Source organism: Pseudoalteromonas sp. MER144-MNA-CIBAN-0113, from assembly GCF_040308965.1.
Lineage (GTDB): Bacteria > Pseudomonadota > Gammaproteobacteria > Enterobacterales > Alteromonadaceae > Pseudoalteromonas > Pseudoalteromonas tetraodonis.
The window spans coordinates 1-57,671 of the sequence record NZ_JBEOOG010000009.1; the positions used below are offsets into that span (position 1 = coordinate 1).

Annotated in this window: 52 protein-coding genes (1 of these 52 running past the window's edge); 36 read left to right on the forward strand and 16 right to left on the reverse strand. The window is 39.7% G+C overall.

Annotated features, from left to right (window positions below; translation table 11 throughout):
* Positions 1-57: 57 nt before the first annotated feature.
* Entirely contained in the window at positions 58-597 is a 540-nt protein-coding gene (locus AAEY57_RS03770; RefSeq protein ID WP_350606427.1) for a TonB-dependent receptor plug domain-containing protein, read from the reverse strand.
* Positions 598-1,574: 977 nt separating this feature from the next.
* Between AAEY57_RS03770 and AAEY57_RS03775 the strand changes: the two genes are divergently transcribed.
* The 3 genes from AAEY57_RS03775 (at position 1,575) to AAEY57_RS03785 (ending at position 3,117) form a co-directional block, all read left to right on the forward strand.
* Entirely contained in the window at positions 1,575-2,225 is a 651-nt protein-coding gene (locus AAEY57_RS03775; RefSeq protein WP_350606430.1) for a YidC/Oxa1 family membrane protein insertase, read from the forward strand.
* Between the two features lie 101 nt (positions 2,226-2,326).
* Positions 2,327-2,752, forward strand: coding sequence for a GNAT family N-acetyltransferase (locus tag AAEY57_RS03780; protein ID WP_350606431.1), 426 nt, complete (start codon positions 2,327-2,329; stop codon positions 2,750-2,752).
* A 152-nt stretch (positions 2,753-2,904) separates the two neighbouring features.
* Positions 2,905-3,117 carry a DUF3955 domain-containing protein gene (locus tag AAEY57_RS03785; protein ID WP_350606506.1) on the forward strand — a complete coding sequence of 71 codons (213 nt, stop codon included), beginning with the start codon at positions 2,905-2,907 and terminating at the stop codon, positions 3,115-3,117.
* Positions 3,118-3,126: 9 nt separating this feature from the next.
* Here the strand turns inward: AAEY57_RS03785 and AAEY57_RS03790 are convergent, their stop codons facing one another.
* Positions 3,127-3,759: a trimeric intracellular cation channel family protein gene (locus AAEY57_RS03790; protein ID WP_350606434.1), complete on the reverse strand. Its 633-nt coding sequence runs from the start codon at positions 3,757-3,759 to the stop codon at positions 3,127-3,129.
* A 285-nt stretch (positions 3,760-4,044) separates the two neighbouring features.
* Complete coding sequence (locus AAEY57_RS03795) at positions 4,045-5,061, reverse strand: LacI family DNA-binding transcriptional regulator (protein WP_013464820.1); 1,017 nt, start codon at positions 5,059-5,061, stop codon at positions 4,045-4,047.
* A 291-nt stretch (positions 5,062-5,352) separates the two neighbouring features.
* Between AAEY57_RS03795 and glk the strand changes: the two genes are divergently transcribed.
* The 6 genes from glk to AAEY57_RS03825 all read left to right on the forward strand — a co-directional run bounded on the left by glk (position 5,353) and on the right by AAEY57_RS03825 (position 12,510).
* Positions 5,353-6,351, forward strand: coding sequence for a glucokinase (gene glk, locus AAEY57_RS03800; protein WP_350606436.1), 999 nt, complete (start codon positions 5,353-5,355; stop codon positions 6,349-6,351).
* A gap of 29 nt (positions 6,352-6,380) precedes the next feature.
* Positions 6,381-7,394, forward strand: coding sequence for a LacI family DNA-binding transcriptional regulator (locus AAEY57_RS03805; RefSeq protein ID WP_010389842.1), 1,014 nt, complete (start codon positions 6,381-6,383; stop codon positions 7,392-7,394).
* 338 nt (positions 7,395-7,732) lie between these two features.
* Complete coding sequence (edd, locus tag AAEY57_RS03810) at positions 7,733-9,583, forward strand: phosphogluconate dehydratase (RefSeq protein WP_128583640.1); 1,851 nt, start codon at positions 7,733-7,735, stop codon at positions 9,581-9,583.
* Positions 9,584-9,616: 33 nt separating this feature from the next.
* Entirely contained in the window at positions 9,617-10,249 is a 633-nt protein-coding gene (gene eda / locus AAEY57_RS03815) for a bifunctional 4-hydroxy-2-oxoglutarate aldolase/2-dehydro-3-deoxy-phosphogluconate aldolase (protein WP_350606439.1), read from the forward strand.
* Positions 10,246-11,250: a type I glyceraldehyde-3-phosphate dehydrogenase gene (gene gap, locus AAEY57_RS03820; protein ID WP_076921018.1), complete on the forward strand. Its 1,005-nt coding sequence runs from the start codon at positions 10,246-10,248 to the stop codon at positions 11,248-11,250. The genes eda and gap overlap by 4 nt, the downstream gene beginning before the upstream one ends.
* 135 nt (positions 11,251-11,385) lie before the next feature.
* Positions 11,386-12,510 carry a sterol desaturase family protein gene (locus tag AAEY57_RS03825; protein ID WP_128583596.1) on the forward strand — a complete coding sequence of 375 codons (1,125 nt, stop codon included), beginning with the start codon at positions 11,386-11,388 and terminating at the stop codon, positions 12,508-12,510.
* A 45-nt stretch (positions 12,511-12,555) separates the two neighbouring features.
* Here AAEY57_RS03825 and AAEY57_RS03830 read toward each other — a convergent pair whose 3' ends face one another.
* From AAEY57_RS03830 to AAEY57_RS03845, 4 genes are all read right to left on the reverse strand, one after another.
* Entirely contained in the window at positions 12,556-13,833 is a 1,278-nt protein-coding gene (locus AAEY57_RS03830; RefSeq protein WP_128583595.1) for a protein kinase, read from the reverse strand.
* Between the two features lie 73 nt (positions 13,834-13,906).
* Complete coding sequence (locus AAEY57_RS03835) at positions 13,907-14,620, reverse strand: YebC/PmpR family DNA-binding transcriptional regulator (RefSeq protein WP_128583594.1); 714 nt, start codon at positions 14,618-14,620, stop codon at positions 13,907-13,909.
* A gap of 199 nt (positions 14,621-14,819) precedes the next feature.
* Positions 14,820-16,898: a M13 family metallopeptidase gene (locus tag AAEY57_RS03840; RefSeq protein ID WP_350606443.1), complete on the reverse strand. Its 2,079-nt coding sequence runs from the start codon at positions 16,896-16,898 to the stop codon at positions 14,820-14,822.
* Positions 16,899-17,093: 195 nt separating this feature from the next.
* Positions 17,094-18,884: an ABCB family ABC transporter ATP-binding protein/permease gene (locus AAEY57_RS03845; protein ID WP_028835312.1), complete on the reverse strand. Its 1,791-nt coding sequence runs from the start codon at positions 18,882-18,884 to the stop codon at positions 17,094-17,096.
* A 113-nt stretch (positions 18,885-18,997) separates the two neighbouring features.
* Between AAEY57_RS03845 and AAEY57_RS03850 the strand changes: the two genes are divergently transcribed.
* The 6 genes from AAEY57_RS03850 to AAEY57_RS03875 all read left to right on the forward strand — a co-directional run bounded on the left by AAEY57_RS03850 (position 18,998) and on the right by AAEY57_RS03875 (position 24,205).
* Positions 18,998-19,459, forward strand: a complete 462-nt coding sequence (locus tag AAEY57_RS03850; protein WP_350606445.1) for a hypothetical protein — start codon at positions 18,998-19,000, stop codon at positions 19,457-19,459.
* Positions 19,460-19,553: 94 nt separating this feature from the next.
* The gene (secD, locus tag AAEY57_RS03855) at positions 19,554-21,392 is read left to right on the forward strand and encodes a protein translocase subunit SecD (RefSeq protein ID WP_350606448.1); all 1,839 of its coding nucleotides are present in this window, start codon (positions 19,554-19,556) and stop codon (positions 21,390-21,392) included.
* Complete coding sequence (gene secF, locus AAEY57_RS03860) at positions 21,385-22,314, forward strand: protein translocase subunit SecF (protein ID WP_350606449.1); 930 nt, start codon at positions 21,385-21,387, stop codon at positions 22,312-22,314. Before secD ends, secF begins: the two co-directional genes overlap by 8 nt.
* A 265-nt stretch (positions 22,315-22,579) precedes the next feature.
* Entirely contained in the window at positions 22,580-23,056 is a 477-nt protein-coding gene (locus AAEY57_RS03865) for a GreA/GreB family elongation factor (protein WP_013464833.1), read from the forward strand.
* A 104-nt stretch (positions 23,057-23,160) separates the two neighbouring features.
* Positions 23,161-23,709 carry a dienelactone hydrolase family protein gene (locus AAEY57_RS03870; RefSeq protein WP_350606452.1) on the forward strand — a complete coding sequence of 183 codons (549 nt, stop codon included), beginning with the start codon at positions 23,161-23,163 and terminating at the stop codon, positions 23,707-23,709.
* Positions 23,710-23,863: 154 nt separating this feature from the next.
* Complete coding sequence (locus AAEY57_RS03875) at positions 23,864-24,205, forward strand: hypothetical protein (protein WP_350606454.1); 342 nt, start codon at positions 23,864-23,866, stop codon at positions 24,203-24,205.
* A 147-nt stretch (positions 24,206-24,352) separates the two neighbouring features.
* Here AAEY57_RS03875 and AAEY57_RS03880 read toward each other — a convergent pair whose 3' ends face one another.
* A complete protein-coding gene (locus AAEY57_RS03880) occupies positions 24,353-24,688 on the reverse strand; it encodes a zinc ribbon domain-containing protein YjdM (RefSeq protein ID WP_350606456.1) in 336 nt (111 codons plus the stop codon).
* 315 nt (positions 24,689-25,003) lie between these two features.
* Between AAEY57_RS03880 and AAEY57_RS03885 the strand changes: the two genes are divergently transcribed.
* The 3 genes from AAEY57_RS03885 to AAEY57_RS03895 are packed head-to-tail and all read left to right on the forward strand — an operon-like array spanning position 25,004 to position 28,072.
* Positions 25,004-26,398 (forward strand): RimK family ATP-grasp domain-containing protein, encoded by a 1,395-nt coding sequence (locus AAEY57_RS03885; protein WP_350606459.1) that lies wholly within the window; start codon positions 25,004-25,006, stop codon positions 26,396-26,398.
* On the forward strand, positions 26,398-27,543 hold the full coding sequence (locus AAEY57_RS03890; RefSeq protein WP_350606461.1) for a peptidase C39 family protein: 1,146 nt from the start codon (positions 26,398-26,400) through the stop codon (positions 27,541-27,543). Before AAEY57_RS03885 ends, AAEY57_RS03890 begins: the two co-directional genes overlap by 1 nt.
* Positions 27,544-27,559: 16 nt before the next feature.
* The gene (locus AAEY57_RS03895; protein WP_350606464.1) at positions 27,560-28,072 is read left to right on the forward strand and encodes an MgtC/SapB family protein; all 513 of its coding nucleotides are present in this window, start codon (positions 27,560-27,562) and stop codon (positions 28,070-28,072) included.
* Between the two features lie 12 nt (positions 28,073-28,084).
* Here the strand turns inward: AAEY57_RS03895 and AAEY57_RS03900 are convergent, their stop codons facing one another.
* The gene (locus AAEY57_RS03900; RefSeq protein WP_350606466.1) at positions 28,085-29,314 is read right to left on the reverse strand and encodes a sensor domain-containing phosphodiesterase; all 1,230 of its coding nucleotides are present in this window, start codon (positions 29,312-29,314) and stop codon (positions 28,085-28,087) included.
* 129 nt (positions 29,315-29,443) lie between these two features.
* On the reverse strand, positions 29,444-30,454 hold the full coding sequence (locus AAEY57_RS03905) for a GlxA family transcriptional regulator (protein ID WP_021033106.1): 1,011 nt from the start codon (positions 30,452-30,454) through the stop codon (positions 29,444-29,446).
* Positions 30,455-30,582: 128 nt separating this feature from the next.
* On the opposite strand from AAEY57_RS03905, the gene AAEY57_RS03910 reads away from it, so the two are divergent.
* Both AAEY57_RS03910 and AAEY57_RS03915 read left to right on the forward strand, forming a co-directional pair.
* Complete coding sequence (locus AAEY57_RS03910; RefSeq protein ID WP_350606469.1) at positions 30,583-32,490, forward strand: beta-ketoacyl synthase; 1,908 nt, start codon at positions 30,583-30,585, stop codon at positions 32,488-32,490.
* Between the two features lie 353 nt (positions 32,491-32,843).
* Positions 32,844-34,658: a CBM96 family carbohydrate-binding protein gene (locus tag AAEY57_RS03915; RefSeq protein ID WP_350606472.1), complete on the forward strand. Its 1,815-nt coding sequence runs from the start codon at positions 32,844-32,846 to the stop codon at positions 34,656-34,658.
* 148 nt (positions 34,659-34,806) lie between these two features.
* Here the strand turns inward: AAEY57_RS03915 and AAEY57_RS03920 are convergent, their stop codons facing one another.
* Both AAEY57_RS03920 and AAEY57_RS03925 read right to left on the reverse strand, forming a co-directional pair.
* Positions 34,807-35,991, reverse strand: a complete 1,185-nt coding sequence (locus AAEY57_RS03920; protein WP_350606475.1) for an acetyltransferase domain-containing protein — start codon at positions 35,989-35,991, stop codon at positions 34,807-34,809.
* A 127-nt stretch (positions 35,992-36,118) separates the two neighbouring features.
* A complete protein-coding gene (locus tag AAEY57_RS03925; RefSeq protein WP_013464847.1) occupies positions 36,119-36,535 on the reverse strand; it encodes an MgtC/SapB family protein in 417 nt (138 codons plus the stop codon).
* A gap of 271 nt (positions 36,536-36,806) precedes the next feature.
* Between AAEY57_RS03925 and AAEY57_RS03930 the strand changes: the two genes are divergently transcribed.
* On the forward strand, positions 36,807-37,139 hold the full coding sequence (locus AAEY57_RS03930; protein ID WP_350606477.1) for a hypothetical protein: 333 nt from the start codon (positions 36,807-36,809) through the stop codon (positions 37,137-37,139).
* On the opposite strand, the gene fghA is transcribed toward AAEY57_RS03930, so the two are convergent.
* Positions 37,093-37,935, reverse strand: coding sequence for an S-formylglutathione hydrolase (gene fghA / locus AAEY57_RS03935; RefSeq protein WP_024601045.1), 843 nt, complete (start codon positions 37,933-37,935; stop codon positions 37,093-37,095). The genes AAEY57_RS03930 and fghA overlap by 47 nt on opposite strands.
* A 66-nt stretch (positions 37,936-38,001) precedes the next feature.
* On the reverse strand, positions 38,002-39,123 hold the full coding sequence (locus AAEY57_RS03940) for an S-(hydroxymethyl)glutathione dehydrogenase/class III alcohol dehydrogenase (protein WP_013464850.1): 1,122 nt from the start codon (positions 39,121-39,123) through the stop codon (positions 38,002-38,004).
* Positions 39,124-39,253: 130 nt separating this feature from the next.
* On the opposite strand from AAEY57_RS03940, the gene AAEY57_RS03945 reads away from it, so the two are divergent.
* The 7 genes from AAEY57_RS03945 to AAEY57_RS03975 all read left to right on the forward strand — a co-directional run bounded on the left by AAEY57_RS03945 (position 39,254) and on the right by AAEY57_RS03975 (position 47,003).
* On the forward strand, positions 39,254-40,126 hold the full coding sequence (locus AAEY57_RS03945) for a LysR family transcriptional regulator (protein WP_029609976.1): 873 nt from the start codon (positions 39,254-39,256) through the stop codon (positions 40,124-40,126).
* Positions 40,127-40,261: 135 nt separating this feature from the next.
* Positions 40,262-41,479, forward strand: coding sequence for a lipoprotein-releasing ABC transporter permease subunit (locus AAEY57_RS03950; RefSeq protein ID WP_350606481.1), 1,218 nt, complete (start codon positions 40,262-40,264; stop codon positions 41,477-41,479).
* The gene (gene lolD, locus AAEY57_RS03955) at positions 41,472-42,170 is read left to right on the forward strand and encodes a lipoprotein-releasing ABC transporter ATP-binding protein LolD (protein ID WP_350606482.1); all 699 of its coding nucleotides are present in this window, start codon (positions 41,472-41,474) and stop codon (positions 42,168-42,170) included. Before AAEY57_RS03950 ends, lolD begins: the two co-directional genes overlap by 8 nt.
* Positions 42,160-43,404 (forward strand): lipoprotein-releasing ABC transporter permease subunit, encoded by a 1,245-nt coding sequence (locus tag AAEY57_RS03960; protein ID WP_350606484.1) that lies wholly within the window; start codon positions 42,160-42,162, stop codon positions 43,402-43,404. Before lolD ends, AAEY57_RS03960 begins: the two co-directional genes overlap by 11 nt.
* Before the next feature lie 98 nt (positions 43,405-43,502).
* Positions 43,503-43,976, forward strand: coding sequence for a YehS family protein (locus AAEY57_RS03965; protein WP_024601041.1), 474 nt, complete (start codon positions 43,503-43,505; stop codon positions 43,974-43,976).
* Positions 43,977-44,363: 387 nt separating this feature from the next.
* Positions 44,364-45,716 (forward strand): NADP-specific glutamate dehydrogenase, encoded by a 1,353-nt coding sequence (gene gdhA / locus AAEY57_RS03970; protein WP_350606487.1) that lies wholly within the window; start codon positions 44,364-44,366, stop codon positions 45,714-45,716.
* Between the two features lie 180 nt (positions 45,717-45,896).
* Entirely contained in the window at positions 45,897-47,003 is a 1,107-nt protein-coding gene (locus AAEY57_RS03975; RefSeq protein WP_350606489.1) for a GGDEF domain-containing protein, read from the forward strand.
* Between the two features lie 45 nt (positions 47,004-47,048).
* On the opposite strand, the gene AAEY57_RS03980 is transcribed toward AAEY57_RS03975, so the two are convergent.
* Together AAEY57_RS03980 and AAEY57_RS03985 are read right to left on the reverse strand one after the other, a co-directional pair.
* Positions 47,049-48,782, reverse strand: a complete 1,734-nt coding sequence (locus AAEY57_RS03980) for an AMP-binding protein (protein ID WP_008110484.1) — start codon at positions 48,780-48,782, stop codon at positions 47,049-47,051.
* A gap of 331 nt (positions 48,783-49,113) precedes the next feature.
* The gene (locus AAEY57_RS03985; protein ID WP_008110482.1) at positions 49,114-49,560 is read right to left on the reverse strand and encodes a DUF3010 family protein; all 447 of its coding nucleotides are present in this window, start codon (positions 49,558-49,560) and stop codon (positions 49,114-49,116) included.
* A gap of 564 nt (positions 49,561-50,124) precedes the next feature.
* On the opposite strand from AAEY57_RS03985, the gene thrS reads away from it, so the two are divergent.
* The 8 genes from thrS to AAEY57_RS04025 all read left to right on the forward strand — a co-directional run.
* Positions 50,125-52,035 carry a threonine--tRNA ligase gene (gene thrS, locus AAEY57_RS03990; protein WP_008110481.1) on the forward strand — a complete coding sequence of 637 codons (1,911 nt, stop codon included), beginning with the start codon at positions 50,125-50,127 and terminating at the stop codon, positions 52,033-52,035.
* A 59-nt stretch (positions 52,036-52,094) separates the two neighbouring features.
* Positions 52,095-52,655 carry a translation initiation factor IF-3 gene (gene infC, locus AAEY57_RS03995; protein WP_008110479.1) on the forward strand — a complete coding sequence of 187 codons (561 nt, stop codon included), beginning with the start codon at positions 52,095-52,097 and terminating at the stop codon, positions 52,653-52,655.
* Between the two features lie 212 nt (positions 52,656-52,867).
* On the forward strand, positions 52,868-53,068 hold the full coding sequence (gene rpmI / locus AAEY57_RS04000) for a 50S ribosomal protein L35 (RefSeq protein ID WP_004587840.1): 201 nt from the start codon (positions 52,868-52,870) through the stop codon (positions 53,066-53,068).
* Positions 53,069-53,083: 15 nt separating this feature from the next.
* On the forward strand, positions 53,084-53,446 hold the full coding sequence (gene rplT, locus AAEY57_RS04005; protein WP_008110477.1) for a 50S ribosomal protein L20: 363 nt from the start codon (positions 53,084-53,086) through the stop codon (positions 53,444-53,446).
* Between the two features lie 287 nt (positions 53,447-53,733).
* Positions 53,734-55,551 carry a M14 family metallopeptidase gene (locus AAEY57_RS04010; protein WP_008110473.1) on the forward strand — a complete coding sequence of 606 codons (1,818 nt, stop codon included), beginning with the start codon at positions 53,734-53,736 and terminating at the stop codon, positions 55,549-55,551.
* Between the two features lies 1 nt (position 55,552).
* Complete coding sequence (locus AAEY57_RS04015) at positions 55,553-56,194, forward strand: MBL fold metallo-hydrolase (protein ID WP_008110471.1); 642 nt, start codon at positions 55,553-55,555, stop codon at positions 56,192-56,194.
* 84 nt (positions 56,195-56,278) lie between these two features.
* Positions 56,279-56,737 carry an Lrp/AsnC family transcriptional regulator gene (locus AAEY57_RS04020; protein WP_008110469.1) on the forward strand — a complete coding sequence of 153 codons (459 nt, stop codon included), beginning with the start codon at positions 56,279-56,281 and terminating at the stop codon, positions 56,735-56,737.
* A gap of 114 nt (positions 56,738-56,851) precedes the next feature.
* Positions 56,852-57,671 carry the 5' portion of a SulP family inorganic anion transporter gene (locus AAEY57_RS04025; RefSeq protein ID WP_350606494.1) on the forward strand. Its footprint extends 737 nt past the window's final position, so only the first 820 of its 1,557 coding nucleotides appear in the window; the start codon lies at positions 56,852-56,854; its stop codon lies off the right edge, out of view.

The following is a 57,671-nucleotide window of genomic DNA, read 5'->3' on the forward strand; positions in this document are numbered from 1 at the left end:
AAAAGAAAATGGCAGGGCTAGACGATGATTATCGCTCAACCCTGTTAGAATCTGGGATTAAAATGCGCTAGCCGTGGCTACGGCATCAGAACCATATACAGTAGAGGCGCCGTCAAATAAGTTTTCAACTCGTTCAACCATAACGCCTGGTATTAAATTTAGATCAGGTGATGTTGGAGCACCACCCACACCAGCAGGAGCCATACGACGTCCGTTAATTAAAACGAGAGTTCTTTCAGCACCTAAGCCACGAAAACCTATAGTTGCGGCACCTGGACCATTGTCTAATACAAACCCGCCGAATGTGTTATCAATTTGCGTACCTGCTGCTTGGCTAGTTGATTGTAACATTGAGCCCGCATCAAACAGTCCCATTTCACGCGATAAATCACCGTTTATGATTTGAATTGGAGATGCATTAGAAAACTCAGCTTTTCTTATTCGTGAACCAGTTACTACAATTCTTTCTGGCGCTTCTTCTTCTAATTCTACGTCAGATTTTTTTTCATCTTGCGCAAACACGCTGGGTGCTATTGCAACAGAACCAAGCAATAAAGAATATCTTATTGCATTTGATAAGGTTTTGGTTTTAAACATATTGAATTTCCCTAAGTATTGTTTTTATATTTTTCAAGTTTACATTTTATTAATGAAGCCAAAAACTAATTTACAATTAATAAACATTTATGTAAACGTTTTTTTATTAACATATGTCCCTATTATTACAATAGTGAAATATTATTTTTTACAGGGTTGTAATTATGTTGCTAGTTAATTAGTGGGGCATATTGAAATGCTTAAAAGTTATATATTAAATGCTCTCAGTTTTAATCTAAGCAATTTTTCAAGAATTTAATTTTTACAAAACTCAAAATGTACAGTTTTAAACGATTAATTACGGTTAAGGCTTTAAATTTTAGTTAATAAACCGAAGGCAAAGATTAGTAATTTTATGCTTTTGAGTCAATTGATTGCATTAAAGAGCCTCAGATGAAAGAAGTACTTTGTGATTTCTTAAGAAGAATAGTTAAAATACAATTAAGTAGCCCTCATTTTGTTTGATAGGCACTTGATTTTGGATCAAGCTATAAATCAATATTTACAACTTAACAGAGCTAGTCGAAAAGCTTAGATTTTAATGTTAACTCACAAAGTTGATTTACTTATTACTATGGAAGGGGGGAAGTTAGATACATAGCAACATTACATTATGTAGCTCACCAATTTAATTTCTGTACTACGTACAACGATGTAAAACATTTGACGTGTAAAGTACTAAATTATAAGTCTCAAATTAACAAGTCATAACACAACACTTAAAACATCATTATTAAAATACTTTAAATGTTTAACCGAAGACAAATAAAATCTTTGCACCTTAAAGTCAGCAGGTGTTTATAAAGCTTTAGGAGCTGGATTGGCTGATCAATCAGTTCTCAAACTTATAAAAAATAGTCTTATTGTATAAATACTATTGAAGACTCCATCAGTAGAAAAATAGTTATCAACAAATATCTTGACATAATATGTCGCGGTGGTTACTTTTAATACATAATATTAAAAGGAAAACTAAAATGGAAATTTGGAATTTATTTACTGATTTTATTGTGCAATCAATCACCTTTTTTACCCAAGAAGTGGGCGTAAGCCAAGCGGCTGCTATTATTTTGTTTACCGTTATTGGACGATTAGTTTTAATGCCGATTAACCTTGTCGCTATGGCTAATATGGTTAGAAATAAAAAAGCAATTGCTGCACTAAAACCTGAGCTAGATAGCATAAAAAACAAATATAAAGATCAACCCAGTCAAATAGCCCAATCGACAATGGCGCTATATAAAAAGCACAACATTAAATTTATTGATAAAAAGAGTGTGTTTAATATGGCAGGTCAAGGGGTGTTTGGCTTTGGTACGTTTCAAGCTCTTCAACAAATCGTATTTAATAGTAAATTTGCTTGGATTGCGAGCATAGCAAAACCCGATATTGCACTTGCATTGTTAGTCGGTTTAATGACTTGTTTTTCTATGGCGATGATGCCAGGAAGTGCTGAGCAAACCAGTACCTTATTATTTATTATTCCTGCTGTAATTTGTGTTGTCACTTTAATAAACTTTCCCTCTGCTATTGGCTTATATTGGGCAACATCAAGTGGTACAAGCTTATTGCAATCTTTACTGCTTAATAAATACTTTAAAAATAAAACAGCCTGTAAAACTATTTAGTTTTAACATATGAAAATGATATTTTGTTTTTAAATCAAATTGTTTAATAAGCGTAATCTAAATAATATACTCGAAATTTGAGCCGCTTCTAATGGATGTTTATGACAATTACTTATCAGCCCACAGCCAATTTAATGGCATCGGCATTGTTAACCTACACCAACATGCGCACACACTATGAGCATTACGGCGTTGATTGGCAGCAACATAAAATATATGAACAAATAGTAGACCTTGAAAATTGGGATATTTTGTTAAATGGCGATGTAGTGGGTGTAATGCGTTTAGCCTTTGATGAAAGTGGCTGTTACATTCGTGATTTACAAATAGATGCAGCATTTCAAAATAAAGGTATTGGCGGTGCTGCAATTAATGAATGCGAGCGTTTGGCAGTGATTGAAGGTGTTGAGAAAATTAGGTTGCGTGTTTTTAAAATGAGTCCTGCGTACCCGCTTTATGCTCGAACGGGATTTATTATAGATAAAGAAGACGACCGATTTTACTATATGTCTAAATGCATCGCTTAACAGCTAATAGCCCCGATGTCATGCGTATGCAAGGGTAACTTAATACCCTGTTCAGTCACTCTCAATTATTGTGTGATGATACAAAGATAAAACACTATTTTATATGGGTCACCACGGGTCATACTATGCACTTACTTACTAATAAAACATTGATGCTTGGTTTTTGCTTTTTACTGACAGGCGCTATTTTTATGCTTGTAGAGAATAGTTATTATCAATACGTTGATAATAACGGTGTATTGCATGAAAGCTTATTTTTGCCTTTGAGTATACTGTGTTTTGCTTTGGGGTTATTTTTTGTGGCCAGTTTATTAGCCCGCAAAGTAATAGGGCTCTTTAAAAGCGCTAGGGCAGAGGAGAATTAACCCCTGCCTTTATTGCTCATTTTTCAAATTAGCTGTTTCTAACAAACTAAATGTAGGCAAACGACATTTAAAGCGTACCGATGCCATTCGAATTAAATAACCTACCACTAAACTTGCAACCACGCTGATATTGTCATCAATGTTGTAGTGGTGCAGTGCTAAGTATAAACAAGCAACAATAAGCGCTACACTTGCGTAAAGTTCATGGTGTAATACCAGTGGTGCTTGGCGACAAATTAAATCACGCAATAATCCACCAAATACGCCGGTAACTATAGCAGCGACCGCACAAATACCATAGTGCAAACCCATATTAAGCCCAACTTGGCAGCCAATAATACTAAATGCGGCAAGCCCTAAGGCATCTAAACGCATAAATATGCCTTTAAATTTAACCACCCATTTTGCTAGCCAAGTTGTAACAATACCCGCCACGCATGTGATCAGTAAATATTCAGGATGCTTTACCCACGTTAACGGGTAATTGCCAAGTAAAATATCGCGTACGCTGCCACCCCCAATCGCTGTGGCACTGGCTACTAGCATAACCCCAAACCAATCCATGTTTCTGCGCCCAGCGCTGAGTGCACCGGTCATGGCTTCTGCTGTAATTCCGATGATGTAAACAATAGTGAGTAGCATGAAATAGTCACTTAAACTTTTAAGAGCAAAAATTAAAGTGCGATTGTAGAGATAAAATAGTGCATTGACGAGTGAAAAATCACATTAAAAACAGCCACTTTCGGATTAAAAAAACTAATGTTATAGCAAGGTGTGAATAGGCTGTTAATCTAAAGAACACTTTTGGTTTGCTGGTAAAAACAGCAAGGACAAATGACTGTAATTAAGCCAATAAAGCCCAAATAAATATAAGGGTAAGAGGAGGGGGATTTAGCTACTTTTTAAAGGGTGGCCTCACGCAATGAGTTAACTTGAGCCACGCGCAATTAAACGCGGTGGCAGCAGGGTACTTTGTACTTGCTCACCACGAATTAATTTAAGTAAGTTTTCAACTAACATTTGCCCCGCTATAGTGGTGTTTTGCTCTATGGTTGTGAGCGGAGGATTAATGTAACTGGCAATAGAAATATTATCAAAGCCGATTACGGCTACATCTTTTGGCACGTTAATATTGGCTTCTTTTAGCGCGCGTATTGCGCCTATGGCAATCAAATCGCTGGCAGCAAAAAGTGCATTAAAAGTAATGTTATTAGCAATTAAAGAGCGAGTTGCATGGTAGCCAGATTCTTCGGTAGAAATTGCATTGGCAATTTTACGATCATTTAAGGTGACACCGTTTTGCTGCAGTTCGTCTTTAAAGCCATTAAAACGGGCAAAAAACTCAGGGCTGTGATCAGATGCATCACCAATAAATGCGCAATCAGTTCGGTTATGCGCCAGTAAATGCTCAGCGGCAAGTTTACCACCGCCATAATTATCGCAACTTATGGTTAAATCAGGGCGGTTATCAACGCTTGCTCCCCAACAAACAAATTTGGTGTTTTGTTCAAGCAAGGTATTAAATTTTGGTTGAAAATCAATGTAGTCGCCATAGCCTAATAAAATGATGCCATCTGCTCGGTGGCTGTCTTCGTAGTCTGCTTGCCAATCAGCGCTGGCCGACTGAAATGAAACAAGTAGATCATAACCTTCTTTTGCGCAGGCACGGGTAATACTGCCCAGCATGGCTAAAAAAAACGGGTTGATTTGTGATTCATCTGAGGTCGGGTCTTCAAACAACAGCAATGCTAGGGTACTGCTTTGTTGAGTGCGAAGGTTACTGGCGTTTTTGTCTACTTTGTAATTAAGTTTTTTAGCAATATCGTGAACACGTCTTCGTGTTTCGTCATTTACAAGTGGACTATTTCGTAAAGCACGGGAAACTGTAGATTGAGACACCCCAGCATAATGGGCTATATCAAACGAGGTGGCTTTACCTTTCATCACGATTACTTACTTAAGAGGACAATAAGGGGATATTCTCGTTTATTAGTGATTTTTTTCAAGCTTATTTGTCAATAAAGGCATTTTTTTATTGATTTTTTCATGACACCGGTGTCACAATAAGGGCGTTTTATCATTTTGTTGTCAAAACGTATTAGCTACCTTTATTATTAAAGGTAGCATTTTTTTACAGTGATAGCTGCTTTGAGGTGATAGCTCAAAGTAAATAAGTATCAATGATACCCCATTAAAATAATAAGTACTCATTACTTAAACAAAAGAGATAACACTATGGGTTTACACTCTAGCACACACTTTGATCCTATTCTGGTTGCCGATATTGGCGGTACAAATGCTCGTTTTGCGTTGATCACTGGGTTCGACGAATCAAGTAATCAATTTACCATTGAGCATAATCATACTTTTCCCAGTGCTAACTATGGATCGCTCGAAAGTGCTACCGAGTACTTCTTATCAACAGTGTCTCATATAACCCCTAAACGCGCATGCCTTGCAGTAGCAGGCCCTATAAATGCAGGGCAAGTTCATTTAACTAATTTAGGTTGGCACTTTAGCGTTAATGATTTTAAACACCACTTTGGCCTTGCTCAATTAAGCGTTATAAATGACTTTGCTGCTTTTGCCTACGCAGCACCGTATTTAGACCCTTCTCAAAACGTAACCGTTAAACCTGGCCAAGCAGACGACACAGCAAATATTGGTGTAATGGGCCCAGGTACAGGCTTTGGTGCAGCGTGTTTAGTAAGAACTGCACATTCGTGTGCGGTAATGAGTTCAGAAGGTGGTCATATTTCTCTAGCGGCGGTAAATGAACTTGACGCTCAGCTTATTCAAGCACTTAAGAAAGACCACCCTCATGTATCGGTAGAAACGGTGTTTTCTGGCCCAGGCATTGCTCATTTGTACAAAGCAATGGCTGCAGTTAAAGGGGTGGCTGCAAAGAATTTAGACGCTGCACAAATTAGTAGCTTAGCCAACAGCGGTGAATGTGAAGTATGTGAGGCAACGCTTAATCAGTTTTGTGATTGGATTGGCAGTGTAGCAGGCGACTTAGCGCTTGCTTATGGTGCTCTTGGTGGCCTTTATATTGGCGGTGGCATATTACCAAGAATGCAGGCTCGTTTACTGGAAAGCCGCTTCATTGAGCGCTTTTCACAAAAGGGCATAATGTCGCAATATACAGGTCAAATTCCGGTCACATTAGTAACACAAGACAACATTCCTTTAATTGGTGCTGCCGCGTGTTTGCATACGAGTCAACAGGTTTAATTACGTTGCATACATTTGGAAATAAATAGATGAAAAAAGTCACTATAAATAGCGTTGCTAGTTATGCCGGTGTATCTAAAAAAACGGTATCGCGCGTACTGAATAACGAACCAAATGTGAGCGCGGCTACCCGCGAGAAAGTATTAGCGGTATTTAAAGAGCTTGATTACACACCTAATCCTATAGCTCGAGGGCTTGCACAAAACCGTAGTTTTATTATTGGTTGTTTATACGATAACCCAAGTAAAAGTTATATTACTCGAGTGCAAACAGGCGCATTAGCTGCTTGCCAAGAAAACAACTATAACTTGCTGATTCACCCTTGTGAGCTCAGAGGTGATGCACTTATTAATAATATAGAGCAGCTATTACAGTCATCACGCCTTGATGGTTTAGTACTTACGCCACCATTTTGTGATTTTTCAGAACTGGTTGACTTTTTAAAGTCGAAAAAGATTCCTTATGCTCGAGTGGCTTCTGCTATTTTAGAAGATGACTCTATTTCTGTTACCAGTAATGACGAGCAGGGCGCATTTGAAATTACCGAACATTTAATAAACCTAGGGCATACGTCTATCGCGTTTATTAAAGGTCACCCAGATCACAGTGCTACACAGCAGCGTTTTAAAGGCTACAGGCGCGCATTAGCAAGCCATGGTATTGAATTTAATGAACGCTTAGTTGAAGAGGGTAACTTTAGTTATCACTCAGGGGTAGACAGTGCGCGTAGTATTTTAGATTTATCGCCACGACCTACTGCTGTATTTGCATCGAATGATTACATGGCAGCCGCCGTGCTTAAATTAGCCACACAGCGTAACTTGCGTGTACCAGATGATATTTCTATCGCTGGGTTTGATAATGCACCAATAGCGCGTCATATTTGGCCTGGGCTAACGACTATAGCTCAACCCGTAGAAGAAATGACCAAACAAGCTGTTACCCAGTTAATTACCCATATTATTGAGCCGCAAGAGTCGCCTTATAAGGTGATTTTAGAAGCAAAATTAATCACGCGAGAGTCAACCGCAGCCGTAAAATAAAACCGCTTTTTCACAGTAGCCCGAGTATGAGTGACGCTTACTCGGGCTTTTTTTATCTGCATTTTTAACCTTCATTAGTTGCCGCTAATATTTCACTAAAAATTCACGTTTATTTATTGCACATGTTAAAAAAAATGACTATTTTTATTACTCAGGGTTGACACCGGTGTCATTGTCGTGCGTTAATACCCTGACACCGGTGTCAGGGTTGTTGTGAGAGGCTCCCTGGTAGCGTACCTTTGAACGGGTAAGTCAAAGATGCTCAGTACAGTTATTTTCGTGGAGTCTATAATTGTTACTGAGCCTTTATCCTCTAACGAATAGAGATGAGTAAAATTATGTTGCACCCTCGAATTCAAGAAGTCACAGAACGCGTTATTGAGCGCAGTAAACAAACCCGTCAAGCCTATTTAGATCGTATTTCGCACGCAAAAAAACAAACAAGAGTTCGTGCTGGTTTAGGCTGTGGCAATATTGCCCATGTTATGGCTGCGTGCAGCAGCGATGACAAAGCGCGTTTAAAAGCAGATGAGGTGCCAAACCTTGCAATTATCAATTCATATAACGACATGTTATCTGCGCATGTGCCTTACAAAGAATACCCAGATTTAATTAAAAGCATTGCCACTAAATTTGACGCGACCGCGCAAGTTGCTGGCGGTGTACCTGCGATGTGTGATGGTGTTACGCAAGGGCGTGATGGCATGGAGCTATCGCTTTTTTCTCGTGACGTTATTGCTATGTCTACTGCGGTTTCGTTATCGCATGACGTGTTTGATGGTGTGTTTTGTTTAGGCGTATGTGACAAAATCGTCCCAGGCCTATTAATTGGTGCTTTATCATTTGGTCACTTACCTGTGTATTTTTTACCAGCAGGGCCAATGCAGTCAGGTATTCCAAACAAAGACAAAGCACGTGTTCGTCAAAAGTTTGCACAAGGACTGGTATCTCGTGAAGAGCTACTAGAAGCTGAAAGCGCTTCTTACCACAGTGCGGGTACCTGTACGTTTTATGGTACCGCTAACTCAAATCAAATGCTGATGGAAATAATGGGCTTACACTTACCAGGTAGCTCGTTTATTAATCCATACACAGAATTGCGTGATGGCTTAACGGGTAATGCAGTTGAAACCATGCTCAAGCAACTCACAGAAAACAAAGATGGTCCGTGTTTAGCAGATGTAATCAGCGAAAAAACCATTATTAATGGCCTCGTTGGTTTGCTATCAACTGGTGGCTCAACCAATCATGCAATCCACATTGTGGCGATTGCAAAAGCGGCTGGTATTCAGGTTACTTGGAAAGACATGTCTGATTTATCAGCGGTTGTACCATTACTGACGCGTATTTACCCTAATGGCTCAGCAGATGTGAACCATTTCCAAGCAGCCGGTGGTATGGGCTTCTTAATGCGTGAATTAGCCAGTGCTGGCTACCTACATACAGACGTAACCACTATTTTAGGCGAAGGCCTTGCACCTTACATGTGTGAGCCACTACTCGATAAAGACGACAACTTAATTATGAGTGATGCGAATGGCCCAAGTAAAGTTAAATGGGTCGCGTGTCCAGAAAACTCACATGATGAAGAAGTACTTCGTCCAGTAAGTAACCCATTTAGTAAGCAAGGTGGTTTACAGCTACTAACGGGTAACTTAGGTAAAGCGGTTATTAAAGTTTCTGCGGTTGCAGAGTCTCATCAAGTGGTGTCGGCACCGGCTAAAGTATTTAGCTCACAAGGTGAGTTACAAGATGCCTACAGCCGTGGCGAACTTAACCAAGATTTTATTGCTGTACTTAAAGAGCAAGGGCCAAAAGCCAAAGGCATGCCTGAGCTTCATAAGCTCACACCGGTAATGGCAACATTACAAGATCAGGGCTTTAAAGTGGCTATTGTTACCGACGGTCGTATGTCGGGCGCATCAGGCAAAGTACCAGCGGCAATCCATTTAGCACCTGAAGCGGTTGAAGGTGGGATTATTGCTAAAATTCATGAAGGCGATATTGTTACTCTAGATGCGCCAAATGGTATTTTAAAACTGCATGTTAGCGATGAAGAACTTGCACAGCGAGAGCCGCAAATTAGCCAAGCAAGCCAAACATTTGGTACAGGTCGTGAATTATTTACTGGATTTAGAAATATCGTAAGCAGTGCCGATTTAGGTGCAAGTGCTTTTGGACTTGAATAATAATTAGCCATGTTGGGTAATGAGGAACAAGTAATGAGTATTGAAAAAATCTTAGCATCGGCACCGGTTGTGCCAGTGGTGGTAATCGAAAAACTAGAAGATGCCGCACCACTTGCAAGAGCGTTGTACAACGGTGGCTTAAAAGCACTTGAAATTACACTACGTACACCAATTGCTGCACAAGCTGTAAAGTTAATGAAAGCTGAAGTACCAGAGGCTTATGTAGGCACTGGTACTGTGGTTGATAAAGCAAGCTTTAACGCATCAGTAGAAGCGGGTGCTGACTTTATGGTGAGCCCAGGTGTTAGCGATGAGTTATTAGCGCTGGCAAAAGAGTCAAGTATTCCTTTTTTACCCGGTGCAGCGACCCCAAGCGAAGTGATGAACTTAGCTGCTCATGGTTTTAAGTTCTTAAAGTTTTTTCCTGCAGAAGCTGCAGGCGGTGCTGCCATGCTTAAATCTATTGGCGGCCCATTACCTGATATTACTTTTTGTCCAACCGGTGGCATTAGTTTAGCAACCGCACCTGATTACTTAGCACTTAACAATGTTATTTGTGTAGGTGGTACGTGGATGTTAGATAAGCAACTTATTGAAAATAAAGACTGGCAAGCTATTGAAACGCTTGCTCGCCAAGCATGTGAAGTTAATAGGAGTCAAAAATGATTAAGGTAGCAATTAATGGCTACGGCCGAATTGGCCGTAATGTATTACGTGCACTGTATGAATCAGCGCAAAATAATGAAATTAAAATTGTGGCTATTAACGATTTAGCCCCAGCCAATGTAAATGCTCATCTGACTCAGTTTGACTCAGTACATGGTCGTTTTTCACAGCAAGTAACACTTAAAGACAACACTATGTTAATTGGCGATGATGTGATCACGCTAACGCAAGAGCGTGACCCTGCTAATTTACCGTGGAAAGAACTAAACGTTGATATCGTACTTGAATGTACAGGGTTATTTACTTCTCGCGAAGCAGCTAATAAGCATATTGAAGCGGGCGCGAAAAAAGTAGTGGTTTCGGCTCCTGGTACAGATATGGATGCAACGGTAGTTCATGGTGTAAACAGCGATGTAATTAATGCCGATAGCAATATCATCTCAAACGCGTCGTGTACAACCAATTGTTTAGCGCCTGTTGCTAAAGCAATTAACGATACAGTAGGAATTGAACAAGGTAGCATGACTACTATTCATGCTTACACCAACGATCAAAATTTATCTGACGTATACCACCCAGATTTATACCGCGCGCGCAGTGCAACTCAATCTATGATCCCAACTAAAACGGGCGCTGCAAAAGCGGTTGGTTTAGTATTGCCTGAGCTGGCAGGTAAATTAGATGGCATGGCGGTACGTGTACCTACAATTAATGTGTCGTTAGTTGATTTAACGTTTATTGCTAAACGTGACACAAGCATTGAAGAAATTAACCAAGTGGTTAAAGCAGCCTCAGAAGGGCCAATGAAAGGTATTTTAGAGTACAACGAGCTGCCGCTTGTTTCTATCGACTTTAATCATAATCCAGCCTCATCTATTTTTGATGCAACGCAAACACGTGCTGATGGTAAATTAGTTAAAGTAATGGCGTGGTACGACAACGAATGGGGTTTCTCAAACCGCATGTTAGATCAAGTTAAAGCGCTGGGTGCTTATTTATAATTTTTCCGTGTAGTTAAATTTTACTTTATCCAGCCAAGCCACGCACTGCGTGGCTTTTTTTGTGTTTTAGTTAGCCCAAAGTTTGCTAGAATATGCGCACTAGAATAGGGACTGCATATTATATTAAGGGAAATAATGCTAAAACACGTCACTAAAAAAATATTTCGTACTAGCCATCTGCAAATCGGTGAGGGTAATATCAGCGGTTATATTGCTTGCTTTTTGGCAATATTAAGTTGCTTAGGAGTGCTTGCATTCCACTTTCCGGAATATTTAACGACTCCAGAATTGCGTAAAAGTTATAGCGTTGAGTTTTTACGTCAACTTATGTTTGTAGCTCTTATTATTTCAGGAAGCCTGGGTTTACTTAATTTTGTACGAAATACGAATAAGCGTTTGGGTGCCACTGCGTGGTTTTTTATTATACTGGCCATTAGCTTTGGTGGCCCGAATGTTGAAGTGAATGACTTTGCAGATAACACTCCTTATATTGGCTTAGATTGGTTTATATTAGACTTACTAGGCTCTACCTTAATTTTTATTTTAATTGAAAAACTGCTTCCGCATCGAAAAGAGCAAAAAATACTTCGTAGTGAATGGCGCGGGGATTTAAACCACTTCTTTGTTAATCACTTAATAGTGGGCTTTGTATTACTGGTTACTAATCATTTTGTTCATTATGGGTTTGGTTGGGCGGTGTCGAGCACACTGCAAGCTTACATAGCGCAAATGCCGTTTATACTTCAGCTATTTTTAATTATTTTGGTGGCTGATTTAATGCAGTATTGGACGCATCGTGCGTATCACGAAGTGCCATTTATGTGGCGATTTCATGGTGTGCATCACAGTGCCAAAGAAATGGATTGGTTAGCAGGCTCTCGTCAGCATATTTTAGAAATACTGATCACCCGTAGTTTAGTGTTAACCCCTATATTTGTGCTGGGGTTTTCACAGCAAATAATCAGCTTATATGTAATTATTGTTGGTTTTCAAGCGGTATTTAATCATGCTAACGTGAATGTAAAATTTGGGTGGTTAAAGTATTTTATGGTTACACCGCAGTTTCATCATTGGCATCACGCATCCGATAAAGCCGCAATTGATAGAAATTATGCAGCCCATTTTTCGTTTTTAGATTACTTGTTTGGCTCTGCAGTAAAAGGGCAAGCAGAGTGGCCTAAAGAATATGGGGTTGTGGGTGATTACATGCCTGTAGGTATGCTAAAGCAACAAATTTACCCGTTTAAAAAACAAAAATAGTGTTCATTCTAGCTTGCGGCCATAATATTAATGGCCGCATAACCACTATAAAAAGTCAGCTAATGCGCTAAGTGTTGGCCGCTGTGCGATATTTTCGCTCATGCATTGCTGCGCAATATGTTTTAAGTGCATGACTTCAGCGCTTTGCTCTTGGCAGGTTGTGAGTAAATCCTCGATTAAACACCCCAAAGCACGCACTTCTATTAACTGCATTTGTTGACGTTGATAGTCACTGAGCATAGTAAGATCAGTGGCTGCGCCAAAGTCCCCAAACAGCACACGCGCGTGCGGGTCAACCATGGTATTGTGCGCATATATATCACCATGGCTTATATTGTGCTGGTGCAAGTGGGCCACAGTGCTAACCATTTGCTGCGCTATGGCATAAATTACTTGAGTAGAGTAGTGGCAATCGCTTTCAAATGTATCTCGAGTACAGGTATCAAGGCTCGGCGGTAAACCAAGATTTGTAAAGCTTGTATCAATTAACTCCATCACTAAACCAAGCTGTTGCTGTTGTTCAATGTAAGCCAGTACTTTAATTAAGTTTGGATGCTCAAGCGCTTGCAAGCAGCAATTAACTTCATCCAGCGGATAACCATCGCTTGTAATACTCCCTTTAAATAACTTAACAGCAACCGGCTCTTTATTCGTTGAATAAGCAAGATGGATAATCCCTGATGCGCCTTGGCCTATTACTTTACTGAGCGAGTAGTCACTCAGTGGTTTATTGGCTAAATTTGATTGGGTAAGGCACTGTGATTTATTAAAGCAATTACCTGCAAATGCAAGCCAAGTCAGCTTTGGTAGTTCAAATAGCCAATCATCAATTTGAGTTAACTGATTTGCAGAGAGCCTAATTAGTTCCAGGTTATGGCAGTTTGCCATGCTTATTGGTAGCTCACTGAGCTGATTACCTGCCAATGCCAGCTTTTTAAGCGCAGTGTATTGGCCAAATGTTGCAGGCAGCTTAGCTATTTTATTATCTGTAAGAATAAGCCATTCAATCGCTTTAGGCAGGCAGTGATCTGCAAATTCAGTGATGTAATTACCTTTAAATGCAACCATGATCAAAGCAGGACACTTAGCAAGTATTTTAGGTATATGTTTAAACTGATTAAACGATAAAAACAGTCGTTTTAATTTTGTTAAGCAGGCAAATTCATCAGGTAAATCAGATAAGTTATTATTAGATAAATCCAAGACTTCAAGGGTATCCGCGAGGGTAAAAATTTCCTCTGGAAAGTGGCTTAGCGCTTCAACTAATTGTAGGTGTTTTGCACCATGTAATTGGCCGCTGCGAAGTTGTGAAAGGGTATTCAAAATTAATAATCCATTTTAAAATCAACAAAAAGGCCAACTAAGTTGGCCTTTAAACACGATTAAGCTTTAACGCTTAAAATTGTGCGTTGTGGTACACGTTTTGTACGTCGTCACAATCTTCAAGCATGGCTAAAAAGCGTTCCATCACTTCTACATCTTCGCCTTCAATAGGGGCTTCTACTTGGGGTACAAAGGCAATTAAGTCTTCGTCAAATTCTGTCACACCCATTTCTTCAAGTGCGGTACGCGTATTGTTGTATTCAGTGTGTGGAGCAAATACGGTCACTTTACCGTTTTCTACTTCTACATCGGTTACATCAACGTCAGCCATCATTAGCGCTTCAAGTACGGTTTCATCGTCGTCACCGTCAAATACAAAAATAGCAAGGTGATCAAATAAGTGTGATACCGAGTTTTGTGCGCCAATTTTAGCATTTGCTTTAGTAAAACATACACGTACATCAGCAAAAGTACGTTTGTTGTTGTCGGTTAAACAGTCAACAATAATCATGCAATTACCTGGGCCGTAACCTTCGTAGCGCGTAGCTGCATAGTCTTCACCGCCGCCGCCTTTAGCTTTATCAATGGCGCGTTCAATTACGTGAGCCGGTACTTGGTCTTTTTTAGCGCGTTCAATTAAACGACGCAGTGCTAGGTTACCGTCTGGATCAATACCGCCGTTTTTAGCACAAATATAAATTTCTTTACCGTATTTTGAATAAACTTTAGTTTTAGCACCCGCAGTTTTAGCCATTGAATCTTTTTTGTTTTGGTAAGCTCTTCCCATCTGCGTTTCGCCTTAATATGTATAAATAATTGAAAAAATTTGCAAGCCCATATTCTAAAGGTAAATGCGGGGCAGGGCTAGTAAGTATTGAGATTGATTACTAAGTAACGGGGGGAACAGTTATTATGGATGGAAAATAAAACAACCCGCCGAAGCGGGTTGTTTAATACCTTACAATCAATCAAGGATTGTCAGGGGATTACCAAATACGAACACGTTCGTCTTCTGGTAAGTACAACTCATCACCTGGTTTTACATCAAATGCTTTGTACCAAGCGTCGTGGTTACGAGGAGCTTGTGCTCTAAAGCGACCTGGCGCATGCGTACCGCCACGTAATTGGTTTAACATGCTTTGCTCAGTACGTTTTTCTTTCCATACTTGTGCCCACGCTAAGAAGAAACGTTGATCGCCGGTTACACCATCAATCACAGGGGCTTCTTTACCATTTAGGCTTAGTTTGTAGGCATGATAAGCCATGGCTAGACCACCTACATCACCAATATTTTCACCTAAGCTATTACGGCCATTTACAAAGTTACCTGGAATTGGTTCGTATTTGCTGTACTGAGCCGCCAATTTGTCGGCTTTAGCATCAAAAGCAGCACGGTCTTCGTCAGTCCACCAGTTACGTTGTATGCCGTTAGCATCTGATTTTGATCCTTGGTCATCAAAGCCATGGCCCATTTCGTGGCCAATCACGGCACCAATACCACCGTAGTTCACCGCAGGATCTGCATTTGGATCGAAAAACGGCGGTTGTAATATAGCGGCAGGGAATACAATTTCATTAAATGAGCTATTGTAATAAGCATTTACACGTTGTGGTGTCATGCCCCAACGATTACGGTCGGTTTGCTTAAGCTCTTTTTCAACGCTATCGGCTTGGAAAAACTCACGCATATTTTTTATATTAGCCATTAAATCATTTTTGCTAATGCTTAAGCCTTCGTAAGATTGCCATTCATCTGGGTAACCAATTTTTGGCACAAACGCCGCTAATTTTGCACGCGCATTCACTTTTGTTTCTGCGCCCATCCAATCTAGGTTATCAATACGCTCGCCAAGGGCTGTGCGTAAGTTTTCAACCAGCTCAGACATTTGTTGCTTTGATGACTCAGGGAAATAACGATCTACATAAATTTTACCAATCGCAAAGCCTAGTGAACTAGTGCCTGACATTTGGCTGATCGCACGTTTCCAGCGCGGACGAGGCTCCTGCTGACCATTTAACTCTTTACCAAAGAAAGCAAAGCTGGTGTTAAATATGTCTTCTGACAACAGCCCAGCGTTACCATTAATTGCATGGTATGTTAGGTAGTCTTTCCATACGCTTATATCTTCGTTGTTGATTAAATCAATCATGGCCTTTACAGGTTCAGGCTGCGACACGTTTAGCTGCGGTACTTTGTAACCTGTTTGCGCAAAGTATAAATCCCAATTAAATCCTGGGTACTGGGTACTTAACTCGTCGCGTTTTATTTGGTTTAACGTTATGTCACGATTACGGCGTTTTTCACGTGGCCAATGACCTTCTGCAATTTTTGTCTCTAGCGCTAAAATTGCTTGTGCACGTTCAGTGGTATTTTCAACACCAGCAAATTTAAGCATGTCGGCAATATGTGCAACATACGCTTCACGAGTTTTTACAAAACGCTCTGCATCTTCAAGGTAATATGAACGATCAGGTAAGCCTAAACCACCAGCACCTAACGACATTTCGTATTTATTAGGATCTAAGCGGTTAAACCACATACCACCACCAAGAGGGGCGCTGACACCTGTGAGCCATGACTGGCCAAAGATTTTTGCTAAGTCATCAGTTGAGGCAACTGCGTTAATATCGTTAAGCAATGGCTTAATGGGAGTCACACCGAGCTTATTAAGCGTGTCGGTATCCATGTACGAATTATAAAAGTCAGCAACTAATTGCTCTTCTGCATTCAAATTTTCACGCGCTGCAATGTCTTCAATAATTTCTTTTACGCGGTCTTCACTTCGCTCAGCTAACGCAGAAAACGCACCGTAGCGTGTTTTATCTGCTGGCATTTCGTAATTGTCGTACCATGAACCGCTGGCATACATAAAAAAGTCATCGCCTGGTTTTACTGCTTCATTGCGGGCAGTTAAATCAACCCCAAATGTGCCTAATTCAGCTTGCTCAGTTGCTTGTGGTTTTTCAGCGACTGCTGCGACTTGCTCAGTTTTTGTAGTTTGTGGCTCTGAACAGCCGGTAATAAATGTAGCGGCGAGTGCCGCTGCAATTAAACTTTTTTTCATTACTTTCCCCTATGAATTCACGTTATTTAATTCGTTATATTTTTGTTATAAAAATAGCTATTTGATTGTATTGATAACTTCACTGCAAACAAACCTTTTGAGGTGAATAACCGTACCGGTCGATAAGATGAATAAAATACTATCGAAAATAGCAAAAAACACTCAACTACTTCAATCGTTCTTGAGCGGCTTAGTTTATTGCGCCTTTGACTGCTTTTGCTGTAATGCCCACATACGGGCATATTCACCGTTTTGATTTAGTAGTTCTTGGTGTTTGCCTTGTTCAATAATTTCACCAGCTTTTAAAACAATAATTGAGTCTGCATCGGTTATGGTCGAAAGTCGGTGTGCAATAACAATACTGGTGTGATCATTTGCCACTTCACGCATTGCTTTTAAAATAGCTTGCTCTGCATGAGAGTCGAGCGCAGAGGTTGCTTCATCAAAGATTAAGATGGGTGATTGCTTTAAAATAGCACGGGCAATGGCAATCCGTTGTTTTTCACCCCCTGAGACTTTTAACCCACGCTCACCCACGAGGGTTTTATCGCCTTTGTCTAAGCTATTTATAAAGTCGGTTAAGTGCGCCATGTTAATTGCTTTATTTATTTCATCTTCAGTTGCTGAGGGTCTGCCATAGGCAATATTCTCACGGATGGTGCTATTAAACAGCACAGTATCTTGGGGGACTATCGCAATGGCTTTACGCAAGCTTGCAAGAGTAACTGTATTAATTGCTTGTTTATCTATGCTAATAGTGCCTGATGACAGCTCATAAAAGCGATACAGTAATCGGGCTAATGAGCTTTTTCCTGCACCACTTGCACCCACAATCGCGACTTTTGAGCCGGCAGCAACATTAAAGCTAATGCTTTTTAAAATAGGCCTTTTACTGTCGTAGTGAAAGCTTACTTTATCAAAGCTAATTTCACCTTGTTTAATGACCAATTCTTTAGCCTCATGAGCATCCGCCACTTTAGGTTGTGTATTAAGCAGGCCGAGCATGTTTTCAAGGTCGGTGAGGGCACGGCGTATTTCGCGATACACAAACCCTAAAAAGTTGAGCGGTAAAAAGAGTTGAATCATATACGCATTGATCATCACCAGTTCACCAATCGTTAACTCGCCCGTGACAACTTCGCTTGCGCCAAGCCACATTAATGCGGTTATTGCACAGGCAATTATGAGTGCTTGCCCTGAATTTAGCGCCAGTAACGAGAGTCTGTTTTTTAATCGTGCTTGTTCCCAGGTTGCTAAAAACGTATCGTAAGTTTTAGCTTCATACTCTTCGTTATTAAAGTATTTAACGGTTTCGTAATTTAATAAGCTGTCGATGGCGCGGGTGTTACTTTGGTTGTCGGCAGCATTTGACTCGCGAATAAAGCGGTTTCGCCATTGGGTAACCGTCACCGTAAAAAAGATATAAATAGCCACAGCAAGTAGGGTGATCAGCGCAAACCAAATAGAAAACAAGGTGCCAAAAATAATCGCCACGGTCATTATTTCAAACAACGTGGGCACAATATTAAACATTAAAAAGCGCATTAAAAAGCTCAAACCACTGGTGCCGCGCTCTATATCTCGACTTATACCGCCAGTTTGCCTGTCTAAATGAAAGGCTAAATCTAACGAGTGCAAATGTTTAAATACTTTAAGGCCAATATCACGCATGGCATGCTCGGTGACTCGAGAAAATACAGCATCGCGTACTTCACCTAAAAACACGCTGGCAAATCGCAGTGCGCCGTACATAACGAGTAATAAGGTTGGGACGAGGAGTAGCGGGTTAATTGATTTATCAACCGCATCAATTATTTCTTTTAAAGCCCATGGCATGAGCAATGTCGCGCCTTTAGCACCGACTAGCGCTAATATGGCAATCAGCACACGGCCTTTAAATTTAGTGATATAAGGCCAAAGAGTTTGAATGCTTTGTTTTAAATTCATAGCGTCGGGGCGTTTTACTGAACTTTGTCTGGAGCGCATCGAGGATCTCAGTATTTGTTTTTATATAAATGAATTAGCTTAATGTTGGCTATTGTATTTTAATTAGCTGCCCTTATATACTAGCTATCCTTTATTTTAGTTTTAAATGACAGATGTTTAAATTTCGCGTTTTTTTAGCTACTTGCTTGTTTTTTGCTGCACTCTTTAGTGTGCAAAGCCATGCTATGGGTGTAAAACACGAATTAAACAGTAACCAAAGCAGTTATAGCCATGTTGTTAATGTCGAAAACTTAACTAACGCTCCCACACCGTTAAAGTCGCTAGGTAATTTACAGCATAAAAACTCAAAGCATTCTGAGTTTGCTGCGCATCAACCTAGGCTAACAGCCAATAACTCATTTTTATTTCTACATAGTGCGCAGGGGGATCCTGAATACGATGTAGTGCATGAGTTTTTTGCCCTAAATGGCTGTAGGCATATTTTTTTGCGACCGCAAGCAGTTACTATAAGTCAGCCTTGGTATACTAGGGTATTTAAATGTAAAAAGTCGCGCTTGAGCGGCTGGAAAGACGCTAACCTGTTATACACCGCTGTAACTACCTATCACGCTTAAAGTTCCTTATTTAATTTAATTGGTTTTAACGCTTTGCGTTTTGACCTGTCTAATAAGTACGTTACTGGATTGTGTCCGGTAATAAGGAACAACGATGTTAAGTTTTAAAAAACAAAAAAAGCCATTTATGGCTAAATTTAAATTAAGCTATGTAGCCATGTTGGTTGTATTGGTTTTACTGGCAATAAGCGCCTTACCTAATTTATACCCGAATAAATCGTGGTTGCATATTAGTGCCGCTCCTGAGGTTAAAACACAAGCAATACCAAGTACTGAAAACATAGTACGCTTTTTAAATAGCCAAGGTTTTGAGGTCAGCCAAGGGGTACAAAACCAAGCAAATATTAATGTACTTTTAAATACGCCTACACATAGTGCGCAGGCTCAAGCGGCTTTAAAATCAAACTTTCCAAACACACAGGTTAAAATTGTTGAACATGCAACCAGCCCTATTTGGTTACAAAAGTTTGGCTTATCGCCCATAAAGCTGGGTCTTGATTTAAACGGCGGGGTATTGTTTGTACTTGATGTTGATTTAGAAAAAGCGGTTGATGAGCAATTACTCAGTGCATATCAACAAACAAAAGCTATTATTGTTAAGCAAAAAGCCTATGGCGTTAAAGCGAAGCAGAGTAATCAGGGCTTTGAAATAAGTGCGCTTGAGAATGCTGGCGAAAAGCTAACCTCAGTTATTAACGATCTTAAAAGCCGCTTTGAAAATCTAACTATAACCACATCAACTCATGGCAACTTACAGGTCGTTAAAGTGAGTTATTCTGAGCAAGGGCGCAGCGCATTTGATAAACAAGTCATGAGCCAAACACTCACTACGCTTCGCTCACGCATTGAAGAGTTAGGAATTACCGAGGCGGTTACACAGCGCCAAGGTAAGCAGCGCATTCGCATTGAGCTACCCGGCGTACAAGATCCAGCCGAGGCAAAACGTATTATTGGTGCTACCGCGTCACTTGGGTTTTATCAACTTAAAGAGATTGGCGGGCAAACATTTAATTTGCAATCGGGTGGGACTATTAAGCTCGACCCTGTGCCTATTTTTACTGGTGAGCATATTAATAATGCCAATATTGGCCGTGATGACTGGGGTAAACCTTTAGTACAACTGAGCCTAGATAGCCAAGGTGGCGATGCTATGTCGGCGTTTTCTAAGGCGAATATAGGCAAGCCGATGGCAACGCTCTATTCAGAGTATTCACAAAATGCTAAAGGTGAAGTGGTTAAAAAAAGCGAAGTCATTAATGTGGCGAATATAGCCCAGCATTTAAGCTCACGCTTTAGTATAACCAATATGCAAAGCCAGCAAGCGGCTGCCGATTTAGCGCTATTACTTCGTGCAGGATCGCTTACTGCGCCAGTGACCATAGTACATGAACAAACTATTGGTCCAAGCCTTGGCCAAGACAACATTAACAATGGGTTGGCGGCGTTAATGTTAGGCATGGGGTTAACGCTTGCCTTTATGGCGCTGTGGTATCGTCGTTTAGGGCTTATTGCAAATGTTGCGTTAGTTTTAAATTTAACGTCTTTAGTGGGGTTAATGTCATTATTACCTGGGGTGGTTTTAACACTTCCTGGTATTGCAGGTTTGGTGCTAACCATAGGAATGGCAGTTGATACTAACGTGATTATATTTGAACGTATAAAAGAAGAGCGCCGCAAAGGACGCCCTCCATATCAAGCGATACAAGAGGGCTATAAACAGGCAGCGAATACGATTTTAGATGCCAATATTACCACGATGATCACAGCGATTATTTTATATGGCATAGGTTATGGCCCTGTAAAAGGCTTTGCTATAACGCTGGCGCTGGGACTTATCACATCGGTATTTACTGGTGTGTATGTATCGAAATATTTAAGCCAAAGCTTATATTTAAAGCTGGGTAAAAAAGCAGGAGTAAACGCGCATGCTTAATTCTTTTTTAAAATGTGAGGCAGGGTCTCGTATACGTTATACAGGCATGCTGATCAGCGCCATATTTGTGTTGTTGTCGGTATTCACCATTGCACAAAAAGGGCTAAACTTTGGCCTTGATTTTACGGGTGGATACTTAACAGAGTTTACCACCAGCCAAGGTGTTGAACTAAAACAGCTTGAGCAATTTATTGCAAAAAATCATCAGGGTGAATTTGAACTAACAGCACAGGGCAATAATCATTTTCAACTAACACAAGGCCCCAATAATACAAGCAATAACGATGACTGGAAAACGGCTATTAGCCAAAACCCAACTATAAATGCTGAGGTTTTATCATCGGCTTATATTGGCTCTCAAGTGGGTGATGAACTATTTGAACAAGGCTGCTTAGCATTATTTGCTGCGATGGTCGCGGTAATGATTTATTTAGCTGTTCGTTTTGAATGGCGTTTGGCATTAGGCTCTGTGGTGGCTTTATTTCATGACTTAGTGCTGGTGGTTGGCTTATTTGCATGGTTACAAATAGAGTTTAACCTAACTGTTTTAGCCAGTTTGTTGGCGATTATTGGCTACTCACTAAATGACTCAATAATAGTTGGAGATAGGGTGCGCGAGCTGTTGCGCATACCAACAAACATCACACTCAAACCAAGCAGTATTATCAACAGTGCTATTAAAAGCACCTTAACTCGTACGCTTATTACCTCCGGGACTACGCTCGCAACGGTGGCCAGTGTTTGGCTGTTAGCAGGGGCTCCGCTTCAGGGATTTGCAATTGCTCTTTTTGCAGGAATAGTCGTAGGCACGTTATCGTCCATTTGTATTGCTGCAACATTACCCGAGCTACTTGGGTTAAGTGCTAAAAACTACGATAAGCAAGTGGATCAGCAAACGCAGACATTAATGGATATGCCATAGGCTTAAATCAGCATTGTTGTTACACAGCAAAGGGATAGTGTTAGGTGTAGCAACAATGCTAATACCAACCTGCATAAATATTTGAATAATTTAACGAATTAAATTCCCCTATAACGTTGTTAAAATTTTTTCATTTAGAACAACTAGATATCAAAAATTTTGCCTAGTTATAGAGCAATTTTCTTATCGTTAAAATAGGTCCCATATCCAAGCAGATTGGTATAAAATGGCAAAATTATTTTTACCGTATTTAGTGAATTTCCAAATGAATAAAGCCCATGTTACAGAGCACCTGCGTTTTGCCTTAGAAGAGCAGCTTAATACTGCGAAAATTGCAGCTCAAACAGCCCACGATACCGCGACCCACGAAGAAAGTATTGCAGAAACTCAATATGATACGCTCGGGCTTGAAGCTGCGTATTTAGCGCAAGGTCACGCTGATCGGGTGAATGAGTGTTATAAAGAAATACAACTATTTGAAGCCATCTACAACGACGTCGTTACAGGCACAATAGCAGTCAGTTCATTGGTGTGTTTAGAAGATGATGCAGGCACACAAAAATGGTTTTATTTAGGCCCTGCAGCTGGTGGATTAACCGTTGATATTAAAGGCACAACTATTCAAGTACTTACCTCTGGTGCACCATTAGGCCAACAGTTATTAGGTAAACAAGTCGATGATGAAGTTAGTTTAACACTCGGTGATGTAAAACATAGTTACGATGTGGTTAAAGTGCTTTGAATGTAGTATTTATTTGTCTCTTACGCTGAGACGCAGCATCTCGTAGGCCTCTTTGTTAAATAATTGCCTGAAACTTATAGAATAAAATTAGAGATGAGCCGTTTATGAACTTAGTTTTGGTTAGTGATATATTTGGTAAAACAGCGGCTTTAAAAGCATTAGCTGAAGAACTAAACGCTCAGTCTATTGTCGATCCCTATGGCGGGGTGGATTTGGCATTTTACAATGAACAGCAGGCCTATGAGTATTTTAGTCAGCATATTGGCCTTGATGAGTATGTCGCTATTTTACAAAAAGCGATTAAACCACTCGCTGGTAACATCATATTGATTGGTTTTAGTGTTGGCGCATCGGCAATTTGGTCAATGTCTTCACATCCGGCGATTAAAACGATAGCTAAGGGCATTTGTTTTTACAGCTCGCAAATTAGGCACCATACTGAGCTAAACCCGGCATTTGAAATAGAGTTAATTTTTCCTCACTATGAGCAACATTTTGATGTGAAAGCACTTCAGGCTAAGTTGGCAACAAAGCCTAATGTTTCCGCTAAGTGTGTTGATTATTTGCATGGTTTTATGAACCCGCATTCGAATAATTTTAATCAACGCGCTTACGATGAAACATTAACTGTGTTATCTAATAAGCTAATATAATAAACTAGTTAAGGAGTGTTTATAACTCGATGTTAGCCGGTTTCACTCAATCACAACTAAGGCATTTATAGCGTGAACTTATAAGATTTGCTTGAGTCTGATAATCATTAACGGATAAGCAGTTAAATAAAGGACATAAATTTAAGGGAATATTATGGAGATAGGGATTTTTACCGTCACAATTACGGGTGTTTTACTCACGGCTTTAATTATAAAGTACTTAACTTTTAGGCCTGAGCGTGTTTTTTCTGATATTGGAGAAAACGTTCTACTTTGCAAAAAACCTCACTGGTTCAATAATAATAAAAGTAGAATGCAGCTTATTCCTAAAGGGGCGATAATTAAAATACAGCTAGCGTCAAATACCGTTACTTTATTTTGTAAAAGTGGCAATGTTATTGATATACCAGTGCCAAACTCAAAGTTTACTGCCGATGTTTTGCAAAGCGCAAAAACACACTTTGACAAAGCAGAAGTCGTAATATTAGACAACTAACACACCACTATGAGAACTGAATATAGATTTTAAATTTTTAAAAGTAGCTGAAAATCAATCAGTTAAAGTGGATGTCAGTTTGTTAATGTAATAAAACGCCAAGATTACACTGGTTATTGCTGTATTTAATTGTTTATCTCAATGGGTTTAGGCTTTTTTAACAAATTTAGCCGTCACCATCATTTCACCTATGCCATCTACTTTACAGTCAAGCTCATGATCTTTTTTATCAAGTACACGTCTTACTAAGGCCTTGGTGCCAATTTTAATAACTTGTGAGCTACCTTTAATTTTTAAATCTTTAGCTACGGTTACTTTGTCGCCATCAGCAAGTAAAGTGCCGTTTGCGTCTTTCACTAAAATAGCGTCTTCGTCATTAGTAACATTCGGGTTCCACTCATAGGCACATTCTGGACAAATAAGCAGCTGTTGGTCTTCGTAAACGTATTCACATTGGCATCTAGGACAAGCGGGAAGAGACATGATGATCACTTTTAGTATTAAATTTTGGCTATTTTAAAACACAAATTAGCAATAAAAAAGTTCATCAAAAATTTTTATCTTTACGCTAAAAATATCTCGTTTGTGCGCATCTAAAAAAGGGCATATAAATCACCTGTCGCTTAAGCAATTTAAGCGCTAACGTTTATAGTAGATATTCGTTAAAGCACCTATCGTATTAAGTGATTTGCTAAATGCTGCACTTAGTGCGATAGGTGTTTCTATTTGCTGTTTTATTCGCTGAGCTAACTGATTAGCAAGGCTGCTTTGTATATTTTGACTTAACTAGGAAAAGTCGTGTTTAAAACCTTAATTGTGGTTGATAACAATGAGCAAACGCTTGCTCTTTCATTTGAAAATGTCATTACCTTTAACACCTATTTGCGAGACTACCCAAAACGCAACGAACCAAAAACCCGCATAATAAATCTATGTGATGCTAGCCAGTATTTAAGTAAAGGATATTACTGTTCGTTACTTGCTGAGGCGCGCAAGCATCAAGTATTACCGAGTGTAAAAACAATTAACGCGCTTCGAAGCAATCAAGCGTCATTACAAAATATTGGCCATATTGATGGTGCTGTTTATTTTGGTCACGCGGGAAATGATCAACAAGCTAAAGCCGCTAAATCGGTATTTAAACAATACCCAGCGCCTATTTTATTTGTCGATCAGCAAGGTTTACTGCAACAAGGCTCATTAACCTCTTTAAGCGAGCAACAATATGCTGCGTTTATTGAAAAGCTAAATGAGTTTACCCAAACGCAATGGCGTATTGGTAAAGTAGAGCGCCGTTTCCGTTGGGATATGGCGATATTGGTTGATCATAACGAAAAAGTACCGCCAAGTGATAAAGATGCAATAGCCCGTTTTATAAAAGCAGCAGCGAAACATGGTATTAACGCAAAAGCACTTAGCTTTGAGGAAATAGACAATATTGCCCAATTTGATGCGTTGTTTATTCGCCAAACAACAGCGATTGATCACCCAACGTACCGTCTTGCAAGTAAAGCGCAAAGCTTAGGTTTAGTGGTGATTGACGATGCGGAGTCTATTTTACGATGCTGTAATAAAGTGTACTTACATGATGCATTCAATTATCAAAAAGTACCGAGCTTAAAAACCGTGGTGGTGGCAGATCAATCAAAAGACACAATTGAGCAATTAGAAGCGTCGTTTACTTATCCGCTGGTATTAAAAATGCCAGAAGGGTCGTTTTCAAAAGGCGTGTATAAAGTTGCTAATCGTGATGAATTAGAAGCTAAGCTTAGTGAGTTATTTGCTTTAAGTGCGCTAGTTCTGGCGCAAGAGTACATGTACACAGAATACGATTGGCGTGTAGGGGTACTTAATGGCCGTGCTATTTATGCGTGTCGTTATTTAATGGCGCGTAACCATTGGCAAATATACAACCATGACGCAAAACGGTTTTTCTCGGGTGGCTTTGAAACATTACCTACGTTTGAATTACCTAAAGCTGTACTGGATGCTGCTTTAAAAGCATGTAAAACCGTAGGCAAGGGTTTATACGGTGTGGATGTAAAAGAGCATCAAGGCCGTGCGTATGTGTTGGAAGTAAACGATAACCCAAGTATTGATCACAAAGTAGAAGATGGTTACTTAGGTGATGAGTTATACATGATCATTATGGATGAGTTTAAACAGCGCCTTGAAGCACGAGGTCGCGGCTAATGCTTAACGCATTGTCTGATTTAACGATTTTTGCAGGAGCGGGTATTAGTATTCGCCCTGCAAGCGCGAGTGATTTAAACGCCTTAGTGGCGCTTGAAAATGCCTGCTTTAGTAACGATAAGCTTAGTGCGCGAAGTTTAAAACGTTGGCTTAGTGCTAAACATGGGATTTTATTAGTCGCCGAGCATAATGCGCAATTATGTGGTTACGGTTTGGTGTGGTGCCATAAAGGCACGCGGTTAGCGCGTTTGTATTCGTTAGCCGTATTACCGACGATGCAGGGCAAAGGAATCGCTAAAACGCTGCTTAAAGCCCTTGAAAAAGCCACTAGTGAGCGTGGGCGTATTTATTTGCGTTTAGAAGTGGCAGTAAATAACGACAGCGCCATAGGGCTTTATAAAAGTGTAGGGTATCGAGTTTTTGGTCAGTACAGTGATTATTACGATGATCACAGTGATGCCTTGCGCATGCAAAAAAACATCCGTCAAACCAGCGAGTTGCAAGTTGAGCGTTTAACGCCATGGTATCAGCAAACTACCGAGTTTACCTGTGGGCCTGCGGCATTATTAATGGCAATGGGCTCGCTTGATAACAGCACAGAGCTGAGTCAGTCACATGAATTAGCTTTATGGCGTGAGGGCACCACCATTTTTATGACCTCGGGACATGGCGGTTGTCATCCGTTTGGATTGGCATTGGCTGCAAATAAACGGGGATTTAAAAGTGAGGTCATTGTTAATACCTCAGAGCCATTATTTTTAGATGGGGTACGCAGTGATAATAAAAAAACGGTGCTGGCGACAGTACATCAGCAATTTGTTGAAGGCATAGCCGCGGCTAATATTCCTGTTACCTATAAAGATGTTGAACTAACCGATATAGAAACTTGGTTAAACCAAGGTTTTAGTGTGTTGCTGTTAATAAGCACTTATCGGTTTGATGGAAAAAAATCACCGCATTGGGTATGTGTTACTCATTTAGATGCGCACTGTGTGTACGTACATGACCCGTTTTGCGAACCAGGTAACGACAATCAATTAGCGATTGACTGTCAATATGTGCCAATTGCACGCAGCGATTTTAGTAAAATGTCGGCTTTTGGTAGTCAAAGGCTTAGAACGGCAGTTGCTATTAGTAAAAAATAATAGATTAGGATTTTAAGTGACATTTTTAGATTTTATCGATGTAGCCCCATACTCGTGGGCAGCCATTGGTACGGCGGCTTTTTGTGGCGCTATTATTGGTATAGAACGACAATTGCGTGGCAAACCTGTAGGGATCCGTACCTCTGCGCTGATCACCTTAGGTACTTACTTGTTTTTATCGACTGCGTTTAATTTACAAGGGGATGTGATTGATCATTCTCGCGTAGTCGGGCAAATAATTACCGGCATTGGCTTTTTAGGTGCAGGCGTAATGCTGGCAAAAGACGGTGCCGTAGTCGGGGTTACCTCTGCTGCCACCATTTGGGTATTGGCCTCCATTGGCGTTATGATAGCAACCGGGAATCTAGGGGCTGCTATTAAGCTTTCGGTACTTGTGGTGGGTATTTTATACGGCGTTGACGTGCTCGAAGCTAAGTTTAAAAGCTTAAGTAAAGGCGTGCATGCTAAAGTGAAAAGTTATCATAAACGCTATTATCGAAAAGACAGTATTGATACCGAGCGCCACTAATTAGTGGCGTTTTTATGCGGGTAGTGCTTTGTTTTGGAAGCTAAGCGCATCTTCAATTGGTGCGGGGCGGCTAATAAAATAACCTTGTACACTGTCTACATTGAGTATTCTTAACGAGTTTAGTTCTTCTGCGGTTTCGATCCCTTCGGCAACGATGGTGCAGTCGATTGCTTTTGCAAATCCACACAATGCTTTTGCCAGTAAAAATTTACGATCGTCTGTGTTTATATTTTGAGTCAGGCTAATATCTAATTTTATAATATCGGCCTCAAGCTCTAGTATGTGCTGAAATGAGGAAAAGCCAGCGCCTACATCGTCAATGGCCAAGCGCAGACCTTTGTTTCTGAGAGGCCTAAGTGCAGTTCGCATTTTTTCGTAATTAGAAATTGGCGAATGTTCAGTAATTTCTAATACCAGCCTAGTGCAGTCAATCTGTTGTAATGTTCGTTCAAGTGCACCGCTAAGAATGTGCGAAGGCGAGCAATTAATGGCAATGTAAGTTGTATTATTAAACTTTGCCATATTGGCTACTGCATTTTTAATGGCCAGCATTTCTAATGGTTCACTTAAACCCACCTTACTCGCTTCTTCAAACCAGATATCAGGGGTTTTATAAGGGGTGTTAAAAAAACGTGCAAGCGATTCAAAACCTACAACTTTATTATTTAGTTGACTATAAATAGGCCGAAAATAGATACTAATATCATTATCGCTAATAATTTGCTCAATAGTTGATTTTGTGTGGTTGTACGATACGCTTTTATCTAAACTCTTTTCAATTAATCCGGTCGCTATTTCTGAAATAATATTTAAAAAAGATAAATCGCGCTCATTTAAGCTCTCATCATGGTGTGATTTATAACAACAAAACGTACCATATAATTTCCCGTTCGACAGGTTGATAGGTACACCTATATATGCCCCTATACCTAATTTTTTTGTAACCGGCATCGCTTTGGTTATTGGGTTTGCGTTGGTATTAGTAATAATAGGGCTAAGCTTGTTGTCGGTGATTTGTTGGCAGTACGTTTCATTAATCGGAACGGCATTACCCACTTTAACAATTTGGTTTTCAGAGGGGTTATCGACCACTTTAAAAACACGCTCATCGTTAATAAATTCAGATATAAAAGCAACATCTATATCTAAATGTTTACGAACTAACGCGAGTAAGTTAGCTAGTTTAGCCTCAATGGATGCGTTGCTTTGTTGATCGACAAGCAGATTGGTAAGTTTATCCATCAGCTATCTCCCTGTATTAATTTCACCACGCCTCATGCGTAATACTATAATTTATATATATAAAAAAATCTAATCAAGGCTATATCAATCTTTGCTAACCATCAAAAGTGAACACGGTTTAGTTAAAACTTAACCAAATAATTTTCGTCGCACGACTTTACGGTATTCGCTGGGTGTTTGGCGTAATACTTTTTTAAATACTCGGGTTAAATGCCCTTGGTCGTTATAGCCAACCTCTAAAGCAACTTCCTGAATCGATAAATTAGAAGATGCCAATAAATCTTTGGCGCCTTCAACTCGTAATTGTTGCCAATATTCGATTGGACTTTGGTTTGTGGCACTTCTGAAGCGACGAGTAAAGGTGCGATAACTTAGACTAAATTGAGCCGCAACCTCCTGTAAGTTGAGCTCACTGGCTAGATTGGTTTTTAACCAAAACTGTATTTGTGCAATCAGCTCATCTGGGTGTCTATCTACTGCTCCCTCTAAGTAACGTTGATCTTCATAGGGTTTACGAATTTCATGGGAAAAGTTGCGCTCCACATGTTGTGCCGCTTCTTTACCATAATATTGACTAATAATATGTACGATAACATCAGCAAGTGCATTTAAACTGGCTACGGTATACATACGTTCTGACTGGGTGATAAAAAAATCAGGTTTTAAACTTACATTAGGGTAGTCATGCTTAAACTGTTTAGCATAATGCCAATGGGTAGTAGCGGGATGTCCGTCAAGTAAACTAGCCTCTGCAACAAAACAATTACCTGTGCCTACTCCAATTATATGACTTCCTACGGTAAAGCTCTCGATCAGCCAAGTGACTAATTGTTGATTAGCGCGTATCACCGGGCGAGGGTTACGCCAAATACCAGGCACAATAACTAAATCGCAATAAGGTGAGTTTTCGCTAGTACAATCAGGAATAATCGATAGTCCAGTTCGCGTCTTAATGGCATCACTATTTTTAGCCACTAAATGAATAGCCAGAGGTTTAAAGTTATTTTTATCACTATGGCCTTTAGCAAAAGCCTCACCCGCACGCAGCATCTCAATCGGTAATGTGAGACTGGTTACCAACAAATGCTCAAACACTGCGATACCAATATTTATGGGGGGAGTTAATGGGTTGTTGCTCATTGTGAATGCTCCGACCAGTTGTTTTTGGCCTTTTATGCCGCTTATTTGGCTATTAAAGCACAAAGACGTCTCTATAATCCAATTAAACTAATGTCATATTCTTATAACACGCATTTTAAAGGTAAATTATGACTGCATTACCCGTTATTGTAGGCATGGGAGGCATTAATGCCGCTGGCCGTACTTCTTTTCATCAAGGTTATCGTCGTATCGTGTTAGATAGCTTAGAGTCTCAAGCTCGCCAAGAAACATTTTTAGGCCTTGCCACATTAATGAATTTAGTGAGTGTTGTGAATGGACAACTACAAGACATGAAAGGCAATAATGTTGAGCAAAGCGACATAGAAGCACGTTTTGGTGAGCAAATTATTGCAGGTACATTAATTCGTAAAATTGAAAAACAACATTTTGATGTAGATGCCACGCCATGGCAGCAAAAAATGACGTTAACCGCATCGGATGAAAACGCGATTGTGTTTGAAACACGCCGTCGTGATTTACCTTCGCCAGTTCCTGAAAGTTGGCACGTTGAAGAGCTTGAAAATAAAAAAGTGAAAGTAACTATTGCGGCTCAATTTGATATTAAACATGATTCTACTCGCGATAATCCAATTAAATCTGCTGGGCAACTACCCACAGGGTTTGATCCGTCAATTATGTACAATAGCCGCTACCAACCTCGTGGTTTACAAGCTACTATTTTTGCTGCCACCGATGCAATAAAATCAACCGGACTTGATTGGCAATACATTATGAATAGTGTTGAGCCTGATAAAATTGGTACCTATTCAGCATCGGTTATTGGCCAAATGGACGATAAAGGTTTAGGTGGGTTAGTCAAAGCGCGCCAGCAAGGTGATCGCGTCAGCACAAAGCAGCTAGCACTGGGTTTAAATACAATGTCGACCGATTTTATCAATGCCTATGTTACGGGCAATGTAGGAACTACTTTTTCTACATCGGGTGCGTGTGCTACTTTTTTATACAACTTGCGCGCAGCAGTAAATGATATACAAGCAGGGCGCACACGTGTTGCAATTGTGGCAAGTGTAGAATGTGCAATTACCCCTGAAGTGGTTGAAGGCTTTGGCAATATGAGTGCGCTGGCTAATATTGAAGGTTTGCGCCGCTTAGATGATTTAAGTAATGACGATGAACCTGATTATCGTAGAAGCAGCCGCCCATTTGGCGAAAACTGTGGCTTTACTTTAGGTGAAGGCGCACAAGTGGCTATATTAATGGATGATGCGCTGGCACTTGAACTAGGTGCAGACATTATGGGCTGTGTGCCTGATGTATTTGTTAACGCCGATGGAGTAAAAAAATCAATTACTTCACCTGGGCCTGGTAACTACATTACCATGGCAAAATCGGCTGCACTTGCCAGTAGCTTACTAGGTAAAGAGGCATTACAGCAACGTAGCTTTATTTTAGCCCATGGTTCAAGCACACCACAAAACCGCGTAACTGAGTCGTTAATTTATCATAAAGTAGCGCAAACATTTGCAATAGATAATTGGAAAGTAACCGCCCCTAAAGCGTATGTTGGCCATACTATAGCACCTGCCAGTGGCGATCAGCTTGCCATTGCCTTAGGTGTATTTAGTCATAATATTATGCCGGGTATTACCACTATAGATAAAGTGGCTGATGATGTTTATGCAGATCATTTAGATATTCGTAACAGTCACTATGATTGTGGTGATATGGATATTGCATTTATAAATTCTAAAGGGTTTGGTGGTAATAATGCAACAGCCACAGTGCTTTCAGCAAAAGTAACGATGCAGATGCTTGCTAAGCGATATGGCGATGAAATGATGGGGCTCTATACCAGCAAACATGCAGCGGTAAAAGAAGCACAACAGCACTATCAACAACAAGCAGATTTAGGTCAATACGCGCTAGTTTATCGTTTTGGTGATGGGCTGATTGATGAAAATGACATTGTTATTGATGAGCACAGCATTCAGCTGCCAGGCTTTGAAAAAGCAATTATATTCAATACAACACATTCCTATCAAGATATGTTCTAAGCACACATACTTGTTAGCAAGGCGCTTTTTAAGCGCCTTTTTTAATGTATGAACCCATATTGTAGTTTAACTAATGCGCTAATTAGTTCCTTAACAAAAATATTAAAACTTCACCTCTTTGCAAATACTTCAAATTACTAATCTCTTCTTCCGCATTAAAAATAAAGCACCTTGATAAATTGAAAATATTAGGTTTGTTGCATACAATATAATAATTAATTAGTAGTATGTTATTTATTTTATTGAGTTAAAAAGTATTATTTATTATGCATCAAGAACTTTATAAATAGTTACTATAATTTTTGCTCAGATAGGTTAAATACTCAATTTTATTAATTACTTTAGGAGTAGTGATGAAATTAATACCATTAAAACGCTGGCTTATAGGGCAAAAAAGTCTCACTTTATGTACTTTACTCTTTCTGTCTAAACTTAGTTTTGCGTCTATTATTTTATTTGATGACAAACCACGTAATGGTACTTCATTGTGGTCAACCTCATCTAGTGAATCGACTTTAACTAAAATTGGTGAGCCTGTAGCTGATGGCGAAAGAGCTATATTAATGCAGGCAAACTACTGGACTCAATCAGGATTACGTATTGCTCAAGTACCTCCTTTTAAAAATTCAATACTTGAGGCAAAAATATACAGAAAATCAGGAAATAAGGGCACTTTAATGTTTCGTCGCGGTAACGATTCATTAAAAATAAATCTTGATGAAACCAATAACGAATTTTGGACATTGGATGGTTTGCCTGGCCATAATAATTTTTCAGACGATACATGGCACACGATTAGAATCAATCTCAATGGCTTTAATCTTGATGAAAATGAGAAAGTCCTGGCTATTGGTATTCAAGGCCCTCTTGGAACAGGTAGATTTTACATGGACTCGGTTTCCTTTGTTGAGGGAGAGCCAGATAATAACATTTCTCCGCCGTTAGCTGGTAATTGGGAGCTGACTTTTGAAGATAATTTTAATTCAACTTTATTAAACCCTAATAATTGGCATGTTGGAAAGCAATATCTAGGAATGAGTGGTATCGCAGGTAATGCTGGGCGAGAAACTATTCGCATTGAAAATGAAATGTTACGGTTTGAAGCAGAAAAAAACACATTAAATCAAGGAACCAAACGTTACTTTTATAATGCCGCTGAGGTAAGTACTTTTCGTAAATTTAGACAAAAATATGGTTACTTTGAAGCCAAAATTAAGTATGACTCAGTACATGGTGCTTGGCCTGCATTTTGGTTACTACCTGACAAAGGCATTTATGGTAACGATACTTATAGGAGGCAGTCATTATTAAAATTTAATCTTGATGATGTATCTACTACTATTTCTTCTGCATTATTAAGATTTAAGATCTCTGAAGCAAACACTCAAAGCAGCATAGCTGTGCATAAAACACTTTCCGCAGATTGGTCCCAAGATACTGTAACTTGGAATACTAAACCGCAGGTCGATCCTTTATGGTTTAGTCATAGCTATGGAGAGGTTACGGGAAACATAATTGAAGTGGATGTTACCAGTTATATAAGAGAGCAAAAAAGTTCTGGTAAAGAGGCGAGCTTTGCATTGATTGACAATTATATGCGTAGCCAGCTTATAAAAATTTTTAGCAGTGAAGCGAATAATATTTCTGATAGGCCCGCTTTAATTGTAAATGAAGAAAGTTTATTTCCGACTGAAGATGCTTTTGTGCGTGGAGGTAATTATGCAGATACTAATTATGGTCAAGAACCATTTCTTTTAATTAAAGACACTTGGGGAGATACCTCACCTACATTCGATCAGGGAATGGAGTTTGATATTATGGAGAGTTTAGGTACTTGGGGGGAAGACATCAGTATCTCTGCTCTGCATTGGGATGGTTACGGTAGCCAACATAAGTCAGTAAATTCCGGCGAGCTTTATCATAATTATTCCTCAGATGGTTTCCATATATATGGCATGCATTGGCAGCCTGGTTATGTCGGTATGTATATAGATGGTGAAAAAGTCTGGGAGCACTATGACGACCGAGTTGGAAGTTTACCTTCTTATATTATTTTATCGTTACAAGTAGGTGGTTGGGATGGTAATGAAAAGAATATCAGTGATGATTTTGAGGCTAACATGCTAGTAGATTTCGTTAGGGTCTGGAGTAATTCAGAGTTCAATTAACAACAAGAACGAACCAAAGCGTTATCATTTATAAATGTCGATTATGATGAATTAAAAAAAGCACTCAAAAAATTAAATTAATATATCTGATAAAGTGACGAAACATTTTATCGAGTATTTCCCCCACAATATATTGTGGGGGAAATTACTAAATATATTTAGCAATCAGGCTGTTTTTATTACGATATTTCCAATTTAAGTAGCGCTTAGCGAGTAAGGCGGTAAGCACAACCACTACAGCTATCATCGCCATGGTTGCAATATAACTCATACCATACCCTGATGGTAAGCCAACAAGGGTTTCACCATAGGTCATATCACTAAAGTTAAATCCAAGAGCAGGTATTAAAAGCCAACTGATAGCATGCAGCAAATACAAGTGAGTGAGGTAAGAAAACATGCTGGTTTTACCTAGGACTTGCAGAAAATTTTGCGAAAAACTAGCCTTTAAGTGGCTCAATAGTTTTAGCGCAATTAAACCAAGCCCTACAGTAAGTAACATAAATTGTAACGACAACGGATATTTAGTCGGATTTAAAAACGACATAATAGTCAGCAGTGGATCTGTATGTGTAGAAAACTGTGACATATCACCGTATAAATTAAAGCCGCGTAGTATTGAATAAAGTGCTAGGCAGCTCATACCCATAATAAACGCGTAATTCATCACTTTTTTACTATAATGCTGAGATTTATAATATATACCTGCACAATAAGCCAAACACATGAGTCCAACAATAGGCGCAACGGGGTAGGTCGTTCTAATAGAAAAACCAAACGGCAGTGCTAATACATTTTTTTGATGAACGATAGACCACAGTGTATGCGCGATGGTGTTACTTTCAAAGGTAATACCATCTAATAAGTTATGACCAAATACCAGTAATAACCCAGCTATAAATACAGGGTATATATCTATTAAGCGAAGCAAGCCAAGCACCACAAAGCCCCAGCCAATCGCCCAAATTACTTGAGCATATAACATCGGGAAAAGAGGATTAAAACTCCATGACCATGACACAATTGTAAACTCAAATAAAATAAGCACTAAACCTCGAACTATTAAAGCGTTAGCAAACTGACGAGTACACGCGTATTTATGCTCTGTAATAGCGGCAGAGAGGCCTGCTAAAAATACAAATAATGGCGCACAAAAATGCGATATAAAGCGTGTGAAAAAAGTAAGCGCATCTGTTCCGGGTATGGTCATGGGATCAGTTACTGAATAATTTAGACAATAATACATGCCGTGATCTATCACCATAAATATGATGATAATGCCGCGTAATAGATCAATATGATGCAAGCGACTTTGCGATAAAGATAATGACATAAAATACAATTAACAAGAATGAAAAAAATGAACTTGATTATATGTTATATTATATCAAAAGGCGAGTTTGAAGATTGAATTTAACAGGGTGATCGCGTCAGCGCTAAGCAATTAATTATAATTTTCATTATTTAAATTTTTTAACATACCTAAGCGTTATGAAGTTTATTACTGCCAACAAAATAGCTATTTCATAGCGGCTGTACGCAATAGCGATACCAATTAAACCCATATTCCAAATACTCGCAGCTGTTGCTGTTCCAGATGTAGACTGGTTATTTTTTAAAATAGCGCCGCCACCAATAAAACCAATACCTGTAATAATACCTTGTAACATTTTAGATTGCGCCTCTGCGCCCTCCAAAACTGACATAGCAATCAGTGCATAACCACATGATGCGACGGCAACTAAAGGAAACGTTCTTAGACCTGCACCATTATGGCTATGCTCTCTATCATATGCCATTGGCAGGGCAAGTAAATACGCCATGCCAAGATGAATCAAGTTATCAATAATGTCTCTCCACTGTAGATCAATTTCCATTGCTATTTCCACGGATAAATTTTAAATAAGTAGCAAAAATTGAACCAAGGTATTAATTTAAATAAAATCATTGTGTTACCTTTGTTTTATCGAGGGGGATGAGTGGCGTTAGCAATATTTACACAATAAAGTGCGTTTTTACCCAGCAATGAATTTCAGCTGCGTACCACACAAGCAAACTCTATTATGTAAAATTGTGGGGCTTATATATTTTTACAACACTCCTTTTTTAAGTCGTATATAATTTGGCTTATTTGCAACGAGAGTTTACATGCGCATTTTATTAATTATTATCTTTTTAAATGTATTAAGTGGTTGCACAGTAATGGGTATATTTTTGGATGAAACGGCGAGATCCAATTCAAACATCAATAGCACTAATAGTTATGTAAAGGATAAAGATGGTTTTAGTTTTAGCAAACTTGGTTACGAAACTGATAAAGCCATATTTGAATTTATAAAAGGAGATGACGGTGTGATTAAAAAATGTAGGCAGGTTACTAAGGTCCTAAAAGAATGTGTAGAAGTAGATAAATCTACTCTACACAGTAATGAATCTAAGCCGATAAAAACTGATGATGAAATAATAAGTGTTGGTCTATAAAGCTACTAATAAAAAAGTAACTATGATCGTAGCCAGCGTGCATTTCGAGCTGCAGCGGATACGCTTTTTTATTAGCGATATCGACCAAATTTTGCGGCTTAAGCTGCTCTTCTAAAAAGTTATCAGCATCACCTTGGCTTACCAGCATAGGTAAATAGTTAGCTTGCTCGGCTTGTTGCATTAATTCGCAAGTATCGTAGTGTGCCCACGTTGTTTTGTCGTCGCCTAAGTAGCCTGTAAATGCTTTTACACCCCACGGACACGCCATAGGATTAACAATAGGACTAAATGCCGAAGCGCTGGTGTACGATTGTGGGTTTTTAAGTGCAATCATCAATGCGCCGTGCCCGCCCATTGAATGACCACTAATTGCTTTTTTATCTGTAACAGGAAAGTGTTGCTCAATTAGTGCCGGTAACTCATTAACAACGTAATCATACATATTAAAATGGGTGTTGTAGGGCGCTTTTGTGGCATTAAGGTAAAACCCAGCACCTTGTGCAAAATCATAGCTGTCCTCGTTTGGCACGTTATCACCACGTGGGCTCGTATCTGGCGCTACAATGGCGATACCCAGCTCCGCTGCTTTTTTAAATGCGCCTGCTTTTTGCATAAAGTTTTCATCGGTACAGGTTAAACCTGATAACCAGTACAGTACCGGCACCTTATTGGTTTCACTGGCGCCTGGCGGTAAAAAAACTGCAAAACGCATAGTGCAACGAGTGCTTGAAGCGCTATGGCTGTATTGCTTATGCCATCCGCCAGCCACTTTCGCTGTTGAAATATTTTCTAACATAACAATCCTTAAAAGCCGTTACTTAATAGCAACGGCTTGTGATGGTAATTAAGTGAAATGAGCGTATTAGTAATGAATTACAGTACGAATACTTTTACCTTCATGCATTAAATCAAAGGCATCGTTAATTTCTTCTAGGCTCATGGTATGAGTGATAAAGTCGTTTAGCGCAAATTCACCCGCCATGTAACGCTCTACAATTTCAGGAAGTTGTGAGCGGCCTTTAACACCACCAAATGCGCTACCACGCCATACACGGCCAGTAACAAGTTGGAACGGACGAGTTGAAATTTCTTGGCCAGCACCGGCTACACCAATAATCACAGACTCTCCCCAACCCTTATGACAACACTCAAGCGCAGAGCGCATTACATCAACATTACCAATACATTCAAATGAGTAATCAACACCGCCATCGGTCATCTCAACAATGACTTCTTGAATTGGCTTGTCAAAGTCTTTTGGATTAATTAAGTCGGTAGCACCTAGTTTGGTCGCCAAGTCAAATTTAGAGGTATTAATATCAATACCAATAATACGGCTTGCACCAGCCATTTTAGCGCCAATAATGGCAGATAAACCAATACCGCCTAAACCAAAAATAGCCACCGTATCGCCCGCTTTTACTTTAGCCGTATTTGTTACAGCGCCCATACCGGTAGTAACACCACAGCCTAATAAACAAATTTCTTCTAACGACGCTTCTTTGTTTACTTTAGCCAATGAGATTTCTGGCAATACTGTGTATTCAGAAAATGTAGATGTACCCATATAGTGGTAAATAGGCTCGCCATCTTTGAAAAAGCGAGTGGTGCCATCTGGCATTAAGCCTTTACCTTGTGTTTCGCGCACTGCTGAACACAAGTTTGTTTTACCTGAAGTACACATTTTACATTCACCACATTCTGCGGTGTATAAAGGAATAACGTGATCGCCAACTTCTACACTTGAAACGCCTTCGCCCACAGCGTAAACCACCCCAGCGCCTTCATGACCTAAAATAGCGGGGAAAATACCTTCAGGATCTTCACCTGATAAAGTAAAAGCGTCTGTATGGCATACACCAGTGGCAGTGATTTTTACCATTACTTCGCCTTTTTTAGGCATCATCACATCAACTTCTTCAACGCTTAAAGGCTGATTAGGGCCCCAGGCAATCGCTGCTTTTGATTTTATAAATTCAGACATGTGTATATCCTTTGTAGTGGTTTGAATATGAATTGTAGACCCATACTGTTTGGGTAATGAGGTTATTGTATTTGTTTCTCAGATAATGATAATCTTCAATTTAATAAAACACTTTTACAGTATGGTAATAATTATGCGTTGGGAAGGTATTGATGAGTTTATTGCTGTTGGCGAAGAGGGAAGTTTTACCCAAGCTGCACAGACGTTAGGTTTATCGGTTGCTCATATTAGCCGCCATGTTACAAAGCTAGAACAACGGTTAAATACGCAATTATTAACACGTACTACTCGCAAGGTTGTTTTAACCAAAGAGGGCGAGCAGTTTTTACACCAAGTTAAACATTTACAGCACGCAATGGACGAGGCCACTCAAGGCTTAGCATCGGTACAAACCTCACCTAAAGGTAAAATTAAATTAACAGCACCGGTTATGTATGGTGAAAGTTTTATTATGCCCATTGTGCATTCATTTATGCATGATCACCCTGAGGTAGAAGTAATCGCAACGCTCTCTAACGAGCAAGAAAACTTATTAGAGGGGGGCTTTGATTTAGCCATTCGACTAGGCCATTTAAAAGATTCAAGCTTAAAAGCGCGGCGCTTGAGCTCGCGACGATTTATTATGTGTGCTTCACCTGCATATTTAGCGCGTTTTGGTGAGCCTCACACTTTGGGGGAGCTTAATAATCATCAATGTTTAATTGGCAATAGTAGTTATTGGCGAGTAAATGAAAATAATCGTGATAAACATATTAAGGTAGCAGGGCGATTGCATTGTAATAGCGGCTGGGCACTCGTTGACGGCGCTATAAAGGGTTTAGGTATTGTTCAGTTGCCTGATTACTATATTGAAAATGAAATTAAATCCGGTCAGTTAGTACCTATATTAACTGCATACCAACCACAACAAGAGGGCGTGTGGGGTCTATATCCGCCACGGCAATTTGTGGCTACTAATGTGCGGGTATTACTTGATTACTTAGTAACAGGGCTGAAAGTTTAGCAGGGTTTACTGGCTTGTTAAAATATAGCCAAGTGTCAGATTTATAAATTATTTCTTACATTTATGGTGATATTCAATTGCGCTGAGTTCGTGCTACTATAACGTCACACTTTTGGCATTAATGTTTTAATTAATATGTTTCAACCTGTTAGCCTATTTATCGGACTCAGATATAGCCGCTCCTCTAAAGGCAATGCGTTTATTTCGTTCATTTCGTTTTTTTCTATTGCAGGTATAGCGATTGGTTTAATGGCGCTTTTTACGGTCAGTAGTGTAATGAACGGCTTTGAGAGTAGTTTAAAATCAAATATGTTGGGGCTTATTCCACACGTTGAAGTGCAAGCCAAAGATCACTCCAAAGCGCAAATGAATTCGTTAAAATCTGCGCTTGAGCAATCACCGTATGTTGATCATGTTAGTTTGTACCGCCACGGTGAAGCCATATTGCAAACCAATAAAGATCTTCACGGGGTGTTATTACAAGGGCTTTACGACAATAACGGCTCGCTGTATAAAATCACCGACAAAATAGTGCAAGGCAATTGGCAAAGCGTACTAAATAATAATTATAATATTGCAATAAGTCGTTATTTAAGCCGCAAACTTGGCGTTGGCTTAGGTGATAAGTTACGTGTAATTATGCCTAACGCATCTACGTACACCCCACTTGGGCGCATGCCAAGCCAACGTTTATTTAAAATTGCTGCTATCTATGAAACTGGCTCTGAAATAGACATGGGACTGGCATTTACCAGTGGCGTATCACTACAACGGGTTTTAAAACTTAGCAACAATACGGTACCTAATTTAAGCGTGTCACTGCATGAGCCGTTTGCACTTGACCAGTTTATGCAAGACAGCCAACACATACTCAATGATTTTAAACTCACCGACTGGCGAAGCAGTCAAGGCACCTTATTTGCCGCCGTTGCGATGGAAAAACGTATTATGTCTATGCTCCTTGGCTTAATTGTGCTGGTGGCGGTATTTAATATTGTATCGGCACTGACTATGATGGTCAGTGAAAAACAAAGTGAAGTAGCAATTTTGCAGACATTAGGACTCACACCAAGCCAAGTGCAAACCGTATTTATGGTACAAGGGCTCTATAACGGGGTAATTGGCACAGCCGTGGGTGCTTCTTTAGGTATTTTATTAAGCTTATATATAAATGAACTGCTGGCTTTGGTTGGTTTAAATTTACTATCGGGAATTTCACTCCCCGTCAAATTTGATGTGGTTAGTTTAAGTGTTATTGCCGTTTTAAGCTTAGCAATGAGCTTTTTAGCGACTTTATATCCAGCGCGCCAAGCCGCTAAAGTAAACCCAGCAGAGGTATTACGTTATGAATGATTTAGTAATTAGTTGTGAAAAAATAAGTAAGGTGTACCAAGACGGGCAAAATCAGGTTGAGGTATTAAAAGGGGTTGATTTAGCCCTAACGCAAGGTGAAATGCTGGCAATTGTTGGCAGCTCAGGTTCAGGTAAAAGTACCTTGTTACATATTTTAGGCACCTTAGACACGGCCAGTGCGGGTAGTGCAAAAATAAAAAACCAAGACGTTGCTAAGCTATCTCGCTCGCAGCAAGCAGCTTTCAGAAATAAAAACTTAGGGTTTATTTATCAGTTCCACCATTTATTAATGGAATTTAGTGCGGTTGAAAACGTTGCCATGCCATTACTCATAAAAGGGTTGAACGCGAAAGAAGCCAATAAAAAAGCACTTAACATGCTAGATAAGGTAGGCCTTGCACATAGAAGTAGCCATAAGCCTTCGGCTCTTTCTGGTGGTGAACGTCAGCGTGTTGCCATTGCACGCGCTTTAGTGACAGAGCCTGCGCTGGTGCTTGCTGATGAGCCAACGGGTAATTTAGATAAGCAAAATGCGATTAAAATTTACGATTTAATTAATGAGTTAAATAAAAGTTTAAACACCAGCTTTGTGGTAGTGACTCATGATTTAGAACTGGCAGATAAGCTGGGTAAAATAGCGTACTTAGATGATGGTAAACTATCAATAAAAGAGTCTAGCCATGTTGCTTAGTGCCTTTATTAGTAAACGCTTTAGAGCCTATTCAGGCCATAAAGATGAAAAAAATGCCTTCGTAAGTTTTATAGCCAAAGCATCCACTATTGGTATTTTACTTGGTGTTGCCGTGTTAATTGTGGCGTTATCGGTGATCAATGGTTTTGAACAACAATTGGTTCATCGTTTATTAAGTGTAGTGCCGCAAGTTGAATATGTTGCCCCAAGTAGGCCAATTGCCAATTGGCCCACTAAAGTCGAAAAGTTAAAACAGCAACCACACGTAACAGGCGCAGCCCCATTTATTGCTGTTAATGGTATGGCGCAATTTAAAAGCCAATTAAAAGCGGTTGAGATTCGAGGTGTTGAGCCTTCGTTGGAAGGTGATGTGTCAGCCATTAACCAATTTACACAAGGTAAATTAGTCAGCCAGTTAACAGGTGATGATGTTATTTTAGGCAAGCAAATTGTTAAGCAACTTAATATCGCATTAGGTGATAATGTGACCTTGTTAATCCCGCAAATTGGTGAAAAAGGCCAGTCATTACTTGCCCCAAAACGCGTTACCCTCACGCTTGCGGGCATTATAGAAATGGGCGGACCAATCGACAGCAGCGCTGCTTTTATTCATCTTAACAAAGCACAACAAACCTTAGGCTATGATCAAAGCCAAGTAACAGGATTACGCTTGCGTGTTGATGATGTGTTTTCGGCGCATCAAATAGCGCTTCGTGTTGGCCAGACTATTACCGATTATGTGTATATTTCGAGTTGGCTTAGAACGCAAGGTAGCTTGTATCAAGATATTCAAATGGTGCGCACGATTGTTTATATTGTGGTGTTTTTAATTATCGCGGTGGCGAGTTTCAATATTGTGTCTTCACTGGTAATGGAAGTGCGTGAAAAAGAAGGCAATATTGCTATTTTAAAAACCATGGGTGCCAAAGACAGTACCATATTGGCTACTTTTGTCATGCAAGGCTTAACCCAAGCATTTGTGGGTGTACTTTTAGGCTCAATTGTTGGCGTGATTTTAGCAGTTAATATTAGTGAGCTATTTACTTGGCTGAGCTTGTTACTGGGTGAAAACCCGCTAGAAGGTGTGTACTTTATCGAATTTTTGCCCAGTAAATTAGTTTGGCAAGATATTGTGTTGACCGTTATAGTCACCTTTGTGCTTGCGATATTGGCGACGCTATATCCAGCATGGCAAGCAACACGCGTAGATCCGGCAAAGGTATTGGGTAATTAAACACAGTATTTAATAGGGTGCTTAGTGTAACTCTGATAAACTGCGCCGCTACTAAACAGCTTTTGTTTGCTGAGCGCTTATTTACCTTGGGATTTACTTTGACAAATAACGATATTTTACGCCGTATTCGCTACACCTTTGATTTAACTGATTCAGCTATGGTTGATGTTTTCGCCGCAGCAGCGCAGAGCGTAAGCACTGAGCAGGTGATTGCATGGTTAACTAAAGAGGGCGAGCCTGGGTATACCCCAATAAGTGACACTGAATTTGCGGTATTTTTAAATGGTTTTATAAATACCAAGCGCGGCAAGCGTGAAGGTGAGCAGCCAGAGCCTGAAAGTAAATTGAACAACAATATTATTTTTATGAAGCTACGTATTGCTTTAAATATGAAAGCAGAAGACGTGATCGCGACCTTGGCGTTGGTTGATTTTGATTTAAGTAAACATGAGCTAAGCGCATTTTCACGTAAAGTTGAAAACAAGCATTACCGTGTGTGTAACGATCAAATATTGCGTTTATTTTTAACCGGTGTACAGCGTACTTTTCGCCCAGATGGCGAAAAAGCTTAATGCATTTTATGGAGGTTGAATACAACCTCCATTTTGACCTCTCCACATTAACTCAATTATCAGTCTATCCTTCTACAACTTCAGTCTCATAAAGCAGTTTATTTTGTCGCTCTCGTAAAAATGTAGAGTCGTCTTTTGTTTTACTATTTTTTTAATACTTTTAACGTGTTATTCATTCAAATGGGTGTTTTTAGCATATAAATTCTTTTTTAATGAGTTTTTATACAAAAGAAACAACAATTTAATTCAACATCAAACACGTGCATCCAGTTTATCTATGATGTTAAAGTGTGAAAATAATGATCGGATAATTAATTTCTTCACTAACAATAGCATTGATCATTTTCCCTATTTCAAATTAAAAAATACCTACATGGAAGAATAAATATGAATTATATACACACAACCATTGCGCAGTTAAAACAAACGAGCCCTGCGCAATGTGAGTTTTATCAAGCAGTGGAAGAAGTGCTTGACTCACTTGAACCTGTATTTGCGCAAACAAGTCATTACCAACAACAAGCAATTATTCAAAGAATGGTAGAGCCAGAGCGTCAACTAATGTTTCGCGTGCCTTGGGTTGATGACGAGGGCAATATTCAAGTTAATAAAGGCTACCGTATCGAATTTAATTCGGCGCTTGGCCCTTACAAAGGCGGCTTACGTTTTCATCCAAGTGTAAATGCCAGCATTATAAAGTTTTTAGGCTTTGAACAAATTTTTAAAAATGCATTAACGGGCTTACCTATTGGCGGGGGAAAAGGCGGTGCGAACTTTGATCCTAAAGGACGCTCTGATGGCGAAATTATGCGTTTTTGCCAATCCTTTATGAACGAGCTATACCGCCATATTGGCCCCACCACCGATGTACCTGCCGGCGATATTGGCGTAGGTGCCAGAGAGATTGGCTATATGTTTGGTCAATACAAACGCTTAACAGGGCGTTATGAAGGGGTGCTAACGGGTAAGAGTTTACTTTGGGGTGGATCGCTTGCCCGTAAAGAGGCCACTGGCTATGGCGCTGCCTATTTTGCTAATAATATGCTTGAAGAGCGTAACGATAGCTTATCGGGTAAGCGCTGTTTAATTTCAGGCTCTGGTAATGTGGCTATCTATGCCATGGAAAAGTTATATCAACTTAATGCAACGCCAATTACCTGTAGTGACTCTAAAGGCACTTTATACGATGAGAATGGTATTGATTTAAAGCTGATAAAACAGCTCAAAGAGCAATCAAGAGGGTGTTTAAGTGACTACTTAGACACTCACCCTCAAGCTAATTACACACCGCGTGACGAATATCCTCAAGATGGTCATACGGTATGGCGCTACAGTGCGGATGCGGCATTCCCTTGTGCCACGCAAAACGAGTTAACTCAAGCTGATGCAAAAGCGCTACTTGATAATGGCTGTAAATTAGTATGTGAAGGTGCCAATATGCCCTCAACCAAAGAAGCGATTGATTGCTTTATTGAAGCAAAAATAGCTTATGGCCCGGGTAAAGCGGCTAATGCCGGTGGCGTGGCAACCAGCCAACTAGAAATGGCGCAAAATGCCAGTATGCAAAGCTGGACGTTTGAAGAGGTTGATGAAAAGCTCAAGCAAATAATGAAAGATATTTTCACAACAGCAAGCGATACCGCAAAAGAATTTGATCAGCCCGGTAATCTATTACTAGGCGCTAACATTGCTGGATTTAGACGTGTAGCCGATGCAATGATTGAACAAGGTGTAGTATAGTAGCGCCTCGGCTATTTAATTAACTCTCTACTTTTATTCGTTATATTCTGGATAGGGATTGTTCAGGATATAGCAAAAATAATGTATAATATTATTTAATAAGGTAAATTTAACTCGCTAATTAATAACAATAAACTATAGTGTGGATAAGGATAAGTGAGCTTATTAAGGAGAGTGCAGGTGCGTCTTATTCCCGCAATTTTTTATTTTTCAAGTTCGACAGAGCACGACTTCCAAAATCAACTTAATAAAAGCTCAATGCGTCTTGCTGATGCATCACTCTATCTAGTAACACTGTTTTTATTGTCTTTTATTTTTATGTCTTGGCTTAATCAACAAGAGCCTGCCAATTCAACCATAACAATTTTACGCGTAACTATGGTGTTGTTATCGATAGTCCTCATTATTATAAATAAAACACTAAGTTCAGAGTACTTACATTCGCGCTTTTTTAGTTATGCGGTTTTATTTTGTTTTTTATTTAGTTATTTCTTCTGGGTATATGTTCAGCGTTACGGTGAGTTGAAAGAGGGAGGGCCTATGCTTGTAGCGGCTGCATTTATAGCCATACCGATGCTGCACTTAGGACATAAACTGGTTTTATGGTCAATAATCGGCATTGCCTTGATATTTATTGAGCTTTTTTCTTCTACTTCGATTATATGGACACTTTATTTTTATTTTAGCATGGTGATTGTATTGGCTATTGTGCAATATCAACTAGATACCTTATTAAGAAAGCAATATAAAGCGGAGTTATTTGAAACGGAAAAAGCCAACACCGATCAGTTAACAGGTATGCATAATCGGCATAGTTTTGATAGGCGCAGTAAAGCATTAATTAACAAGTTAGCGCCATCACAATATTTAGGGTTAGCAATGATTGATATCGACTATTTTAAAAAATATAACGATAACTACGGCCACTTAGAGGGAGATAACGTACTAATAGCAGTAGCAAACCGATTAAAGCATTGTGACGCTGATATTGTGGTGCGTTTTGGTGGTGAAGAATTCATATTGGTAAAAACATTGCAAGCGAATGAGCTAGACTGGTTGAATGACTTACCTAAACGCTTCGCAGACGACCCCATTGCACACCAATATTCACCTTTTAACCGTATTACTGTCTCTGCCGGTATTGCAATTGATCAATACACGACATACAGACCTTCAATAAAATCATTGTTAGCAACTGCTGATGTAGGGGTTTATAAAGCTAAAAATGCAGGACGAAATATCAGTATTACCGATTTTGTTGACCCTAAACAACCTGAAATTGAGTAAGACAATGCAAAGCACTAAGCTGATAGTGCTTCGCATTGAATCGGATTACGAAAATGCAGACTCGGCGAGCTCTTCTTGCATTTGTTCACGCATTTTAAATTTTTGCAATTTGCCGGTTACCGTCATCGGGTAATTTTCAACAAAGCGAATGTATTTAGGTTGTTTAAAGTAGGCAAGTTTGTCCTTTAAAAACAGACGAATTGCTTGCTCATCAAGCACTTCACCTTCTTTAGGCTGGATCCAAGCACAGACTTCTTCGCCAAATTTTTCATCACTAATACCAAAAATAGCGGCGTCTTGTATACCCGGATAGGTGTAAAGCACTTCTTCAATTTCACGCGGATAAATGTTTTCACCACCACGAATAATCATGTCTTTAATTCTGCCAACAATGCTGACAAAGCCCTCACTGTCCATTACCCCTAAATCGCCCGAGTGCAGCCAGCCGTCATTGTCGATAGTGGCTTTGGTTTTCTCTTCATCATTCCAGTAGCAACGCATAATGCCGGCCCCACGGCTACATACTTCACCAGGCTGCCCGATTTTTTGAATGTCACCCACTTCATCAATGATTTTTACTTCGGTGTGTGCAAGTGCTCGGCCAACCGTAGTGACTTGACGCTCAATAGAAGAGTCGGTTTCGGTAATGTTATTAATTGGGCTGCATTCTGTTTGCCCATAGGCAATTACCACCTGATTCATATTCATGAGTGTTTGTACTTTACGCATCACCTGTTCAGGACAAGTTGAGCCTGCCATAACACCCGTTCGCAGTGTACTTAAGTCATACTCGTTAAAGTTATTAAGCTCTAACTCGCTTATAAACATAGTGGGTACACCATGAAGGCCGGTGCATTTTTCTTGTTGTACCACCTCTAATGTAGTTTTTGGATCAAAAGAATCACTTGGATAAATTGCAGCGGCCCCTTTACTGACACACAATAAACTGCCTAATACCATGCCAAAGCAGTGATATAGCGGAACAGGAATACAGAGCTTATCGCGCTCAGTAAAGTGCATAGCTTGTGCGACTAAAAGCGCATTATTCAATATATTTTTATGCGTCAACGTAGCCCCTTTAGGGTTTCCTGTTGTGCCAGAGGTAAATTGAATATTGATATCTTGATTGCAATCGAGGGTTTTGGCCACCGCTTGCAGTTCTAATTTATGTGCATCGGTGGGCATGCTCATAACCTCATTAAAGGAAAACATCCCATCGACGGGTTCATCACCAATACAAATTACATTTTTTAAAGTGGGTAATTTGACTGCGGTTAACTCACCTTTGTTACAACCGCTAAGCTCAGGCGCTAAACTTTGCAGCATATTAATATAGTGGCTGCCTTTAAATTCAGTGGCGGTTATAAGCGTAGAGCATTCCACACTGTTTAGTGCATATTGCAGTTCACTAGGGCGGTAAGCTGGGTTAATGCATACCATAATGGCACCTATTTTAGCGGTGGCAAATTGTGTTAAGCACCACTGTATATTGTTCGGTGACCAAATACCGACCCGTTCACCAGGTTTTACCCCTAAAGCCAGTAACCCCATAGCAAGTTGATTAATCTGCTGTTGAAATTGCTTATAGCTTAAACGTATATTTTGATGGGCAACGACTACGGCCAGAGCGTCTGGGTTATTGTCGACAATGGCGTCAAAGTATTCGCCTATGGTTTGTTCTACTAATGGTGTGCTCTGAATTCCTTTAAAATAGCTGCTTGATAGCGGTATAGTGTTTATTTTCTCTACTTCTTTTATCACTTTTTGTGTCGCTTTCATGACATACTCCATGTTTTTATTTTTGAGAGGCCTGCTGTTTAAATAAACACGAATTGTCGACAAAAGGAAGAGGGTTAGACTAATGTATTATACCAATCGGCAATAATACTAAACCATTTTGAGGGGGCAAATCAGACGCTAACTGTGTTAAAAATTTCTCATTTAGAACAACTAACTAACGAAATTTTTGCTTTGATATCGACACGATTTTCCTCCCTCAAATTAGATCACTTAGTTAAGCGAATTGGTATTACTGTTTTTATGTAGAATTTAAAGACAAAAAAACGCGTACTCTCTAGCGAATACGCGTTTTTATAAGGGTGTAATTAATTTACATTTCGTCGCTGCGATACGTTTTTTTCATGATGTAAACGTAAGCATTAACAAATGCATTTTCTTGATACTTTTTAAGACCGGTGTCTTCAAACGCGATAGGTATCGGATTACGTTTTACTTGTTCTTTTATTTCGGTGGTTGAAAACACGCGTACATCGAGATTATCGATTAACTGAATAGCGGTTTCCATTTTGAATCCTTTAGCGCTGCCAGCAAACTTACCTTTAGGTTGGCGTTCGCGAATGGCAACCGAATCAATTTGGTAATCTTGCATTAACTTGGCAAAATCAAACTGAAACTTACGCATTACTTCAGTGTCGTTACCGTTACCTAAGGTAAAGCGTGTTTGGCGCACATCACGAATATCAAAAACGTCATTATCTTTACTTAAAATACAAAGTAGTACATCACTACCGGTAATTTCTACACCACATGTTCTCATTGCTAATCTCTACTATAACTTAATTACCCGTTATTATACGCAACACGCATTAAAATGCGAGTTTAAGCACTTACAGTGGTGTTTTTGTTAGCGCTTAACGTCCATTCGTCATTTTGATGTAACAAGGTCTGTTTATCTTTGCGGCTAAATATGCAGCCCTCCTTTTTTTAGCCAAGACAGCGCTATGGTTTGTTTACTTTAAATAGGTGTGAGCGTTGCTCAATTTTTTACTTAGCGCCAGGTGATAGCTCCCGGGCTTTAACTAAATCGCCCCTAGATTGAACAAATCCTAATATAGAAAGCCAACAGACTCCTATTAAACGTTATTAATTGCACTTTTATGGTAAAATTGGGTGGTTTTTAATAGCTTAAAACTTGTAATTAATGCTGCAGCACGCGACAATAACTCTCTTGTAGTTGAGCAGACTCAGCACCTACATTAGCCTTTGTCGGCGAAAAATAGTCAATGCTTATTCGTAAAAGCGTTGTCGAGTCATTCTCATTTAATTAATTAAAATACACGTGATACATTGTAGGTGTCACCACTGTATGTAAGGATTTATAATGCCAGTTATTACTCTTCCTGACGGTAGTCAGCGTAGTTTTGAAAACCCTGTAAGCACACTTGATGTAGCAAACGATATAGGCCCAGGTCTTGCTAAAGCCACCATTGCGGGTCGTGTTAATGGCGAACGCGTAGATGCGTGTGATTTAATTAGTGACGATTCTCGTCTTGAGATCATTACCGCAAAAGACGACGATGGTCTAGAGATTATTCGCCACTCGTGTGCGCACTTAATTGGTCATGCTGTTAAACAACTTTTCCCTGACGCTAAAATGGCGATTGGTCCAACAATTGATAACGGTTTTTACTACGATATTGATATGGAACATTCGTTATCTCAAGATGATCTTGATGCCATTGAAAAACGTATGCTACAGCTTGCAAAAACAAACTACGATGTAGTGAAAAAAACCGTTAGCTGGCAAGAAGCACGCGACACGTTTGCGGCGCGTGGCGAAACATACAAAATAGAAATTCTTGACGAAAATATTGCTCAAGATGATCGCCCAGGTTTATACCACCACGAAGAATATGTAGACATGTGTCGTGGACCACACGTTCCTAACATGAAATTCTGTCAAAACTTCAAAATTATGAAGGTAGCAGGTGCATACTGGCGTGGTGATTCTGAAAATAAAATGCTGCAGCGTATTTACGGCACAGCGTGGGGCGATAAAAAACAACTTAAAGCGTACTTAAAGCGTTTAGAAGAAGCTGAAAAACGTGATCACCGTCGTATTGGTAAAGCACTTGATTTATGGCACTGGCAAGAAGAAGCGCCAGGCATGGTATTTTGGCACAACGATGGTTGGAGCATTTACCGCGAGCTAGAAGACTTTGTGCGTGAAAAATTACGTGAGTACCAATACGAAGAAGTGAAAGGTCCAATGATGATGGATCGCTCTTTGTGGGAAAAATCAGGGCATTGGGAAAAATATTCAGAGGCGATGTTTACCACTGAATCTGAAAAGCGTGAATACGCAATTAAACCAATGAATTGCCCAGGCCACGTACAAATTTTTAACCAAGGTTTAAAATCATACCGTGATTTACCACTGCGTATGGCTGAGTTTGGTTGTTGTCACCGTAACGAGCCATCAGGCGCACTTCACGGTTTAATGCGTGTACGCGGCTTTACCCAAGATGATGCGCATGTATTTTGTACAGAAGAGCAAATCATGGATGAAGTATCGGCCTGTATTAAAATGGTTTACGATACCTATGAAACATTTGGTTTCGAAAAAATTGTTGTTAAACTTTCAACTCGCCCAGAGCAACGTATTGGCGAAGATGAAATGTGGGACAAAGCAGAGCTTGCACTTGCTGACGCACTTAAAGCAAATGACATTGAATTTGATTATTTACCAGGTGAAGGGGCGTTTTATGGCCCTAAAATTGAATTTACTTTGTACGATTGCTTAGACAGAGCGTGGCAGTGTGGTACAGTGCAACTAGATTTTGCATTACCGGGTCGTTTGGGCGCCACTTATGTAGCTGAAAATAACGAACGTCGCACACCTGTTATGATACACCGCGCTATTTTAGGGTCTATTGAGCGCTTTATCGGTATCTTAACAGAAGAGTACGCTGGTTTATTCCCAACGTGGCTTGCGCCTAAGCAAGTGGTGATTATGAATATCACCGATAAACAAGCACCTTATGTGCAGGAAATTGTACAAAAATTAAATAAACTTGGAATTAGAGCCGCTGCTGACTTGAGAAATGAGAAGATTGGCTTTAAAATCCGAGAACATACACTTAAGCGTATTCCTTACTTACTGGTTGTTGGCGATAAAGAAGTTGAACAACAAGAAGTAGCAGTACGAACTCGCACAGGTGAAGACCTAGGCAAATTTAATGTCGATGATTTTATCGCTAAAATCAGTGAAGAAATCAAAAATCGACAGTAAAAATCGAGCGTGTAGGGCAATCACAAACGGCCAACTACACGCTTATATTATTGATATTCTTGGAGGAACGTACCATTAGAGGCGGCAAGAAAGGGCAACAAACAGCTCAAAAAAATCGTATTAACGAAGAAATTACAGCGCTAGAAGTTCGTTTAATCGACATCGACGGCGAACAAGCTGGAATTCAGTCATTAAAAGACGCGCAAGCTATGGCTGATGCAGCGGGTGTTGATCTTGTAGAGATCAGTCCAAACGCTGAGCCGCCTGTTTGTAAGGTTATGGACTACGGTAAGTTCATCTTTGAAAAAAGCAAAGAACTAAAAGAGCAGAAGAAGAAGCAAAAGCAAATCCAGATTAAAGAAATCAAATTCCGTCCGGGAACGGATGAAGGCGATTATCAGGTTAAGCTGCGCAACTTACGTAAGTTCTTAGAAGCTGGCGATAAAGCTAAGATAACTATCCGCTTCCGTGGTCGTGAAATGGCTCACCAAGAAATTGGTATCGAATTATTAAACCGTATTAAAACCGATTTAGAAGAGTTAGCAGTTGTTGAGTCTTTCCCAAATCGTGTTGAAGGTCGTCAAATGGTTATGATGATGGCACCGGTTGCTAAAAAGTAATAATTAGGCGATAATACGCACCGAATTTAGCTCAGGTTTGCAAGTGATGTGAAAATGTCCACCTGAGTTAACCGGTTTTAAAGTAAAATTGCGGTATTTATATCGGGTTTTCACCGGAACATAGCAGTAAGTTAGGCCTTTAAAGTGGAGCTATAGCAATATATCTCACGCCTTCTTACTAAATTTAAAGCAATACAATTGGAGTTATTGCAATGGCTTACAAGCTAAAAAGTCACAGAGGCGCAGCTAAGCGTTTCAAAAAGACTGCTTCTGGCGGTTTCAAGCGTAAACAAGCGCATCTTCGTCACATTCTGACTAAGAAAACTTCTAAGCGTAAGTTACACCTACGTCCTAAGATGATGGTTCATAAAAATGACCATGGTCTAGTTTCACGTATGTTACCATTCGCTTAATAGGGGTTTTTAGAAATGGCAAGAGTTAAACGCGGCGTTGTCGCACGTGCACGTCACAAAAAAGTTTTAAAACAAGCGAAAGGTTACTACGGAGCACGTTCACGTGTTTACCGCGTAGCTTTCCAGGCTGTTACTAAAGCGGGTCAATACGCTTACCGTGACCGCCGTGCTAAGAAACGTACTTTCCGTCAACTATGGATTGCACGTATCAATGCTGCTTCACGTCAAAATGGTCTGTCTTACAGCCGTTTTATCAATGGTCTTAAAAAGACATCTGTAGAAATCGATCGTAAGATCCTTGCAGATATCGCTGTTTACGACCAAGTTGCATTCGCAGCGCTTGTAGCAAAAGCAAAAGAAGGCCTAGCGGCAGCTTAAGTTTTTGTATAAGTAATGAAAAGGAGCCCATGGCTCCTTTTTTTGTGCCTATAATTTATTATCTTTTTTATGCGCTTGTAGGCTTTTTCCTTTATTTATTACCGTTGTGTGTTCGTTTTTTTAGGTACTTATTAGCCCTTTTTATTCAGTAGATGTTGATAGCGTGGCTGGGCTGCAACTAAAAATGCCGTTGGCTGTATTTTTTTGTTGAACCACCGCAGTTTTGGCAACTAGAAAAGTTTAATTGCTATAATTTTTCTTAATTAATGGGTTTGTTAGAGAAGTATATGTTTATAAGTTTATTGGTTTTATCTGCAAGTATGGCAAATAGCAATCATTTACCGCCATTATTGCCATGGGAAGGTAGTAGTACCTCACTATTGCAACAACAGGGACCCTTAACCACAGACTTTGAAATTTCTGCAGGAGTCTCGTCTCCCAATTATGCTAATACCATGGCATTTGTTGATAGATTAGTGGCGGCGAATCCCACTCAATTTAAATCAAAAACGATTGGCTATAGTAATAGTAAACGAGCAATAAAAATGTTGATTGCCAGCGAACAAGGTTTTTTTAATGCGGGGCAAATGGCCAATAGCACCAAACCAACCGTGCTTATTCAGGCTGGTATTCACGCTGGTGAGATTGATGGTAAAGATGCGATGTTTATGCTGCTTAGAGACATTGCTACGGGTAAACGACGCGATATATTAAAAAAGGTAAACATTTTATTTATCCCAATATTAAACGTTGATGGTCACGAGCGTAGTAGTGCGTTTAATCGTATTAATCAGCGTGGCCCTGTAAAAATGGGTTTTAGAACAAACGCAAATAATCTTAATTTAAATCGTGATTACACTAAGCTTGATACGCCAGAGGTTAAAAGCGTCCTTCAAGTAATTAATGATTATAATCCGAATTTGTATATTGACGTACACGTGACTGATGGGGCTGATTACCAATACGATGTAACCTATGGCTATAACCCAGTATTTGCTAGCGAGTCGCCTGCCATTTCAGATGCGCTTAACCGTTATTTTAAACCAATGATTGATCAAACCCTCACTGAGCAAGGCCATATTCCGGGCCCTTTAGTGTTTGTTATGGATAAGCAAGAATTTAAATCAGGGCTGGCCGGTTGGGTTGCCACACCGCGGTTTTCAAACGGGTGGGGTGATTTAAAGTCATTGCCTACCATTTTAGTTGAAAACCATTCTTTAAAGCCATACAAACAACGCGTGTTAGGGACTTATGTGTTTATAGATGGTGCTATTGAAGCATTATCAGCGCATAAAGATAAACTCGCTAATGCAGTAAAAAAAGAACAAGAATTTGTTCCTAAGCAATTAATTGTTAAGCGTGGTTATTCTGAGCAGCCTGATCATATCGCGTTTAAAGGTATTGCTTATTCTAAAAGCCTGAGCCCATTGTCTAATCAACAAGAAGTAAGCTATTTGGGTAAAAAACAGGGTTATGACAAGCTACCTATTTTTTGGCAAAAAGAGGTGCAGCACACGGTTGAAGTACCAAAATCATTCTTTATTCCACCTGTTTACACCGATATTATTGAGAAATTAGCCCTGCATGGGGTGTCAGTTAATAAGCTCAGTGGTGCCAACACTCAGCCATTAAAAATGGCAAAAGTAGCGCAATATAGTTTTGATAAAGCGCCATTTGAAGGGCGTTTTAGAGTGTCGGCTAGTTTTGATTATGTACCAGCTACAAATGTGGATTTAGATGGTTGGTTTGAAGTGAGTACGCAGCAAAAGGCAGGAGAGTTAGCTGTCCACTTGCTACATCCTGAAGCACCAGATTCATTTTTTGCTTGGGGGGAGTTTAATACTATTTTTCAGCGCACTGAATATATGGAAAATTATGCTTTGATACCGTTTGCTGAAAAAATGCTTGCTGATGACCCCAAATTAGCCCAAGAATTTGATAAAAAAGTAAACCAGGATAAAGACTTTGCTAAGAACGCTGATGCACGTTTAAATTGGTTATATGAGCATAGCCCATTTTATGATCAAGCTTATTTGAAATACCCAGTTTTAATGTCATACGAAGAGAATATAGTTATTCCAGCACAAAAAGATAAAGAAATATAAGATGAAAATAATCACTATTCCCGTAACCCCGTTTATGCAAAATTGCCGCATTATAGTATGTGAACAAACCCAGCAAGCTGTTGTGGTTGACCCTGGCGGTGATACTAACAAAATTAATGCATCACTTAAGCAGCATAATTTATCATTAGTAGCGATTTGGTTAACCCATGGGCATTTAGATCATGTAGGCGCTGCGCATAATTTACGCGAGCAACACAAGGTAAAAATGATTGGTCCCCATGAGGATGAACGTTTTTGGTTCGACAATTTACCGATGCAAGCCACTATGTTTGGCTTTAAACCGATTAACTCCTTCTATCCTGATGAATGGTTAGCCCATGGTGATAGTATCAAGGTTGGGCAGCTTGAGTTTAAAGTACTTCATTGCCCAGGGCATACGCCTGGCCATGTTGTGTTTTATCAACAAGCACACAATACGGTTATCGTCGGGGATGTTATTTTCAAAGGTTCAATAGGGCGTACCGACTTTCCTAAAGGCGACAGCAAGCAGCTAATCGACTCTATAATGCAACATATCATGACATTACCACCGAACACTGCAATTTTAAGTGGCCATGGTGACAACACCCATGTTGCTCATGAACAGGCTACTAACCCATTTGTAAGTGGCCAGTTTGGTTGATGTGTATATTTGTTAAAAATAAGCAGACTGCTTTTTAAAAAGGCTGTATAATTTAACCAATTTATTAGATAAATAAGAAATAAAATGTCTCTAAATCACGTAGATCGCCAAATATTGGCACTTTTACAACAAGATGCAAGTTTATCAACTGCTGAGATTGCAGACAAAGTCGGACTTTCTCAGTCTCCTTGTTGGCGTCGTATTGCTAAATTAGAACAAGATGGCTACATCAAAAGTAAAGTCGCATTGCTTGATGAAAAAAAGCTGGGCTTTGATATGTTGGTTTACGCCCATGTACGTTTATCAAACCATGGTAAAAAGAATTTAGCTGAGTTTGAAAAATTAATACTTAGCTATGATGAAGTGACTGAATGTTACACCATGGCTGGCACTATGGACTTTATGTTGCGTATTATTTCTCAAGGCATAGAAGGTTATGAGCACTTTGTACGCGATAACTTGCTTAGCTTAGAATATGTACAAGAGGTTCATTCTAATGTGACCATGACGTGTGTTAAACGAAGCACGGCACTGCCACTTTAAACTTTACTAAGCAGCTAAAAACACACAGGCTGAATTAACTATAATTGTGAAATGAGCGCTAATTTGATAAAATCTAGCGCTTTTTTTGTTAGCGAAATAAAACTGAGGAACTCAATGTTTAACTTACTCAGCAGAGCGCCAAGCTCTGCTAAAAACGATATTCTCTCTGGATTGACAGTGGCACTTGCCTTGATCCCAGAAGCTGTTGCATTTGCCTTTGTTGCAAATGTAGAACCTCTTGTTGGTTTATACGCCGCATTTATTGTGGGCTTAATTACGGCTATTTTTGGTGGTCGTCCGGGTATGATTTCGGGTGCAACCGGTGCATTAGCGGTTGTGATGGTAAGTTTAGTACTTGATCACGGAGTGGAATACCTATTTGCCACTGTGTTGCTGATGGGACTACTACAAATATTGGCTGGGGTATTTAAGCTCGGTAAATTTATTCGTATGGTTCCGCATCCTGTTATGCTCGGTTTCGTTAACGGTTTAGCGATTGTTATATTTTTAGCCCAGCTTGGACAGTTTAAAGTGCCTGATGGTGCTGGCGGCCAAATGTGGATGACGGGCAGTGCGCTTTACATCATGTTAGGTTTAGTGGCGCTAACGATGGCAATTATTCACTTTTTACCAAAATTAACTACCGCAGTGCCTTCATCACTGGTTGCTATTGTTACTGTAACGGGTTTAGTGATTGGTCTTGATTTAGAAGCGCGTACAGTACTTGATTTCTTAAAAGGCATGACAGGAAATGAAGCTGCAACCATTGCCGGTGGCTTACCACAGTTTCATATTCCTATGGTCCCTTTTAACCTAGAAACACTACAAATTATCTTTCCATATGCGCTTATTCTTGCAGCAATTGGCTTAATTGAATCGCTGTTAACGCTAAGCTTGATTGACGAAATTACAGAAACCCGTGGCCATTCTAATA

Bases quoted from the DNA above. Each gene is read 5' to 3' on its own strand.
- AAEY57_RS03880 (WP_350606456.1), bottom strand. From the start codon at position 24,688: ATGTCTCTTCCCGCTTGTCCTAGATGCCAATGTGAATACGTTTACGAA.
- AAEY57_RS03795 (WP_013464820.1), bottom strand. From the start codon at position 5,061: ATGAAAGGTAAAGCCACCTCGTTTGATATAGCCCATTATGCTGGGGTG.
- AAEY57_RS03870 (WP_350606452.1), top strand. From the start codon at position 23,161: ATGAACTTAGTTTTGGTTAGTGATATATTTGGTAAAACAGCGGCTTTA.
- AAEY57_RS03840 (WP_350606443.1), bottom strand. From the start codon at position 16,898: ATGAAAAAAAGTTTAATTGCAGCGGCACTCGCCGCTACATTTATTACC.
- AAEY57_RS03790 (WP_350606434.1), bottom strand. From the start codon at position 3,759: ATGCTACTCACTATTGTTTACATCATCGGAATTACAGCAGAAGCCATG.
- AAEY57_RS03845 (WP_028835312.1), bottom strand. From the start codon at position 18,884: ATGCGCTCCAGACAAAGTTCAGTAAAACGCCCCGACGCTATGAATTTA.
- AAEY57_RS03835 (WP_128583594.1), bottom strand. From the start codon at position 14,620: ATGGGAAGAGCTTACCAAAACAAAAAAGATTCAATGGCTAAAACTGCG.
- AAEY57_RS03920 (WP_350606475.1), bottom strand. From the start codon at position 35,991: ATGTCATTATCTTTATCGCAAAGTCGCTTGCATCATATTGATCTATTA.
- AAEY57_RS04010 (WP_008110473.1), top strand. From the start codon at position 53,734: ATGTTTATAAGTTTATTGGTTTTATCTGCAAGTATGGCAAATAGCAAT.
- AAEY57_RS03925 (WP_013464847.1), bottom strand. From the start codon at position 36,535: ATGGAAATTGATCTACAGTGGAGAGACATTATTGATAACTTGATTCAT.
- AAEY57_RS03985 (WP_008110482.1), bottom strand. From the start codon at position 49,560: ATGAGAACATGTGGTGTAGAAATTACCGGTAGTGATGTACTACTTTGT.
- AAEY57_RS03910 (WP_350606469.1), top strand. From the start codon at position 30,583: ATGACTGCATTACCCGTTATTGTAGGCATGGGAGGCATTAATGCCGCT.
- AAEY57_RS03980 (WP_008110484.1), bottom strand. From the start codon at position 48,782: ATGAAAGCGACACAAAAAGTGATAAAAGAAGTAGAGAAAATAAACACT.
- rpmI (WP_004587840.1), top strand. From the start codon at position 52,868: ATGGCTTACAAGCTAAAAAGTCACAGAGGCGCAGCTAAGCGTTTCAAA.
- AAEY57_RS03915 (WP_350606472.1), top strand. From the start codon at position 32,844: ATGAAATTAATACCATTAAAACGCTGGCTTATAGGGCAAAAAAGTCTC.
- AAEY57_RS04015 (WP_008110471.1), top strand. From the start codon at position 55,553: ATGAAAATAATCACTATTCCCGTAACCCCGTTTATGCAAAATTGCCGC.
- AAEY57_RS03960 (WP_350606484.1), top strand. From the start codon at position 42,160: ATGTTGCTTAGTGCCTTTATTAGTAAACGCTTTAGAGCCTATTCAGGC.
- AAEY57_RS03940 (WP_013464850.1), bottom strand. From the start codon at position 39,123: ATGTCTGAATTTATAAAATCAAAAGCAGCGATTGCCTGGGGCCCTAAT.
- gap (WP_076921018.1), top strand. From the start codon at position 10,246: ATGATTAAGGTAGCAATTAATGGCTACGGCCGAATTGGCCGTAATGTA.
- fghA (WP_024601045.1), bottom strand. From the start codon at position 37,935: ATGTTAGAAAATATTTCAACAGCGAAAGTGGCTGGCGGATGGCATAAG.
- edd (WP_128583640.1), top strand. From the start codon at position 7,733: ATGTTGCACCCTCGAATTCAAGAAGTCACAGAACGCGTTATTGAGCGC.
- secD (WP_350606448.1), top strand. From the start codon at position 19,554: ATGTTAAGTTTTAAAAAACAAAAAAAGCCATTTATGGCTAAATTTAAA.
- gdhA (WP_350606487.1), top strand. From the start codon at position 44,364: ATGAATTATATACACACAACCATTGCGCAGTTAAAACAAACGAGCCCT.
- AAEY57_RS04020 (WP_008110469.1), top strand. From the start codon at position 56,279: ATGTCTCTAAATCACGTAGATCGCCAAATATTGGCACTTTTACAACAA.
- thrS (WP_008110481.1), top strand. From the start codon at position 50,125: ATGCCAGTTATTACTCTTCCTGACGGTAGTCAGCGTAGTTTTGAAAAC.
- AAEY57_RS03930 (WP_350606477.1), top strand. From the start codon at position 36,807: ATGCGCATTTTATTAATTATTATCTTTTTAAATGTATTAAGTGGTTGC.
- AAEY57_RS03775 (WP_350606430.1), top strand. From the start codon at position 1,575: ATGGAAATTTGGAATTTATTTACTGATTTTATTGTGCAATCAATCACC.
- rplT (WP_008110477.1), top strand. From the start codon at position 53,084: ATGGCAAGAGTTAAACGCGGCGTTGTCGCACGTGCACGTCACAAAAAA.
- AAEY57_RS03950 (WP_350606481.1), top strand. From the start codon at position 40,262: ATGTTTCAACCTGTTAGCCTATTTATCGGACTCAGATATAGCCGCTCC.
- AAEY57_RS03825 (WP_128583596.1), top strand. From the start codon at position 11,386: ATGCTAAAACACGTCACTAAAAAAATATTTCGTACTAGCCATCTGCAA.
- AAEY57_RS03865 (WP_013464833.1), top strand. From the start codon at position 22,580: ATGAATAAAGCCCATGTTACAGAGCACCTGCGTTTTGCCTTAGAAGAG.
- AAEY57_RS03780 (WP_350606431.1), top strand. From the start codon at position 2,327: ATGACAATTACTTATCAGCCCACAGCCAATTTAATGGCATCGGCATTG.
- AAEY57_RS03875 (WP_350606454.1), top strand. From the start codon at position 23,864: ATGGAGATAGGGATTTTTACCGTCACAATTACGGGTGTTTTACTCACG.
- AAEY57_RS03770 (WP_350606427.1), bottom strand. From the start codon at position 597: ATGTTTAAAACCAAAACCTTATCAAATGCAATAAGATATTCTTTATTG.
- AAEY57_RS03785 (WP_350606506.1), top strand. From the start codon at position 2,905: ATGCTTGGTTTTTGCTTTTTACTGACAGGCGCTATTTTTATGCTTGTA.
- AAEY57_RS03900 (WP_350606466.1), bottom strand. From the start codon at position 29,314: ATGGATAAACTTACCAATCTGCTTGTCGATCAACAAAGCAACGCATCC.
- AAEY57_RS03805 (WP_010389842.1), top strand. From the start codon at position 6,381: ATGAAAAAAGTCACTATAAATAGCGTTGCTAGTTATGCCGGTGTATCT.
- eda (WP_350606439.1), top strand. From the start codon at position 9,617: ATGAGTATTGAAAAAATCTTAGCATCGGCACCGGTTGTGCCAGTGGTG.
- AAEY57_RS03905 (WP_021033106.1), bottom strand. From the start codon at position 30,454: ATGAGCAACAACCCATTAACTCCCCCCATAAATATTGGTATCGCAGTG.
- AAEY57_RS03850 (WP_350606445.1), top strand. From the start codon at position 18,998: ATGTTTAAATTTCGCGTTTTTTTAGCTACTTGCTTGTTTTTTGCTGCA.
- glk (WP_350606436.1), top strand. From the start codon at position 5,353: ATGGGTTTACACTCTAGCACACACTTTGATCCTATTCTGGTTGCCGAT.
- secF (WP_350606449.1), top strand. From the start codon at position 21,385: ATGCTTAATTCTTTTTTAAAATGTGAGGCAGGGTCTCGTATACGTTAT.
- lolD (WP_350606482.1), top strand. From the start codon at position 41,472: ATGAATGATTTAGTAATTAGTTGTGAAAAAATAAGTAAGGTGTACCAA.
- AAEY57_RS03890 (WP_350606461.1), top strand. From the start codon at position 26,398: ATGCTTAACGCATTGTCTGATTTAACGATTTTTGCAGGAGCGGGTATT.